Raw genomic sequence first — 55,609 nt, forward strand, 5'->3', positions numbered from 1 at the left:
GTAGGGGTTTTGTCTTTGTGCCCAGGAAAATCTGTCTGTTCGGGTTTCTATGCAACGGCTCGGGGCGTGGCTATCATGCGGGCCTCATTGTGAGGCGAGACTTGCATGCTGACGTTGTTAAAGCTTCTTAAGGATGGCCGATTCCATTCGGGTCAGGCACTGGGCGCGGCCCTGGGTATCAGTCGCAGTGCTGTGTGGAAGCAGCTTCAGCATCTTGAGGCTGAGTTGGGGTTATCCATTCACAAGGTTCGCGGGCGCGGCTATCAATTGGCGGCACCGTTGACACTGCTTGATCCTGTGGAGATAGGGCGACTGTCTCCCTCTTGCAGTTGGCCGGCCCTGGTCTTCGACTCTATTGATTCCACCAATGCCGAAGCCTTGCGTGCCATCGAGCGGCACCAGGCTGCGCCTTTTCTGGTGCTTGCCGAACGGCAAACTGCCGGACGCGGGCGGCGAGGGCGCAAGTGGGTCAGTCCATTCGCGGAGAATATCTATTACAGCCTGGTTTTGCGTGTAGAAGGCGGTATGCGTCAGCTGGAAGGCTTGAGCCTTGTTGTGGGGCTCGCCGTCATGCAGGCCTTGCGCGAGCTTGGAGTTCCCGGGGTGGGCTTGAAATGGCCCAATGATGTCCTGGTAGGGCAGAAGAAGATTGCGGGAATTCTGCTTGAGCTGGTAGGGGATCCTGCAGACGTCTGTCACGTGGTGCTGGGTGTCGGAATTAATGTAAATATGCAGATGACCGATGAGGTCGACCAGCAATGGACATCCATGCGCCTGGAGTCGGGTAAGGCGTTTGATCGCAACCGCCTGGTCGCGGAGCTGGGGGAGATGCTGCAGAAGTATCTGGCTCGCCATCAGGCCGAAGGATTCTCGGCGATCCAGGCTGAGTGGGAGCAGCACCACCTGTGGCAGGGGCGTGCGGTGTCGTTGATTGCGGGTGCAAACCAAATAAATGGCGAGGTGCTGGGCATCGATGGTCAGGGTGCACTGCGCTTGAAGGTGGATGGTGTGGAGAAAGTCTTCAGTGGCGGTGAGCTGAGTCTGAGGTTGCGTCATGATTCTTGAGCTCGACTGCGGAAATAGTTTCATCAAGTGGCGTGTGCTCAAGGCGGACGCCCGTCAGGTGGTGGGGGAGGGGGTTGTCGATTCCGACCTGGCGTTACTTGAGGGTGTGAAAGGGATTGAAGGCCTTGCGCTGCGGTTCTGTCGGTTGGTGAGTGTCAGGACTGCCGAAGAAACCGATGAATTGATTGCCCGGCTGAAGGCGGTCTTCGATATTTCAGTGGTCTGTGCGGCTCCCTCCAAGGAAGTGGCCGGTGTTCGTAACGGCTATGAAGAATTCGAGCGGCTCGGCCTTGATCGCTGGCTGGCGCTGCTAGGAGGCTTTCACCTGGCTTCTGGCGCGTGCCTGGTGCTTGATTTCGGTACGGCGGTGACCGCGGACTTCGTTTCCGGGGATGGTGAGCATCTCGGTGGGTTCATATGCCCTGGGATGCCGTTGATGCGAAATCAGCTGCGCACCCATACCCGCAAGATTCGTTATGGAGATCTTGCGGCTGAGCGCGCTTTGGAGCGTCTTGTTCCGGGGCGTACGACGGTCGAGGCGGTTGAGCGCGGGTGCCTGTTGATGCTTCGGGGGTTTGTGCTGACGCAGCTGGAGATGGCGCGGGGTCATTGGGGGGAGAACTTTACGGTGTTCCTCACCGGTGGCGATGCGGCGTTGGTTTCCGAGATGGTGCCTGAGGCTCGGGTGGTTCCCGATCTGGTGTTTGTCGGCTTGGCGATGGCATGCCCTTTGTCCTGAGGTCTTTATGCGTTGGTTGTTTCTGCTGCTGCTCGTTCTCAATGTGTTTTATTACATCTGGCATCAACAGGAGGCGCCCCTGCGTGCCAAGGACGTTACGCCCTTGAGCCTGTATCGCGGCTCTCAGCAGGACATACGTCTCTTGAGCGAGGCGACGGATGCGGCCAAGGACAAAGGAAAGGTGGCGCAGGCAGAGGCTGAATGCCTTTATCTGGGTGGATTTGTTCGTCAGGAGGTCGAACAGGCGCTTGAGCGCAGGCTGACCGGCATGGGTGTGAAGTATCAGCCGCTGCCTGCAAGTCCGACTGAACCCCCGGCGTACTGGGTTCGCGTGGCCCCTGAAAGCAAGCGTTGGCTGGATGACTTGCAGCTGATAAACCTTTCTAGAGAATTCAATGAGTTAAAACATAAAATAATGCTGTGTGGGGGGGTTGCACCCACCGAATAGTTTGCATAGAATGGCGCCCGCTCCACAGCGAAGACCTAAAGCGGTCAACGAGGTGAAGCGAGGTCAACGCAGATAAGCTCAGGATTTTAATGAGAAAAATGCTTGACAGAAGGCTGGCATGATGTAGAATGCCGGCTCGCTTAGGAGGGGTTCCCGAGCGGCCAAAGGGATCAGACTGTAAATCTGACGTCTACGACTTCGAAGGTTCGAATCCTTCCCCCTCCACCAATTTTAGCGAGAGCTGCAAGCCTCGCGGGTATAGTTTAGTGGTAGAACCTCAGCCTTCCAAGCTGATGATGCGGGTTCGATTCCCGCTACCCGCTCCAAGTTTGCAGGTTTTGCACAGTGTTACGCTCTTGTAGCTCAGTTGGTAGAGCACACCCTTGGTAAGGGTGAGGTCAGCGGTTCAAATCCGCTCAAGAGCTCCATATAACAAGGCAGATATGAAAATATCTGCCTTTGTTTTAATGGTCTGGTTGTGTTTCGTTGTTCCGGGGATGGATTTTGAATCCGGTGCTGGTGAGGCGCAAAGGCCATTGAGTAAAATGTTGTAAAGTCTTTTTCGGGCCGGCATAATGGTCGGCCTGATTTTGTTTTAGGTCAGTAGCTCAATTGGCAGAGCGACGGTCTCCAAAACCGTAGGTTGGGGGTTCGATTCCCTCCTGACCTGCCAGATTCACCAGGTGTGTCTGGCTTTCTTTTCACAGGATCTTCATAGATGACTCCTAAAGCTGAAGCTCAAGGCTCGCGCTTCGATCTGCTCAAGTGGCTAGTAGTAGTCGCTTTGGTGGTTGTTGGCGTTGTTGGCAATCAGTATTACTCTGCTTCGCCGATCCTGTACCGCGTGCTTGCTTTGCTTGTGATTGCTGCTGTAGCTGCCTTTGTAGGCCTGCAGACGGTCAAGGGCAAGTCTTTCTTTGTACTGGTTAAGGAAGCGCGCACCGAGATTCGTAAAGTCGTATGGCCAACTCGCCAAGAAACCACGCAGACCACGTTGATCGTTGTGGCTGTTGTCCTGGTTATGGCGTTGCTGTTGTGGGGGCTTGATTCCCTGCTCGGCTGGCTTGTTTCCTTGATTGTCGGCTAAGGGTGTCCCGTGGCTAAGCGTTGGTACGTTGTGCATGCTTACTCCGGTTACGAGAAGCATGTCATGCGCTCGCTGATCGAGCGCGTAAAGCTGGCTGGCATGGAAGATGGCTTCGGCGAGATTCTGGTTCCCACTGAAGAAGTGGTTGAAATGCGTAATGGCCAGAAGCGCAAGAGCGAGCGTAAGTTCTTCCCTGGTTATGTGCTGGTCCAGATGGACATGAACGAGGGTACTTGGCACTTGGTCAAGGATACTCCTCGTGTGATGGGTTTCATCGGCGGTACTGCCGATAAGCCTGCACCGATTACAGATAAAGAAGCAGAAGCGATTCTGCGTCGCGTTGCTGATGGTAGCGACAAGCCGAAGCCGAAGACGTTGTTCGAGCCGGGCGAGTCGGTACGTGTCAACGACGGTCCGTTTGCCGATTTCACCGGCACGGTCGAAGAGGTCAACTACGAAAAGAGCCGGATTCAGGTCGCGGTGCTCATTTTCGGACGCTCTACCCCGGTAGAGCTGGAGTTCAGTCAGGTCGAAAAGGTCTAACTGAGCAAGCATCCCAACCCCGCAGCCTTAGGCTGTGGGGTTTTGTCGTCACTGGGATAAACGCGCAAGTAACCGGGGAGCCTTTCGAGGCGTTTGAACCCGTAATTGGAGTGCCTCATGGCCAAGAAGATTACCGCTTACATCAAGCTGCAAGTGAAGGCCGCTCAGGCTAACCCAAGCCCACCTGTTGGTCCTGCTCTGGGTCAGCACGGCGTGAACATCATGGAATTCTGCAAGGCTTTCAACGCCCGTACTCAGGGTCTTGAGCCAGGTCTGCCGACTCCAGTGATTATCACTGTCTACAGCGACCGTAGCTTCACGTTCGAAACCAAATCCACCCCTGCTTCGGTTCTGCTGAAGAAGGCGGCCGGTCTGACTAGCGGTTCCGCTCGTCCGAACACCGTTAAGGTTGGCACTGTAACCCGTGCTCAGCTGGAAGAAATCGCGAAAACCAAAAACGCGGATCTGACTGCAGCTGATATGGAAGCAGCCGTGCGTACTATCGCCGGTTCTGCTCGTAGCATGGGCCTTAACGTGGAGGGTGTGTAATGGCTAAGCTGACCAAGCGTCAAAAGGCTATCGCCGGCAAAATCGAAGCAGGCAAGGCCTACAACTTTGTAGACGCTGCTGCTCTGCTGGCTGAGCTGTCGACTGTCAAGTTCAGCGAGTCGTTCGACGTTGCTGTAAACCTGGGTGTTGACCCGCGTAAATCCGACCAGGTCGTTCGTAGCGCTACTGTGCTGCCACACGGCACTGGCAAGACCGTTCGCGTTGCTGTGTTCACCCAAGGTCCAGCTGCTGAAGCCGCTCTGGCTGCCGGCGCTGACCGTGTAGGCATGGACGACCTGGCTGCCGAAATGAAAGGCGGCGACTTGAACTACGACGTAGTGATCGCATCCCCGGATGCCATGCGCGTTGTAGGTCAACTGGGTCAGATCCTCGGTCCACGTGGCCTGATGCCTAACCCTAAAGTCGGCACCGTAACTCCAGACGTAGCCACCGCGGTTAAAAACGCCAAGGCTGGTCAGGTTCGTTATCGCACCGACAAAAACGGCATCATCCACACTTCCGTTGGCAAGATCGGCTTCGACGCCGTCAAGCTGAAGGAAAACGTTGAAGCCCTGATCGCTGACCTGAAGCGTATCAAGCCAGCTTCCTCGAAAGGCATCTACGTCAAGCGCGTTACCCTGAGCACCACTATGGGCCCAGGTCTGGTCATCGACCAAAGCTCGCTCGACGCGTAAGACACAGATTGGCGCAAGCGATTGCGCCAGTTGAAAAATTGGGGTCCCTGCCTGGCGGGGGCTATCCAAGACCGTAGGCGACGTAAGTCTTAAACCACAAGCCTACGCAGATGGTGCTCCCGGTTCCTTACCGAATCAGACACCAAAACGACATTCGGTTTCGATCGAATGAAACGGTAACAAGCAGGAGTTAAACCCGTGGCAATTAAACTCGAAGACAAGAAGGCCATCGTCGCTGAAGTCAACGAGGCTGCCAAAGTCGCTCTGTCCGCTGTCGTGGCTGATGCCCGTGGCGTAACAGTAGGCGCAATGACCGGACTCCGTAAAGAGGCTCGTGAAGCTGGCGTTTACGTACGTGTTGTACGTAACACCCTGCTCAAACGCGCCGTTGCTGACACTGAATTCAGTGTTCTCAACGACGTGTTCAGCGGCCCTACCCTGATTGCATTCTCCAAGGAACATCCAGGCGCTGCTGCCCGGATTTTCAAAGAGTTCGCAAAGGGTCAGAACAAGTTCGAGATCAAGGCAGCTGCGTTCGAGGGCAAGTTCCTCGCAGCTAACCAAATCGACGTACTGGCAACCTTGCCGACCCGTGACGAAGCAATTTCTCAGCTGATGAGCGTGATTCAAGGCGCTACCAGCAAATTGGCTCGTACTCTGGCGGCAATTCGCGACCAGAAAGAAGCTGCTGCAGCCTAAGGCTCGTCAACTTCTCGCGTTTTTTGTTTTTTTCGATGGTCGCGTAGGCCGTCCCCAATATCAGGAATTAGATTCATGTCTATCTCTCAGAACGATATCCTTGAAGCAGTTGGCAACATGTCCGTAATGGAAGTTGTTGAGCTGATCAAAGCTTTCGAAGAAAAATTCGGCGTTACCGCTGCTGCTGCATCGGCAGGTCCTGCCGTTGCTGCTGCCGTTGCTGAAGAGCAAACCGAATTCAACGTCATGCTGACCGAAGCTGGCGAGAAGAAAGTTAACGTGATCAAGGCTGTACGTGAACTGACCGGTCTGGGCCTGAAAGAAGCCAAGGCTGTAGTTGACGGCGCTCCTGCCATGGTTCTGGAAGCTGTTGCCAAAGACGCAGCTGACAAAGCCAAAGCAGTACTGGAAGAAGCAGGCGCTAAAGTCGAGCTGAAGTAAGCTTCGACTTTGCGTCTCCAGCCCGAGCGTTAAGCGACAGGCTGATGGCTGGTGGCTCTTGCCACCGGCCTTTTTCCGTTATTGGCAGCCGACTGGGTCGGTGCCGGTAACGAGCTGTAACCACCCGATGCGGTGGCGCAAACCATGGGGTTTGCACGATTTTCTGGCTGCTCCCGTCGGGAGGGGCCAAACAAGCAGGTGACCAAGCTGGGGAACGCTGATGGCTTACTCATATACTGAGAAAAAACGTATCCGCAAGGACTTTAGCAAGTTGCCGGACGTCATGGATGTGCCTTACCTCCTGGCCATCCAGCTGGATTCGTATCGTGAATTCTTGCAAGCGGGAGCGACTAAAGATCAGTTCCGCGACGTGGGCCTGCATGCGGCCTTCAAATCCGTTTTCCCGATCATCAGCTACTCCGGCAATGCTGCGCTGGAGTACGTCGGTTATCGCCTGGGCGAACCGGCATTTGATGTCAAAGAATGCGTATTGCGCGGTGTAACTTACGCCGTACCTTTGCGGGTAAAAGTGCGCCTGATCATTTTCGACAAAGAATCGTCGAACAAAGCGATCAAGGACATCAAAGAGCAAGAAGTCTACATGGGTGAAATCCCCCTGATGACTGAGAACGGTACCTTCGTAATCAACGGTACCGAGCGTGTAATCGTTTCCCAGCTGCACCGTTCCCCTGGCGTGTTCTTCGACCACGACCGTGGCAAGACGCACAGCTCCGGTAAACTGCTGTACTCCGCGCGCATCATTCCTTACCGCGGTTCGTGGCTGGACTTCGAGTTCGACCCGAAAGACTGCGTATTCGTACGTATCGACCGTCGTCGCAAGCTGCCTGCATCGGTACTGCTGCGCGCGCTCGGCTATACCACTGAAGAAGTGCTGGACGCGTTCTACACCACCAACGTATTCCACGTTAAGGGCGAGACCCTGAGCCTGGAGCTGGTGCCTCAGCGCCTGCGCGGTGAAATCGCTGTCCTCGATATCCAGGACGACAAAGGCAAGGTTATTGTCGAGCAGGGTCGTCGTATCACCGCTCGCCACATCAACCAGCTGGAAAAAGCCGGGATCAAAGAGCTGGATGTGCCTCTGGACTACGTCCTGGGCCGCACAACCGCCAAGGTCATCGTGCACCCGGCTACCGGCGAAATCCTGGCAGAGTGCAACACCGAGCTGAACACCGAGATCCTGGCGAAAATCGCCAAGGCCGGCGTTGTTCGCATCGAAACTCTGTACACCAACGATATCGACTGCGGTCCGTTCGTCTCCGACACACTGAAGATCGACTCCACCAGCAACCAACTGGAAGCGCTGGTCGAGATCTATCGCATGATGCGTCCTGGCGAGCCGCCAACCAAAGACGCTGCCGAGACCCTGTTCAACAACCTGTTCTTCAGCCCTGAGCGCTACGACCTGTCTGCGGTCGGCCGGATGAAGTTCAACCGTCGTATCGGTCGTACCGAGATCGAAGGTTCGGGCGTGCTGTGCAAGGAAGACATCGTCGCGGTACTGAAGACCCTGGTCGACATCCGTAACGGTAAAGGTATCGTCGATGACATCGACCACCTGGGTAACCGTCGTGTTCGCTGCGTAGGCGAAATGGCCGAGAACCAGTTCCGCGTTGGCCTGGTACGTGTTGAGCGTGCGGTCAAAGAGCGTCTGTCGATGGCGGAAAGCGAAGGCCTGATGCCGCAAGACCTGATCAACGCCAAGCCAGTGGCTGCGGCGGTGAAAGAGTTCTTCGGTTCCAGCCAGCTCTCCCAGTTCATGGACCAGAACAACCCGCTTTCCGAGATCACCCACAAGCGTCGTGTCTCTGCACTCGGCCCTGGCGGTCTGACTCGTGAGCGCGCCGGCTTTGAAGTTCGTGACGTACACCCGACGCACTACGGTCGTGTTTGCCCGATCGAAACGCCGGAAGGTCCGAACATCGGTCTGATCAACTCCCTGGCCGCCTATGCGCGCACCAACCAGTACGGCTTCCTCGAGAGCCCGTACCGCGTGGTGAAAGACGCTCTGGTCACCGACGAGATCGTGTTCCTGTCCGCCATCGAAGAAGCTGATCACGTGATCGCTCAGGCTTCGGCCACGATGAACGACAAGAAAGTCCTGATCGACGAGCTGGTAGCTGTTCGTCACTTGAACGAGTTCACCGTCAAGGCGCCGGAAGACGTCACCTTGATGGACGTATCGCCGAAGCAGGTAGTTTCGGTTGCAGCGTCGCTGATCCCGTTCCTCGAGCACGACGACGCCAACCGTGCGTTGATGGGTTCGAACATGCAGCGTCAAGCTGTACCCACCCTGCGCGCTGACAAGCCGCTGGTAGGTACCGGCATGGAGCGTAACGTAGCCCGTGACTCCGGCGTTTGCGTCGTGGCTCGTCGTGGCGGCGTGATCGACTCCGTCGACGCCAGCCGTATCGTGGTTCGTGTTGCCGATGACGAAGTTGAAACCGGTGAAGCCGGTGTCGACATCTACAACCTGACCAAGTACACCCGCTCCAACCAGAACACCTGCATCAACCAGCGTCCGCTGGTGCGTAAAGGTGATCGGGTTCAGCGTAGCGACATCATGGCCGACGGTCCGTCCACCGACATGGGTGAACTGGCACTGGGTCAGAACATGCGCATCGCCTTCATGGCATGGAACGGCTTCAACTTCGAAGACTCCATCTGCCTGTCGGAACGCGTTGTTCAAGAAGACCGTTTCACCACGATCCACATCCAGGAACTGACCTGTGTGGCCCGTGACACCAAGCTTGGCCCAGAGGAAATCACTGCGGACATCCCGAACGTGGGTGAAGCTGCACTGAACAAGCTGGACGAAGCCGGTATCGTTTACGTAGGTGCTGAAGTTGGCGCAGGCGACATCCTGGTCGGTAAGGTCACTCCAAAAGGCGAGACCCAACTGACTCCGGAAGAAAAACTGCTGCGTGCGATCTTCGGTGAAAAAGCCAGCGACGTTAAAGACACCTCCCTGCGTGTACCTACCGGTACCAAAGGTACTGTCATCGACGTACAGGTCTTCACCCGCGACGGCGTTGAGCGTGATGCTCGTGCACTGTCGATCGAGAAGTCCCAGCTGGACGAGATCCGCAAGGATCTGAACGAAGAGTTCCGCATCGTTGAAGGCGCTACTTTCGAACGTCTGCGTTCCGCTCTGGTCGGCCACAAAGCCGAAGGCGGCGCCGGTCTGAAGAAAGGCCAGGACATCACCGACGAAGTGCTGGACGGTCTTGAGCACGGCCAGTGGTTCAAACTGCGCATGGCTGAAGATGCTCTGAACGAGCAGCTCGAGAAGGCCCAGGCCTACATCGTTGATCGTCGCCGTCTGCTGGACGACAAGTTCGAAGACAAGAAGCGCAAACTGCAGCAGGGCGATGACCTGGCTCCAGGCGTGCTGAAAATCGTCAAGGTTTACCTGGCAATCCGTCGTCGCATCCAGCCGGGCGACAAGATGGCCGGTCGTCACGGTAACAAGGGTGTGGTCTCCGTGATCATGCCTGTTGAAGACATGCCGCACGATGCCAATGGCACCCCGGTTGATGTTGTCCTCAACCCGTTGGGCGTACCTTCGCGTATGAACGTCGGTCAGATCCTTGAAACCCACCTGGGCCTCGCGGCCAAAGGTCTGGGCGAGAAGATCAACCGCATGGTTGAAGAGCAGCGCAAAGTTGCCGAGCTGCGTAAGTTCCTGCACGAGATCTACAACGAGATCGGCGGTCGTCAGGAAAGCCTCGATGACTTCTCGGACCAGGAAATCCTGGACCTGGCTCAAAACCTGCGTGGCGGCGTTCCAATGGCCACTCCAGTGTTCGACGGCGCCAAGGAAAGCGAAATCAAGGCCATGCTGAAACTGGCTGACCTGCCAGAAAGCGGCCAGATGCAGCTGACCGACGGCCGTACCGGCAACAAGTTCGAGCGCCCGGTTACCGTTGGCTACATGTACATGCTGAAGCTGAACCACTTGGTAGACGACAAGATGCACGCGCGTTCTACCGGTTCGTACAGCCTGGTTACCCAGCAGCCGCTGGGTGGTAAGGCGCAGTTCGGTGGTCAGCGTTTCGGGGAGATGGAGGTCTGGGCACTGGAAGCATACGGTGCCGCTTACACTCTGCAAGAAATGCTCACAGTGAAGTCGGACGATGTGAACGGCCGTACCAAGATGTACAAAAACATCGTGGATGGCGATCACCGTATGGAGCCGGGCATGCCCGAGTCCTTCAACGTGTTGATCAAGGAAATTCGTTCCCTCGGCATCGATATCGATCTGGAAACCGAATAACACGTGACGCGAATCGAGAGCGGGGCAGCACTGCCCGCTCTCTGCTCCGCCAGGAGGAAAGGCCTTGAAAGACCTACTGAATTTGCTGAAAAACCAGGGTCAAGTCGAAGAGTTCGACGCCATCCGTATCGGATTGGCATCGCCTGAGATGATCCGTTCGTGGTCGTTCGGTGAAGTTAAAAAGCCGGAAACCATCAACTACCGTACGTTCAAACCTGAGCGTGACGGCCTGTTCTGCGCCAAGATCTTTGGCCCGGTAAAGGATTACGAGTGCCTGTGCGGTAAGTACAAGCGCTTGAAGCACCGTGGCGTAATCTGCGAGAAGTGCGGCGTTGAAGTCGCGCTGGCAAAAGTTCGTCGTGAGCGCATGGCGCACATCGAACTGGCCTCGCCAGTTGCCCACATCTGGTTCCTGAAATCGCTGCCGTCCCGTATCGGCTTGCTGATGGACATGACCCTGCGTGATATCGAACGCGTTCTCTACTTCGAGAGCTATGTCGTTATCGATCCAGGCATGACGACCCTTGAAAAAGGTCAGCTGCTCAACGACGAGCAGTACTTCGAAGCGCTGGAAGAGTTCGGCGACGATTTCGATGCCCGCATGGGTGCCGAGGCTGTCCGCGAACTGCTGCACGCTATCGACCTGGAGCACGAGATTGGCCGCCTGCGTGAAGAGATTCCGCAAACCAACTCCGAAACCAAGATCAAGAAGCTGTCCAAGCGTCTGAAGTTGATGGAAGCCTTCCAGGGTTCCGGCAACCTGCCAGAGTGGATGGTGCTGACCGTTCTGCCGGTTCTGCCGCCAGATCTGCGTCCACTGGTCCCGCTGGATGGCGGTCGCTTCGCGACTTCCGACCTCAACGATCTGTATCGTCGAGTGATCAACCGTAACAACCGCTTGAAGCGCCTGCTGGATCTGTCCGCTCCGGACATCATCGTGCGCAACGAAAAGCGTATGTTGCAGGAAGCTGTCGACGCACTGCTCGACAACGGCCGTCGTGGCCGCGCTATCACCGGTTCCAACAAGCGTCCTCTGAAATCCCTGGCTGACATGATCAAGGGTAAGCAGGGTCGTTTCCGTCAGAACTTGCTCGGTAAGCGTGTTGACTACTCCGGTCGTTCGGTAATTACCGTAGGTCCGACCCTGCGTCTGCACCAGTGCGGTCTGCCGAAGAAGATGGCTCTGGAACTGTTCAAGCCGTTCATTTTCGGCAAGCTGGAAATGCGTGGTCTCGCTACCACCATTAAAGCCGCCAAGAAGATGGTCGAGCGCGAGCTGCCAGAAGTTTGGGACGTTCTCGCTGAAGTGATTCGCGAACACCCGGTTCTCCTCAACCGTGCACCGACCCTTCACCGTCTGGGTATCCAGGCGTTTGAACCGGTACTGATCGAAGGTAAGGCTATCCAGCTGCACCCTCTGGTCTGCGCCGCGTACAACGCCGACTTCGACGGCGACCAAATGGCCGTGCACGTACCGCTGACGCTGGAAGCCCAGCTCGAAGCGCGTGCGTTGATGATGTCGACCAACAACATTCTGTCGCCAGCCAACGGTGAGCCAATCATCGTTCCGTCGCAGGACGTTGTATTGGGTCTGTACTACATGACGCGTGAAGCGATCAACGCCAAGGGCGAAGGTCGTGTGTTCGCGGATCTGCAGGAAGTTGACCGTGTGTTCCGTGCTGGCGAAGCCGCACTGCACGCCAAGGTCAAAGTTCGGATCAACGAAACCGTCAACGACCGTGATGGCGGCAGCGTGACCAACACCCGTATCGTCGACACCACTGTCGGCCGTGCGCTGTTGTTCCAGGTTGTGCCAAAAGGTCTGTCGTACGACGTCGTCAACCTGCCGATGAAGAAAAAGGCGATCTCCAAGCTGATCAACCAGTGCTACCGCGTGGTTGGTCTGAAAGAGACCGTGATCTTCGCTGACCAGTTGATGTACACCGGTTTTGCCTATTCGACCATTTCCGGCGTTTCCATCGGTGTTAACGACTTCGTTATCCCGGATGAAAAAGCCCGCATCATCGGTGCTGCCACCGACGAAGTGAAAGAGATCGAAAGTCAGTACGCCTCCGGCCTGGTAACCCAGGGCGAGAAGTACAACAAAGTGATCGACCTTTGGTCCAAGGCGAACGACGAAGTTTCCAAGGCGATGATGGCCAACCTCTCGAAAGAGAAAGTCATCGACCGTCATGGTGTCGAAGTCGACCAAGAGTCCTTCAACTCGATGTACATGATGGCTGACTCGGGTGCGCGGGGTTCCGCAGCACAGATCCGTCAGTTGGCCGGTATGCGTGGCCTGATGGCCAAGCCGGACGGCTCCATCATCGAAACGCCGATTACTGCGAACTTCCGTGAAGGTTTGAGCGTACTCCAGTACTTCATCTCCACTCACGGTGCTCGTAAAGGTCTGGCGGATACCGCGTTGAAAACGGCGAACTCGGGTTACCTGACCCGTCGTCTGGTAGACGTGGCGCAAGACCTGGTTGTAACCGAGATCGATTGCGGCACCGAACACGGCCTGCTGATGACTCCGCACATTGAAGGCGGTGACGTTGTAGAGCCTTTGGGTGAGCGCGTATTGGGTCGTGTTATCGCCCGTGACGTATTCAAGCCAGGTACCGAGGACGTCATCGTTCCTGCCGGCACCCTGGTCGACGAGAAGTGGGTCGAGTTCATCGAACTCAACAGCATCGACGAAGTGATCGTACGTTCGCCGATCAGCTGCGAAACCCGTTTCGGTATCTGCGCCAAGTGCTACGGTCGCGACCTGGCTCGTGGTCACCAGGTGAACATCGGTGAAGCGGTCGGCGTTATCGCTGCCCAGTCCATCGGTGAGCCGGGTACCCAGCTGACGATGCGTACGTTCCACATCGGTGGTGCGGCAAGCCGGACCTCCGCAGCCGACAGCGTTCAGGTGAAGAATGGCGGTACCGTCCGTCTGCACAACCTGAAACACGTTGAGCGAGTGGATGGCCACCTGGTTGCTGTGTCCCGTTCCGGTGAGCTGGCCATCGCTGATGACTTCGGTCGTGAGCGTGAGCGTTACAAGCTGCCGTACGGTGCCGTGATTTCGGTTAAAGAAGGTGACAAGGTCGACGCTGGCGCCATCGTGGCCAAGTGGGATCCGCACACTCACCCGATCGTTACCGAAATGAAAGGTACCGTGACCTACGTGGGCATGGAAGAAGGCATCACGATCAAGCGTCAGACTGACGAATTGACCGGTATGACCAACATTGAAGTACTCGACGCCAAAGACCGTCCAGCTGCCGGTAAAGATATCCGTCCTGCTGTGAAGATGGTTGATGACAACGGCAAGGATCTGTTGCTGCCAGGCACTGACGTTATCGCTCAGTACTTCCTGCCAGCCAACGCCCTGGTCGGTGTGGCGGACGGCGCGAAGATCGCGATCGGTGATGTTATCGCTCGTATCCCGCAAGAAACTTCGAAGACCCGTGACATCACCGGTGGTCTGCCGCGTGTTGCCGACTTGTTCGAAGCCCGTCGTCCGAAAGAAGCCTCGATTCTGGCTGAAGTCAGCGGCACCATCGCGTTCGGTAAAGAGACCAAGGGCAAGCGCCGTCTGGTTATTACCCCGAACGACGGTAGCGATCCGTACGAAGAGCTGATTCCGAAGTGGCGTCACCTGAACGTGTTCGAAGGCGAGCAGGTAAACCGCGGCGAAGTTATCTCCGACGGTCCAAGCGATCCACACGACATCCTGCGTCTGCTGGGTGTGAGTGCGCTGGCCAAGTACATCGTCAACGAGATCCAGGACGTTTACCGTCTGCAAGGCGTGAAGATTAACGACAAGCACATCGAGACCATCCTGCGTCAGATGCTGCGTAAAGTTGAGATCGCTGAATCCGGCGATTCCAGTTTCATCAAGGGCGACCAGATGGAATTGACTCACGTTCTGGTAGAGAACGAGCGTTTGAGCGGCGAAGACAAGTTCGTCTCCAAGTTCACTCGCGTTCTGCTGGGTATCACCAAGGCGTCGTTGTCCACCGAATCGTTCATCTCGGCGGCTTCCTTCCAGGAAACCACCCGTGTACTGACCGAGGCGGCGGTTACCGGCAAGCGCGACTACCTGCGCGGCCTGAAAGAAAACGTGGTCGTGGGTCGTCTGATCCCGGCTGGTACCGGTCTGGCTTATCACAGCGAGCGTAAGCGCCGCCGTGATGCAGACAAGCCGTTGCGCGTAAGCGCCAGTGAAGTGGAAGCTGCACTGACCGAAGCGTTGAACTCGAGCGGTAACTGAGTTCTGCGGTAAATGAGCAGGGGCCCTGGTCACTCCGTTCATCGAATCGAGACAATTTGTCGAGGTTTGACGGGCGGGGAGGTCGGGGCCTTGCCTTGACTGGGGACAAGATCCTCTTTAGACTCTTGTACCCCTAAATTTGGCGGGAATTCGTTCCTGCCATTTTGCTTTTCTTGCAAGACAATAGCGTCGCAAGACAACAGTGGAGCTAGTAGATGGCAACTATCAACCAGCTGGTACGTCAGCCGCGTAAGCGTATCGTCGAGAAATCCGACGTGCCTGCGCTGCAGAACTGCCCGCAACGCCGTGGCGTGTGCACCCGTGTGTACACCACCACGCCGAAAAAACCTAACTCGGCACTGCGTAAAGTATGCCGTGTGCGCCTGACCAACGGTTTCGAGGTTTCCTCGTACATCGGCGGTGAAGGCCACAACCTGCAAGAGCACAGCGTGGTACTGATCCGCGGCGGTCGTGTAAAAGACTTGCCAGGTGTTCGTTACCACACCGTTCGCGGTTCGTTGGATACTTCCGGCGTTAAAGGTCGTAACCAGGGTCGTTCGAAGTACGGTACCAAGCGTCCGAAGTAATGGTCGCTTGCTGCAAAAAACTGATTTCTATTTTTCTGAGTCGATAAGAGTAAGGTCGGAGGCGTCCCGTAGTAATGGGCACCGATTCCGAGCGAACCTGAAGACCGTTTGAGGGCTTATCCATGCCAAGAAGACGCGTAGCAGCCAAGCGCGAAGTGCTTGACGATCCAAAATACGGAAGCCAAATCCTGGCCAAGTTCATGAACCACGTGATGGAAAGCGGCAAGAAAGCCGTTGCCGAGCGTATCGTTTATGGCGCGCTGGAAAAGGTTAAAGAACGCAAGAACAGCGACCCCCTGGAAATCTTCGAGAAAGCTCTCGACGCCATCGCTCCGCTGGTCGAAGTAAAGTCGCGCCGTGTAGGCGGTGCTACTTACCAGGTTCCGGTTGAAGTTCGTCCGTCCCGTCGTAACGCTCTGGCAATGCGCTGGTTGGTAGACTTCGCCCGTAAGCGCGGCGAGAAGTCTATGGCTCTGCGTTTGGCTGGCGAACTGTTGGACGCTGCCGAAGGTAAAGGTGCTGCAGTTAAGAAGCGTGAAGACGTGCACCGTATGGCTGAAGCTAACAAAGCTTTCTCGCACTACCGCTTCTAATTTTAGCGTCACTAATTTTGCGAGGGCTTTATGGCTCGTACAACACCGATTAATCGCTACCGTAACATTGGTATCGTTGCTCACGTGGATGCTGGTAAAACCACCACCACCGAGCGCGTCCTTTTTTACACTGGCAAAAGTCACAAAATGGGCGAGGTGCATGACGGCGCCGCGACCACAGACTGGATGGTTCAGGAGCAGGAGCGTGGTATTACCATTACTTCTGCTGCTATTACCGCCTTCTGGCAGGGTTCTGCGAAGCAGCACAAAGACCAATACCGCTTCAACGTCATTGACACCCCGGGCCACGTAGACTTCACCATTGAAGTTGAACGTTCCCTGCGTGTACTCGACGGCGCGGTCGTTGTGTTCTGCGGCACTTCCGGCGTTGAGCCTCAGTCCGAAACCGTATGGCGTCAAGCCAACAAATACGGTGTTCCACGTATCGTTTACGTGAACAAGATGGACCGTGCCGGCGCGAACTTCCTGCGCGTGATCGCTCAGATCAAGCAGCGTCTGGGTCACACCCCGGTGCCAATCCAGTTGGCTATCGGTTCCGAAGACAACTTCCAGGGTCAGATCGATCTGATGACCATGGAAGCGGTTTACTGGAACGATGCTGACAAGGGCATGACTCCACGTCGCGAAGCCATCCCTGCTGAACTGCAGGAATTGGCTGAAGAGTGGCGCAGCAACATGGTTGAGGCTGCGGCCGAAGCCAGCGAAGAGCTGATGAACAAGTACCTCGAAGGTGAAGAACTCACCATCGAGGAAATCAAGGCCGCTCTGCGCCAGCGTACTATCGCTGGTGAAATCGTCCTGGCTGTTTGCGGTTCTTCCTTCAAGAACAAGGGTGTTCCACTGGTTCTCGACGCCGTTATCGACTACCTGCCGGCTCCAACCGACATTCCTGCCATCAAGGGTACTGACCCGGATGACGAGGAAAAGCAAATGGAGCGTCATGCAGACGACAACGAGCCGTTCTCGGCTCTGGCGTTCAAGATCGCTACCGACCCATTCGTGGGTACCTTGACCTTCGTCCGCGTTTACTCGGGCGTGTTGGCCTCCGGCGACGGCGTGATCAACTCGGTTAAAGGCAAGAAAGAGCGCGTGGGTCGTATGGTGCAAATGCACGCAAACGCCCGTGAAGAGATCAAGGAAGTACGCGCTGGCGACATCGCGGCCCTGATCGGCATGAAGGACGTCACCACTGGTGAAACCTTGTGCAACGCTGACAAGCCAATCATCCTGGTTCGTATGGACTTCCCGGAGCCGGTTATTTCGGTTGCCGTAGAGCCTAAGACCAAGGATGACCAGGAAAAAATGGGTATCGCTCTGGGCAAACTTGCTCAGGAAGACCCGTCTTTCCGCGTCAAAACTGATGAAGAGACTGGTCAAACGATCATCTCCGGCATGGGCGAGCTGCACCTGGACATCCTGGTTGACCGGATGCGCCGTGAGTTCAACGTCGAAGCCAACATCGGTAAGCCTCAAGTTTCGTACCGTGAGCGCATCACGAAGAGCTGCGAAATCGAAGGCAAGTTCGTTCGTCAGTCCGGCGGTCGTGGCCAGTTCGGTCATTGCTGGATCCGTTTTGCACCTGCTGACGAAGGTCAGGAAGGTCTGCAATTCCTGAACGAAGTAGTGGGTGGTGTGGTTCCTAAGGAATACATCCCGGCTATCCAGAAGGGTATCGAAGAGCAGATGAAGAACGGTGTTGTTGCCGGCTATCCGCTGATCGGCCTGAAGGCTACCGTGTTTGATGGTTCTTACCACGACGTCGACTCGAACGAGATGGCGTTTAAGGTGGCTGCTTCCATGGCGACCAAGCAACTGGCCCAGAAGGGCGGTGGTGAGTTGCTCGAGCCGATCATGGCGGTAGAGGTTGTTACGCCTGAAGACTATATGGGTGACGTGATGGGCGACCTGAACCGTCGTCGCGGCATGATTCTGGGTATGGAAGACACGGTTTCCGGTAAGGTTATCCGTGCTGAAGTTCCGTTGGGCGAGATGTTCGGTTATGCGACCGACGTTCGTTCGATGTCCCAGGGTCGCGCAAGCTACTCTATGGAATTCAAAAAATACAATACGGCTCCGTCGCACATCGTCGAAACCGTTACCAAAAAACAAGGCTGATTCAGTCCTTTAGGCAAGGAGTTAATTGTCGTGGCTAAAGAAAAATTTGATCGTTCCCTACCGCACGTCAACGTTGGCACTATCGGTCACGTTGACCACGGTAAAACCACTCTGACCGCTGCTCTGACTCGCGTCTGCTCCGAAGTTTTCGGTTCGGCCGTAGTTGAATTCGACAAGATCGACAGCGCTCCAGAAGAAAAAGCTCGTGGTATCACCATCAATACCGCGCACGTCGAGTACAACTCGAACATTCGTCACTACGCTCACGTTGACTGCCCAGGTCACGCTGACTACGTGAAGAACATGATCACCGGTGCTGCCCAGATGGACGGCGCGATCCTGGTTTGCTCGGCCGCTGATGGTCCGATGCCACAAACCCGTGAGCACATCCTGCTGTCCCGTCAGGTAGGCGTTCCGTACATCGTGGTTTTCCTGAACAAGGCTGACCTGGTAGACGACGCTGAGCTGCTGGAACTGGTTGAGATGGAAGTTCGCGACCTGCTGTCCACCTACGACTTCCCAGGCGACGACACTCCGATCATCATCGGTTCGGCTCGTATGGCGCTGGAAGGCAAAGACGACAACGAAATGGGCACCACTGCCGTTCGTAAGCTGGTTGAGACTCTGGACACCTACATCCCAGAGCCAGAGCGTGCTATCGACAAGCCATTCCTGATGCCAATCGAAGACGTATTCTCGATCTCGGGTCGTGGTACTGTTGTGACTGGTCGTATCGAGCGCGGTATCGTTCGCGTTCAAGATGCACTGGAAATCGTTGGTCTGCGTGACACCACCACCACCACCTGCACCGGTGTTGAGATGTTCCGCAAGCTGCTCGACGAAGGTCGTGCTGGCGAGAACTGCGGCGTTCTGCTGCGTGGCACCAAGCGTGACGACGTTGAGCGTGGTCAGGTTCTGGTTAAGCCAGGTTCGGTTAAGCCGCACACCAAGTTCACCGCAGAAGTTTACGTTCTGAGCAAGGAAGAAGGCGGTCGTCACACTCCGTTCTTCAAAGGCTACCGTCCACAGTTCTACTTCCGTACTACTGACGTGACCGGTAACTGCGAGCTGCCAGAAGGCGTTGAAATGGTAATGCCAGGTGACAACATTCAGATGACTGTTACCCTGATCAAAACCATCGCAATGGAAGACGGTCTGCGCTTCGCTATCCGTGAAGGCGGCCGTACCGTTGGTGCTGGCGTTGTAGCTAAAATCATCGAGTAAGCATCTCTTTTGAGATAGCTTCGATGCTTTGAAAAGGCCCCCGCTCAGCGGGGGCTTTTTTTATTGGGTTGACACCTATATGGGGCGTCTATAGAATTGCGCCTCCTTTTAACGGGCGTATTGCGCTCGGTGGGAATAGCAGCCGGAGTCTGAAATCCAATGCAAAATCAGCAAATCCGTATCAGGTTGAAGGCTTTTGACCATCGCCTGATCGACCAATCCACCCAGGAAATCGTGGAAACCGCGAAACGTACTGGTGCTCAAGTGCGTGGTCCAATTCCACTGCCTACCCGTAAAGAGCGGTTCACCGTTCTGGTCTCCCCGCACGTCAACAAAGACGCGCGTGACCAGTACGAGATCCGTACTCATAAGCGCGTTCTGGACATCGTCCAGCCAACGGATAAAACCGTTGATGCACTTATGAAGCTTGATCTTGCGGCCGGTGTGGAAGTGCAGATCAGCCTCGGCTAAGACTCGGTCTTAGTCGTGTAACGCTCTGAAATGGGCGGCCATAGCGGGTGAAAGCCCCGTACACTCATGAGGTTTACAACATGACTATTGGTGTAGTCGGTCGTAAATGCGGTATGACCCGTATTTTCACCGAAGAAGGTGTCTCCATTCCGGTCACGGTCATTGAGATCGAACCGAATCGCGTCACCCAGTTCAAAACTGAAGAGACCGATGGCTATCGTGCAGTGCAAGTCACTGTCGGCGAGCGTCGTGCTTCGCGTGTAACAGCAGCTCAGGCTGGCCACTTCGCTAAAGCGAACGTTGCCGCTGGTCGTACCGTAATGGAATTCCGCCTTGAAGAAGGCGAGTACCAGGCCGGCGATCTGATCAACGCTGAAATCTTCGCCGCTGGTCAACTGGTTGATGTAACCGGTCAGTCCAAAGGTAAAGGCTTCCAGGGTACGATCAAGCGTTGGAATTTCCGCGGGCAAGATAACACCCACGGTAACTCCGTATCCCACCGCGTTCCAGGCTCTATCGGCCAGTGCCAGACTCCTGGTCGTGTATTCAAGGGCAAAAAAATGTCCGGTCATATGGGCGCTGAGCGCGTGACCGTGCAGTCCCTCGAAGTAGTGCGCGTGGACGCTGAACGCAATCTGTTGTTGGTCAAGGGCGCTGTTCCTGGCGCTACTGGCGGCAACTTGGTTGTACGTCCAGCAGCCAAGGCTCGCGGTTAAGGGGAAGCTGACATGCAATTAAATGTAAATGACGCTCAAGCGATCGAAGTTTCCGAACTGACATTTGGCGGCGAATTCAACGAGACGCTGGTTCACCAAGCAGTCGTAGCCTACATGGCTGGCGGTCGTCAGGGTTCCAAGCAGCAAAAGACCCGTTCCGACGTTCGTGGTGGCGGTAAGCGCCCATGGCGTCAGAAAGGTACTGGCCGTGCTCGTGCCGGTACTATCCGTAGCCCAATCTGGCGTGGCGGCGGTACCACTTTCGCAGCTCGTCCTCAGGATCACTCCCAGAAGCTGAACAAGAAGATGTATCGCGCAGCAATGCGTTCCATCCTTGCTGAGCTGGTGCGTACTGATCGTCTGGTCGTGGTTCAGGATTTCGCCGTTGAAACGCCGAAAACCAAAGACCTGCTGGGCAAACTGAACAACATGAGCCTGACCGACGTTCTGATCGTGTCGGACGCTGTTGATCAGAACCTGTACCTGGCTGCTCGTAACCTGCCACACGTAGATGTACGTGACGTGCAAGGTTCCGATCCAGTTAGTCTGATCGCATACGACAAGGTGTTGATCACCGTGTCGGCCGTGAAGAAATTCGAGGAGCTGCTGGGATGAACCAGGAACGCGTATTTAAAGTTCTGCTTGGCCCGCACGTTTCCGAGAAGGCTACGGTTCTGGCAGACAAGAAAGGCCAGTTCGTTTTCAAGGTTGCTACTGATGCAACCAAGCTGGAAATCAAGAAGGCCGTCGAAAGCCTGTTCAGCGTGAAAGTAGAGCGTGTTACTACCCTGAACGTTCTGGGTAAGAGCAAGCGCACTGCTCGCGGTCTGGGCAAGCGTAATGACTGGAAGAAGGCAGTTATCTCCCTTCAGCCAGGCCAAGATCTCGATTTCAGCAGCAGTGCTGAGTAAGGAAGGGGTGCATCATGGCAATCGTTAAATGCAAACCGACTTCCCCTGGCCGCCGTTTTGTGGTCAAGGTGGTCAACCAGGAGCTGCATAAAGGCGCTCCTCACGCACCGCTGCTCGAGAAGAAGTCGAAGTCTGGTGGTCGTAACAACAATGGCCGTATTACCACTCGTCACATCGGTGGTGGTCATAAGCAGCATTATCGTCTGGTCGATTTCCGTCGCAACGACAAAGATGGCATCGCTGCCACTGTCGAGCGTATCGAATACGATCCAAACCGTACTGCTCACATCGCTCTGCTGCTGTACGCAGATGGCGAGCGTCGCTACATCATCGCCCCTAAAGGCGTGAGCGCTGGCGACCAGCTGATCGCAGGTGCTTTGGCACCGATCAAGCCGGGCAACGCTCTGCAACTGCGTAACATTCCAGTTGGTAGCACCGTACACGGCATCGAATTGAAGCCAGGTAAAGGCGCTCAGATCGCTCGTTCCGCTGGTGCTTCGGCTCAGCTGATCGCTCGTGAAGGCGTGTACGTTACCCTGCGTCTGCGTTCCGGTGAAATGCGTAAAGTCCTGGCTGAATGCCGTGCGACCCTGGGCGAAGTCTCGAACTCCGAGCACAGCCTGCGTTCGCTGGGTAAAGCTGGTGCCAAACGCTGGCGTGGCGTTCGCCCAACCGTTCGTGGTGTTGCCATGAACCCGGTTGACCACCCACATGGTGGTGGTGAAGGTCGTACCTCTGGTGGTCGTCATCCGGTATCGCCATGGGGCTTCCCGACTAAGGGCGCGAAGACTCGTGGTAATAAGCGTACCGACAAAATGATCGTCCGTCGTCGCAAGTAAATAGAGGGATACGACAGTGCCACGTTCTCTGAAAAAAGGTCCTTTTATCGATCTTCACCTACTGAAGAAGATCGAAGTGGCGGCGGAAAAGAACGATCGCAAACCGGTGAAAACCTGGTCGCGTCGTTCGATGATCCTGCCACAAATGGTCGGTTTGACCATCGCAGTACACAACGGTCGTCAGCACGTCCCAGTTCTCGTGAACGAAGACATGGTCGGCCACAAACTGGGCGAGTTCGCCGGTACCCGCACTTATCGCGGGCACGTGGCAGACAAGAAAGCCAAGCGTTAAGGGGTTAGGAAATGGAAGTAGCCGCTAAGTTGTCGGGCGCTCGAATCTCCGCCCAGAAAGCCCGCTTGGTCGCCGACCAGATCCGCGGGAAGAAGGTGGGCGAAGCGCTCAACCTGTTGGCTTTCAGCAGTAAGAAAGCCGCCGAGATCATGAAGAAAGTGCTGGAGTCGGCCGTAGCCAACGCCGAGCATAACGAAGGCGCAGACGTTGATGACCTGAAGGTCAGCACCGTTTTCGTCAACGAAGGGCGTTCGCTGAAGCGCATCATGCCACGTGCCAAAGGCCGTGCTGATCGCATCGTCAAGCGGTCTTGCCATATCACTGTCAAGGTTGCTGACAAGTAACGGAGTCGAAGAGATGGGTCAGAAAGTACATCCCATTGGCATTCGCCTGGGAATCGTCAAGGAGCACACCTCCGTCTGGTACGCAGACGGTCGGACTTATGCGGACTATTTGCTCGCAGATCTGAAGGTGCGTGAGTATCTCCAAGACAAACTAAAAAGCGCGTCCGTAAGCCGTATCGATATCCATCGTCCGGCCCAAACTGCACGCATCACCATCCACACCGCTCGTCCAGGTATCGTTATCGGGAAGAAAGGTGAAGATGTTGAGAAACTGCGTCAGGACCTGACCAAGCAAATGGGTGTGCCTGTGCACATCAATATCGAAGAGATCCGCAAGCCGGAGCTCGACGGTATGCTGGTTGCGCAGAGCGTAGCTCAGCAGCTGGAGCGTCGCGTAATGTTCCGTCGCGCTATGAAGCGCGCTGTACAGAACGCCATGCGCATTGGTGCCAAAGGCATCAAAATCCAAGTGAGCGGTCGTCTCGGCGGTGCTGAAATCGCACGTACTGAATGGTATCGCGAAGGTCGTGTGCCATTGCACACCCTGCGTGCCGACATCGACTATGCCAACTACGAAGCTCACACCACCTACGGTGTGATCGGTGTAAAGGTTTGGATCTTCAAAGGCGAAGTAATTGGTGGTCGCCAAGAAGAACTGAAACCACAAGCACCAGCGCCTCGTAAAAAAGCTGCTAAGTAAGGGGTACGCCAAATGTTGCAACCAAAGCGTACGAAGTTCCGCAAGCAGATGACCGGCCACAACCGTGGTCTGGCACTGCGCGGTAGCAAAGTCAGCTTCGGCGAGTTCGCGCTGAAGTCTGTAGCTCGTGGTCGTCTCACCGCTCGTCAGATCGAGTCAGCGCGTCGTGCTCTGACCCGTCACGTAAAACGTGGTGGCAAGATCTGGATCCGTGTATTCCCGGACAAGCCGATCTCCAAAAAGCCTCTCGAGGTTCGGATGGGTAAAGGTAAGGGTAACGTGGAATACTGGGTTGCCCAGATTCAGCCAGGCAAAGTCCTGTATGAAATCGAGGGTGTTTCTGAAGAGCTGGCGCGTGAGGCTTTCGCCCTGGCTGCTGCAAAGCTGCCGCTCGCCACCTCCTTTGTTAAACGGACGGTGATGTGATGAAAGCGAATGAACTTCGTGAAAAATCCGCACAGCAGCTGAACGAGCAACTGCTCGGCTTGCTGCGCGACCAGTTCAATCTGCGTATGCAGAAAGCAACTGGCCAGTTGGGGCAGTCTCATCTGCTCTCGCAAGTTAAGCGTGACATCGCTCGCGTGAAGACTGTGCTCAACCAGCAGGCAGGTAAGTAATCATGGCTGAAGCCGAAAAAACTGTCCGTACGCTGACTGGCCGTGTTGTCAGCGACAAGATGGACAAAACCATCACCGTTCTGATCGAGCGTCGCGTTAAGCACCCGATCTACGGTAAATACGTTAAGCGTTCGACTAAGCTGCACGCGCACGACGAAACCAATCAGTGCCACATCGGCGACAAAGTCACTATTCGTGAAACTCGTCCTTTGGCCAAGACCAAGTCTTGGGCGCTGGTTGATGTTCTCGAACGCGCTGTGGAAGTCTAAGGACTAGGGGTCGGAGAAATTATATGATTCAGACTCAATCCATGCTCGATGTGGCCGATAACAGCGGCGCACGCCGCGTTATGTGCATCAAGGTGCTGGGTGGCTCCCATCGTCGTTACGCTGGTATCGGTGACATCATCAAAGTTACCGTCAAGGAAGCAATTCCACGCGGTAAAGTGAAAAAAGGCCAAGTGATGACTGCTGTTGTAGTCCGCACTCGTCACGGCGTACGTCGTGCTGATGGCTCCATTATCCGCTTTGATGGCAACGCTGCTGTTCTTCTGAACAACAAGCAAGAGCCGATCGGCACCCGTATCTTTGGGCCAGTGACCCGTGAACTTCGTACTGAGAAGTTCATGAAGATCGTCTCGCTCGCCCCAGAAGTGCTGTAAGGAGATCCGACATGCAAAAGATTCGTCGTGACGACGAGATCATCGTGATCGCCGGCAAAGACAAAGGTAAGCGCGGTAAGGTGCTGAAGGTTCTTGCTGACAACCGTCTGGTTGTTGGTGGTCTGAACCTGGTCAAGCGTCATACCAAGCCTAACCCGATGTCGGGCGTACAAGGCGGTATCGTCGAGAAAGAAGCGCCATTGCACGCTTCTAACGTAGCCATCTTCAACGGCGAAACCAACAAGGCTGACCGCGTTGGTTTCAAAGTAGAAGACGGTAAGAAAATTCGTGTCTTCAAGTCGACCCAAAAAGCGGTTGATGCTTGAACACTGCTAGGTAGAAGACCATGGCACGACTAAAAGAGATTTACCGGAAGGAAATCGCTCCGAAACTTAAGGAAGAACTTAAGCTTTCGAACGTGATGGAAGTTCCGCGCGTTACCAAAATCACCCTGAACATGGGTCTGGGCGAAGCGATCGGCGACAAAAAAGTCATCGAGCACGCTGTTGCTGACCTGGAAAAGATCACCGGCCAGAAAGTCGTTGTGACCTACGCTCGCAAATCCATCGCTGGCTTTAAAGTCCGTGAAGGTTGGCCGATCGGCGTCAAAGTGACCCTGCGCCGTGAGCGTATGTACGAGTTCCTGGATCGTCTGCTGTCGATCTCCCTGCCTCGGGTTCGCGACTTCCGCGGCCTGAATGCCAAGTCCTTCGATGGTCGTGGCAACTACAGCATGGGCGTGAAAGAGCAGATCATCTTCCCGGAAATCGACTACGACAAGATCGATGCTCTCCGCGGTCTGGACATCACCCTGACCACCACTGCCAAGAACGATGATGAAGGCCGCGCTCTGCTGCGTGCGTTCAAATTCCCGTTCCGCAACTGATTGGAGTAGGACCATGGCCAAGATGAGCATGAAAAACCGCGAGCTGAAGCGTCAGCTCACGGTTGCCAAGTACGCCAAGAAGCGTGCAGCACTGAAAGCTATCATCGTCGATCTGAACGCAAGTCCAGAAGCACGTTGGGAAGCTACAGTTGCCCTGCAGAAGCAGCCACGTGACGCAAGCGCTTCGCGCATGCGTAACCGCTGCCGCCTGACCGGTCGTCCACACGGCGTTTACCGCAAGTTCGGCCTTGGCCGTAACAAACTGCGTGAAGCGGCAATGCGTGGTGACGTACCAGGTCTGGTTAAAGCCAGCTGGTAAGTACTGTCAAAGTCTCGGTGCGAGGGTTCGCAAGAACCTGACCGCCGGTGGCCTTGAATCTGGATCAAGCCCCTTTTGGGGCTTGATTCATTTCTGGGGTGTGTCTAGAATACCCGGCTCGCCTGAGCCCGTGTTTTTTATACCCGGAGATTCTCGGCGACACGTAGTAGCCGCAAGGCTAATTTTTCTGTATTAGGAGCGTCTAGCCCATGAGTATGCAGGACCCGTTAGCGGACATGCTAACTCGAATCCGTAATGCCCAGATGGCTGAAAAGTCCGTCGTAAGCATGCCATCTTCCACGTTGAAGGTAGCTGTTGCCAAAGTCCTGAAGGACGAAGGTTACATCGCGGGTTATCAGATCAGCAGCGAAACAAAACCACTGCTGTCTATCGAGCTGAAATACTTCGAAGGCCGTCCGGTTATCGAAGAAGTGAAGCGCGTTAGCCGTCCAGGCCTGCGTCAGTACAAGTCCGTCGATGATCTGCCAAAAGTACGTGGCGGTCTCGGTGTGTCTATCGTCTCCACCAACAAGGGTGTGATGACTGATCGTGCTGCGCGCGCTGCCGGTGTCGGCGGCGAAGTTCTTTGCACTGTGTTCTAAGGGGGGATAAGCATGTCTCGCGTCGCTAAGAACCCCGTTAAGCTGCCAGCCGGCGTCGAAGTAAAATTCGCAGGCCAACAGCTTTCGGTGAAGGGTGCCAAGGGCACTCTCGAACTGAACATCCATTCGTCCGTTGAGATCGTTGAAGAAGCTGGTGAGCTGCGTTTCGCTGCTCGCAATGGCGATCAACAAACTCGCGCAATGGCTGGTACCACTCGTGCGTTGGTAAACAACATGGTCCAAGGCGTAAGCCAAGGCTTCGAGCGCAAGCTCCAGCTGGTCGGTGTTGGTTACAAAGCGCAAGCAAAAGGCACAGTGCTGAACCTGGCTCTTGGCTTCTCGCACCCAGTGGATTATGAACTGCCGGAAGGCATCACCGCTGAGACTCCTAGCCAGACCGATATCCTGATCAAGGGCATCGATAAGCAGCTGGTAGGTCAAGTGGCCGCCGAGATCCGCGACTTCCGTCCACCAGAGCCGTACAAAGGCAAAGGTGTGCGCTACGCGGACGAAGTCGTCCGTCGTAAAGAAGCCAAGAAGAAGTAGGGCATAGCAAATGACCGACAAAAAAGTTACTCGACTGCGTCGCGCTCGCAAAGCACGCCTGAAAATGCACGAACTCGAAGTCGTGCGTCTCTGCGTGTTCCGCTCGTCGCAGCACATCTACGCCCAGGTCATTTCGGCCGACGGCAACAAAGTCCTGGCAAGCGCCTCGACTTTGGATAAAGAACTGCGTGATGGCGCCACTGGCAACATCGACGCGGCCACTAAGGTTGGCCAGCTGGTCGCTACGCGTGCTAAGGCCGCTGGCGTCTCGCAGGTGGCTTTCGACCGCTCTGGCTTCAAGTACCACGGCCGCGTTAAAGCGCTGGCTGATGCTGCTCGTGAAGCTGGGCTGGAGTTCTAAGTTATGTCAAATAACGACCAAAAGCGCGACGAAGGCTACATCGAGAAGCTGGTTCAAGTTAACCGCGTAGCCAAAACCGTTAAAGGCGGCCGTATCTTCACTTTCACCGCGTTGACCGTGGTTGGTGATGGTAAAGGGCGTGTTGGCTTCGGCCGTGGCAAGTCGCGTGAAGTGCCTGCTGCGATCCAGAAGGCAATGGAAGCTGCTCGCCGCAACATGATCCAGGTTGATCTGAACGGCACCACCCTGCAGTACGCAATGAAGTCCGCCCACGGCGCTTCGAAGGTGTACATGCAGCCTGCTTCTGAAGGTACCGGTATCATCGCTGGCGGCGCAATGCGTGCCGTTCTCGAAGTTGCTGGCGTTCAGAACGTTCTGGCCAAGTGCTACGGCTCGACTAACCCGGTAAACGTGGTTCACGCCACTTTCAAGGGTTTGAAAGCAATGCAGTCTCCTGAGTCCATCGCTGCCAAGCGTGGCAAAAGCGTCAAGGAGATCTTCTGATCATGGCTACCGTTAAAGTTACGCTGATCAAAAGCATGACCGGCCGCATCCCTAACCACAAACTGTGTGTTAAGGGTCTGGGTCTGCGTCGCATCGGTCACACTGTAGAAGTCCAGGATACTCCCGAGAATCGCGGGATGATCAACAAGGCTTACTACATGCTGCGTGTCGAGGGTTAATCGATGAAACTCAATGATCTGAGTCCAGCGCCGGGTTCCCGTCGCGAAAAGCATCGTCCGGGCCGTGGTATCGGTAGTGGTTTGGGTAAGACTGGTGGCCGTGGTCACAAAGGTCAGACTTCCCGCTCCGGTGGCACCATCGCTCCAGGCTTTGAAGGCGGTCAACAGCCGCTGCATCGTCGCCTGCCGAAGTTCGGTTTCGTTTCCCTGAAAGCCATGGACCGCGCAGAAGTGCGTCTGTCCGAGCTGGCTAAAGTGGAAGGCGACATCGTCACCGTGCAGTCCCTGAAAGATGCCAACGTGATCAACGTCAACGTACAGCGTGTGAAAATCATGCTGTCCGGTGAAGTGACTCGCGCTGTCACTATCGGCAAGGGAATCGGCGCCACCAAAGGTGCGCGTGCGGCTATCGAAGCAGCTGGCGGCAAGTTCGAGGAATAAATGGCTAAGCAAGGTGCTCTCTCTGCGCTCGGCAAAGGCGGTATGTCTGAACTCTGGGCTCGTCTGCGTTTTCTGTTCCTGGCGATTATCGTCTACCGAATAGGCGCACACATCCCGGTTCCAGGTATCAACCCGGACCGACTCGCGGACCTGTTTCGACAGAATGAGGGGACCATTCTTAGCTTGTTCAACATGTTTTCCGGCGGCGCGCTGGAGCGGATGAGCATCTTTGCACTGGGGATCATGCCGTACATTTCGGCATCGATCATCATGCAACTGATGACCGCCGTCAGCCCGCAGCTGGAGCAGTTGAAGAAGGAAGGTGAAGCTGGCCGTCGCAAGATCAGCCAGTACACCCGCTACCTCACCGTCGTTCTTGCTCTTGTCCAGGCCATTGGCATGTCCATTGGTCTGGCAGGGCAGGGCGTTTCGTTCACTGGTGACTTTAGCTTTCATTTCGTCGCGGTAACCACTTTTGTGGCTGGTGCGATGTTCATGATGTGGCTGGGTGAGCAGATTACTGAGCGTGGTGTTGGCAACGGTATCTCGATGTTGATTTTTTCGGGTATCGTCGCCGGTCTTCCGAGAGCGATCGGGCAGTCTTTCGAGTCTGCGCGTCAGGGTGATATCAATATCTTCGCCCTGGTTGCCATCGGTTTGCTGGCAGTAGCGATTATCGGTTTCGTGGTGTTCATTGAGCGTGGTCAGCGTCGTATTGCTGTTCACTACGCCAAGCGTCAGCAGGGCCGCAAGGTCTTCGCTGCGCAGACAAGCCACTTGCCGCTGAAGGTGAACATGGCCGGTGTTATTCCGGCTATTTTCGCGAGCAGCATCTTGCTGTTCCCGGCTTCGTTGGGTGCCTGGTTCGGCCAGTCTGAAGGTATGGGCTGGTTGCAGGACATCTCGCAGTCGATCGCTCCTGGTCAGCCGTTGAATATTCTGCTGTTTAGTGCAGGGATTATTTTCTTCTGCTTCTTCTATACGGCGTTGATGTTCAATCCGAAAGACGTAGCGGAGAACCTGAAGAAGTCCGGTGCCTTTATTCCGGGTATCCGTCCAGGTGAGCAGTCTGCGCGCTACATTGATGGCGTACTGACTCGTTTGACCCTGTTCGGTGCTCTTTACATGACGGCCGTCTGCCTGTTGCCCCAGTTCCTGGTGGTTGCAGCCAACGTACCGTTCTACCTTGGCGGGACCTCGTTGCTGATCGTCGTCGTGGTTGTGATGGACTTCATGTCCCAAGTACAATCGCACCTCGTTTCGCACCAGTACGAATCCCTGATGAAGAAAGCCAACCTGAAGGGTTACGGCAGCGGCATGCTGCGCTGACCCATAAGGTTCGAGGAGTTGGTGATGAAAGTTCGTGCATCGGTGAAAAAGCTGTGCCGTAACTGCAAGATTATTCGCCGCGAAGGTGTTGTTCGAGTAATTTGCAGCGCGGAACCGCGTCACAAACAGCGCCAAGGCTGAGTGTGATCTGCTTGAAGCCCGGCAGCTAGTGCGCTGCCGGGTTGATTATTTGTTATTACAGCGATATTATCTCGCGCCCTATTTCTTGGCTTCCGGGGCGTAGGTAGCTGTCAATTGGAGTCCCACTGAATGGCCCGTATTGCAGGCGTTAACATTCCAGATAACAAGCACACTGTTATCTCGCTGACCTACATCTATGGTGTTGGTCGCACTACTGCGCAGAAAATTTGCGCAGAGACTGGGGTAAACCCAGCCGCAAAGATCAAAGATCTGAGCGACGAGCAGATTGAGCAGTTGCGTGGCGAAGTGGCGAAGTTCACCACTGAAGGTGACCTGCGTCGCGAAATCAACATGAAAATCAAGCGTTTGATGGACCTCGGTTGCTACCGTGGTCTGCGTCATCGTCGTGGTCTTCCAGTACGCGGTCAGCGTACCAAGACTAACGCGCGTACCCGTAAAGGTCCGCGTAAGCCGATCCGCAAGTAATCGCCCACGCGAATCGACAGGAAATTAATCATGGCAAAACCTGCTGCTCGTCCTCGTAAAAAAGTTAAAAAGACAGTGGTTGATGGCATCGCCCACATCCATGCTTCTTTTAACAACACCATCGTGACCATCACCGACCGTCAAGGTAACGCGCTTTCTTGGGCTACCTCCGGTGGTTCGGGTTTCCGCGGTTCCCGCAAGTCCACCCCGTTTGCTGCTCAAGTAGCTGCTGAACGTGCTGGTCAAGCTGCGCTGGAATATGGCCTGAAAAACCTCGACGTAAACGTCAAAGGTCCAGGTCCAGGTCGTGAGTCTGCTGTCCGTGCATTGAACGGCTGTGGCTATAAGATCGCCAGCATCACCGACGTGACGCCAATCCCGCACAACGGGTGCCGTCCGCCGAAGAAGCGCCGCGTGTAATCCAGGAGATTGTAAAGAATGGCTCGTTACATTGGTCCAAAATGCAAACTCGCTCGTCGCGAAGGCACCGATCTCTTCCTGAAGAGCGGCGTGCGCGCGATCGAATCGAAGTGCAACATTGAAGCAGCACCTGGTATCCACGGCCAACGCCGCGGTCGCCAGTCCGATTACGGCACCCAACTGCGTGAAAAGCAGAAGGTCCGTCGTATCTACGGCGTTCTCGAGCGTCAGTTCAGCGGCTACTACAAAGAAGCTGCTGGCAAGAAAGGTGCAACCGGTGAAAACCTGCTGCAACTGCTCGAATGCCGTCTGGACAACGTCGTATACCGTATGGGCTTTGGTTCGACTCGTGCCGAATCCCGTCAGCTGGTATCGCACAAGTCGATCAGCGTAAACGGTCAGACCGTTAACGTTCCGTCCTACCAGGTTCGTGCTGGTGACGTGGTTGCTGTTCGCGAGAAAGCAAAAAACCAACTTCGCATTGTCCAAGCTCTCGATCTGTGTGCCCAACGTGGCCGCGTAGAATGGGTAGAAGTAGACACTGAGAAGAAGTCGGGCGTTTTCAAGAACGTTCCAGCTCGCAGTGATCTGTCCGCCGACATCAACGAAAGCCTGATTGTCGAGCTCTACTCCAAGTAAGGGCTAGAAAATAGGTGCATCCATGCAGATTTCGGTAAATGAGTTCCTGACACCTCGCCATATTGATGTGCAAGTTGTCAGTCCAACCCGCGCCAAGATCACGCTCGAGCCTCTCGAGCGTGGCTTTGGCCACACCCTGGGCAACGCGCTGCGCCGCATCCTGTTGTCCTCAATGCCCGGCTGTGCAGTAGTCGAGGCCGAGATTGACGGTGTGCTCCACGAGTACAGCGCCATCGAAGGTGTACAGGAAGACGTAATTGAAATCCTGTTGAACCTTAAAGGTCTGGCTATCAAGCTGCACGGCCGTGACGAAGTTACGCTGACCTTGTCGAAGAAGGGTTCGGGGGTGGTTACCGCTGCCGATATTCAGCTGGATCATGATGTCGAGATCGTTAATCCCGATCACGTAATCGCTAACCTGGCGTCTAACGGCGCCCTGAACATGAAGCTCGTAGTAGCTCGTGGTCGTGGTTATGAACCGGCAGACTCGCGTCAGAGCGATGAAGACGAAAGCCGCAGCATCGGTCGCTTGCAGCTTGACTCTTCGTTCAGCCCGGTTCGCCGTATCGCATACGTGGTGGAAAACGCCCGTGTCGAGCAGCGTACTAACCTGGACAAGCTGGTTATTGATCTGGAAACCAACGGTACCCTGGATCCTGAAGAGGCTATCCGTCGTGCTGCAACCATCCTGCAACAGCAGTTGGCTGCGTTCGTCGACCTCAAAGGTGACAGTGAGCCAGTGGTTGTCGAGCAGGAAGACGAGATCGATCCGATCCTGCTTCGCCCGGTTGACGATCTGGAACTGACTGTACGTTCGGCTAACTGCCTTAAGGCGGAAAACATCTACTACATCGGCGACCTGATTCAGCGTACCGAAGTAGAGCTGTTGAAGACTCCGAACCTGGGCAAGAAATCCTTGACTGAAATCAAGGACGTTCTGGCCTCCCGCGGTCTGTCCCTCGGCATGCGCCTCGACAACTGGCCGCCTGCAAGTCTTAAGAAGGACGACAAGGCGACTGCCTGATCGTCGTAATCACCGAACGTAGTGTTTGGTAAGGAATGAACCATGCGTCATCGTAAAAGTGGTCGTCACCTGAGCCGCACCAGCTCGCACCGCAAGGCCATGTTCCAAAACATGGCGGTGTCGCTGTTCGAGCACGAGCTGATCAAAACTACTCTGCCAAAAGCTAAAGAACTGCGCCGCGTTGCCGAGCCGCTGATCACTTTGGCCAAGACAGACAGCGTTGCTAACCGTCGTCTGGCTTTCGACCGTACTCGTTCGAAAGCTATCGTTGGTAAGCTCTTCAACGACCTGGGCAAGCGTTACGCTACCCGTGAGGGTGGCTACCTGCGCATCCTCAAGTGCGGTTTCCGCGCTGGCGACAACGCGCCTATGGCGTACGTCGAGTTGGTTGATCGTGCTACTGCTGGCGAAGCTGTATCCGCCGAGTAAGACGTCAGTCTGAAACAAAGAACCGGGCCTAGTGCCCGGTTTTTCGTGTCTGTAAGAAAAGCGCGCTGCGTACAAGCGGTCACCCGCTTCAAGTGGTCATCATGGGTCGGGGATGATAATTAGTAATTTTCTATCGATGTCTGCAGGTTAATGAATTTGTAGGTGTCACATTGATGATCAATACTCCCTCTCAGCCGATTAGCCGGCAGTTCAAGACCGACAGAGGAAGGAAGATCACATGAGCCAAAACAACACGCTTACAACCGCCAGTGGCGCTCCTGTCGCCGACAACCAGAATTCCCGCTCCGCCGGTCCTCGCGGCCCATTACTGCTCGACGATTTCCACCTGATCGAGAAGCTGGCCCACTTCAACCGTGAAAACATCCCGGAGCGTCGCGTGCACGCCAAGGGCTCGGGTGCTTACGGTACGTTTACCGTTACTCGCGATATCAGCCAATACACCAGCGCCAAGCTGTTTGAGGCAGTCGGTAAGCAAACGCCAACCTTCCTGCGATTCTCCACTGTCGGTGGCGAGCGCGGTTCGGCGGATACCGAGCGCGATCCTCGCGGCTTCGCGCTGAAGTTCTACACCGAAGAAGGCAACTGGGACATTGTCGGCAACAACACGCCAGTGTTCTTCATCCGCGATCCGCTCAAATTCCCGGACTTTATCCACACCCAAAAACGCCTGCCGCAAAGTAACCTCAAAAGCGCACAGGCAATGTGGGACTTCTGGTCGCATTCTCCGGAAGCGTTGCACCAGGTCACCATTTTATTCTCCGACCGGGGCATTCCCGACGGCTACCGCCACATGCACGGCTTCGGCAGCCACACCTACAGCCTGATCAGCGCCACAGGCGAGCGTCATTGGGTGAAGTGGCACTACAAGACCCAGCAAGGGATCAAGAATCTCGCACCTGCAGAGGCGGCGCGCCTGGCAGGTACCGATCCGGATTACGCCCAGCGCGACTTGTTCGAAGCCATTGAGCGCGGTGACTTCCCGAAATGGCGTGTGTGCATCCAGATCATGACCGAGGCTCAGGCGGCAGCGCACTACGAGAACCCGTTCGACGTGACCAAGACCTGGTCGCAGCAGGAGTTTCCGTTGATCGAAGTCGGTGAGTTGGAGCTCAATCGAAATCCACTGAACTACTTCGCCGAGGTCGAGCAAGCCGCATTCGGCCCAAGCAACATGGTGCCAGGCGTTGGTCTGTCGCCGGATCGCATGCTGCAAGGTCGCGTGTTCGCTTACGCTGATGCGCACCGCTACCGCGTCGGCACCAATCACCAGCAATTGCCGGTGAATGCCCCGCGCAGCCCGGTTAACACCTATCAGCGCGATGGCTCGATGGCTTTTGGCAGCAATGGTGGTGCGGCTCCAAACTACGAGCCCAACAGCTATATCGAGTCACCAAAGCAGGCGCCCCGTTATGCTGAGCCCGCGCTGGCATTAAGTGGCTCAGCGGATCGCTACGACCATCGCGAAGACACGGACTACTACAGCCACGCCGGCGCATTGTTCCGCTTGATGAGTGATGAGCAGAAAACGCTGCTGGTCAACAACATTGCAGGCGCCATGGCAGGTGTTTCAAGCGACGTCGTCGACCGTCAGTTGCAGCATTTCTTCAAGGCCGATCCGGCGTATGGAGAAGCAATCGCAACGCTGCTCAACGTACAGCTTAACGAAGTCTAAATGAGAAGCAGAACCGCCCTTATTCGGGCGGTTTTTGCGTTATTTAACCTGCTTTTCTCAGAATATCTTCGCTTTTATTGCGTATTGCGAGTGACGTTGCGGTCAGGTTGGTTCAAACTACAGACTTTAAAGCAGGGAGATGTAGGGCGATGCAAGGCCACCCAGACGTTATCGATTACCTCAACACGTTGCTGACCGGCGAACTGGCCGCGCGTGATCAATATTTCGTCCACTCGCGGATGTATGAGGACTGGGGTTTCACCAAGCTCTACGAACGAATCAACCACGAGATGGAAGAAGAAGCCGGGCACGCTGATGCTCTGATGCGCCGGATCCTGATGCTGGAAGGCACGCCGCGCATGCGTCCGGACGATCTGGATGTCGGCACCACGGTGACAGAAATGCTCGAAGCGGACTTGCGCCTGGAATACAAGGTGCGGGCTGCGCTGTGCAAGGGCATCAAGCTTTGCGAGCAGCACAAGGACTATGTCAGCCGCGAAATGCTGCGGGTCCAATTGCACGACACCGAAGAAGATCACACCTACTGGCTGGAAAAGCAGCTGGGCCTGATCAAGTTGATCGGTCTCGAGAATTACCTGCAATCACACACCTGATTGCGGCAGATACAAAAAAGCCCCTGTTACCGCTGAAGTGACAGGGGCTTTTTCATGGGCGCCGGTTAAGCCCTGTCACGCTCCAGCAGAGGCTTGAGGTAATAACCGGTATGGGATTGCTTCATCTCCGAGACTTCTTCCGGCGTGCCGACGGCAATGATCTGCCCACCCTTGGAGCCGCCTTCCGGGCCCAGGTCCACCAGCCAGTCAGCGGTCTTGATGACGTCGAGGTTGTGTTCGATCACCACCACCGTGTTGCCGTGGTCGCGCAGTCGATGCAACACGTCCAGTAGTTGCTGGATGTCCGCGAAGTGCAGGCCGGTGGTCGGCTCATCAAGGATGTACAGGGTCTTGCCAGTGTCGCGCTTGGACAGTTCACGAGACAGCTTGACCCGCTGGGCCTCACCACCGGACAGCGTGGTCGCCGATTGTCCCAGCTTGATGTACGACAGTCCCACGTCCATCAATGTCTGAAGCTTGCGCGCCAGGGCCGGTACTGCGTCGAAGAACTCCCGGGCTTCCTCGATGGTCATCTCGAGGGTTTCATGGATGCTCTTGCCCTTGTATTTGATCTCGAGGGTTTCGCGGTTGTAGCGCTTGCTCTTGCACACATCGCACGGCACATAGATGTCCGGCAGGAAGTGCATTTCCACCTTGATCAGGCCATCACCCTGGCAGGCTTCGCAGCGTCCGCCCTTCACGTTGAAGGAGAAACGTCCCGGGCCATAACCGCGTGAGCGGGACTCCGGCACGCCGGCAAACAGCTCGCGAATCGGTGTGAACAGGCCGGTGTAGGTGGCCGGGTTGGAGCGTGGCGTACGGCCGATGGGACTCTGGTCGATGTCGACGACCTTATCCAGGTGTTCCAGGCCCTTGATGCTGTCGTGAGCAGCCGCTTCCAGGGTGGTTGCACCGTTGAGCGTCGTGGCACTCAACGGAAAGAGCGTGTTGTTGATCAGCGTCGACTTGCCTGAACCGGACACGCCGGTCACGCAGGTCAGCAGGCCGATAGGGATCTCCAGGTCGACGTTGCGCAGGTTGTTGCCACGGGCGCCCTTGAGCGTCAGCGACAGCTTCTTGTTGCGCGGCGTACGCTTGGCCGGCACCGCGATCTTCACCCGGCCCGACAGGTACTTGCCGGTCAGGGAATCGGGATGCGCCATCACCTCGGCAGGCGTACCTTCGGCGACGATGTGCCCGCCGTGAACCCCTGCGCCCGGACCGATATCCACTACATAGTCGGCCAGGCGAATCGCGTCTTCATCGTGCTCGACCACGATCACCGTGTTGCCGATGTCCCGCAGGTGTTTCAGCGTGCCAAGCAAGCGGTCGTTATCACGCTGGTGCAGGCCGATCGAGGGCTCGTCGAGGATGTACAGGACGCCCACCAGCCCGGCGCCGATCTGGCTGGCCAGGCGGATACGCTGTGCCTCACCACCGGACAGGGTGTCTGCGCTGCGATCCAGCGAGAGATAATCGAGCCCGACGTTGACCAGGAACTGCAGGCGCTCGCGAATTTCCTTGAGGATCTTGTCGGCAATCTCGCCACGACGGCCAGTCAGCTTCATTCCTTCGAAATAATCGCAGGCATCGCCGATCGGCAGGTTGGTCACCGCCGGCAGGGTTTTCTCGCCGACCCACACATGCCGCGCCTCGCGACGCAGACGGGTGCCGCGGCAATCGGGGCAGGACTGGGTGCTGAGGAACTTGGCCAGCTCTTCGCGTACCGAGGCCGACTCGGTTTCACGATAGCGACGTTCCAGGTTCGGCACGATGCCTTCGAACGGGTGCGAGCGCTTGACGATATCGCCCCGGTCATTCAGGTATTTGAAATCGACGTTTTGCGAGCCGCTGCCGTGCAGGATGCTCTTCTGCTGATCGGCCGGCAGTTCGTTGAACGGCACTTCCAGGCTGAACTTGTAGTGGGAGGCCAGCGAGCCGAGCATCTGGAAGTAAAAGACGTTGCGCCGGTCCCAGCCGCGAATCGCACCTTCGGCCAGGGTCAGCTCACCATTGACCAGGCGCTTGATGTCGAAGAACTGCTTCACCCCCAAGCCATCGCAGGTCGGGCAGGCGCCGGCCGGGTTGTTGAAGGAAAACAGCTTGGGCTCGAGTTCGCTGATGGCGTGCCCGCAAATCGGGCAGGCGAAGCGCGCGGAGAAAATCATCTCTTCGCCCGGCTCGTCGTCCATCGGCGCCACCAGGGCGATGCCGTCTGCCAGTTTCAGCGCGGTCTCGAAGGATTCGGCCAGGCGCTGTTGCAGGTCGGCGCGGACCTTGACGCGGTCGACCACCACATCGATGGTGTGTTTTTTCTGTTTATCGAGCTTCGGTGCTTCGTCCAGCTCATACAGCTTGCCGTTGATCCGGGCACGGACGAAACCTTGTGCGCGCAGTTCTTCGAAGACTGAAAGGTGCTCACCTTTGCGCTCGCGAATGACCGGGGCCAGCAGCATGAGCTTGCTGCCCTCCGGTTGGGCAAGGACCAGGTCGACCATCTGGCTGACGGTCTGCGCCTCCAGGGGAATGTCGTGATCCGGGCAACGCGGAATGCCCACGCGTGCATACAGCAGGCGCAGGTAGTCGTAGATCTCGGTGATGGTGCCGACGGTCGAACGCGGGTTGTGCGAGGTCGACTTCTGCTCGATGGAAATCGCCGGCGACAGGCCCTCGATGGTGTCGACGTCAGGTTTTTCCATCATCGACAGGAACTGCCGGGCGTAGGCCGACAGCGACTCGACGTAGCGGCGCTGGCCTTCGGCGTACAAGGTGTCGAAAGCCAGGGACGACTTGCCCGAGCCGGACAGGCCGGTGATGACGATCAGCTTGTCCCGTGGCAGGGTCAGGTCGATGTTCTTCAGGTTGTGGGTTCGAGCCCCACGAATCAGGATCTTGTCCAAGGTGGCCTCGCTCGGCGGGCGTCGAAAACGTAGGAGTATACGGCCAAATACTGGATGGATGCACACTATCGAATGTTGCACTGGCTGCCTTACATGAAAGCTCTGTCATCTACACGCGGCAAAGCGTCGCGATATACCCTGCCAATCGATGGGACTGGTAGAATCGCCGCCGGTTCACATGAGGTTTTTCCATGCACGATCCCCACAGCGAGCGCATGAGTGGCAGCGAGACCCGCGCGGCAAGCGGTCTGGCCCTGGTGTTCGCCTTCCGTATGCTTGGCATGTTCATGGTGTTGCCGGTCCTGGCGACCTATGGCATGGACCTGGCGGGAGCGACCCCGGCCCTGATCGGGCTGGCGATTGGCGCTTACGGCCTGACCCAGGCGATTTTCCAGATTCCCTTCGGTTTCATTTCCGACCGCATCGGCCGCCGTCCGGTGATTTACCTGGGGCTGATCGTCTTCGCCCTCGGCAGCGTCCTGGCGGCCAACGCCGACTCGATCTGGGGGGTAATCGCCGGGCGCATCCTGCAAGGTGCCGGGGCGATTTCCGCGGCGGTGATGGCGTTGCTCTCGGACTTGACCCGCGAACAGCACAGGACCAAAGCCATGGCCATGATCGGCATGACGATCGGCCTGTCGTTTGCTGTCGCCATGGTAGTGGGGCCGTTGCTGACCCGTGCTTTCGGGCTGTCCGGATTGTTTCTCGCCACCGGTGGCATGGCGCTGGTCGGCATCGTGATTGTGATGTTCATGGTGCCGCGTTCCACGGGGCCGTTGCAGCACCGCGAATCCGGCGTCGCCCGTCAGGCGCTGATCCCGACGCTCAAGCACCCGGACCTGCTGCGCCTGGATCTTGGTATCTTCGTGTTGCACGCGATGCTGATGTCGAGTTTCGTTGCCTTGCCGCTGGCGCTGGTCGAAAAAGCCGGGCTGCCCAAGGAGCAGCATTGGTGGGTGTACCTGACCGCGCTGCTGATTTCCTTCTTCGCCATGATCCCGTTCATCATCTACGGCGAGAAGAGACGCAAAATGAAACGAGTTTTGCTCGGCGCCGTCGTGACGCTGATGCTCACTGAGCTATTCTTCTGGCAGTTCGGCGACAGCTTGCGGGCTCTGGTGATTGGTACCGTGGTGTTTTTCACCGCCTTCAATCTGCTGGAAGCTTCGCTGCCGTCGCTGATCAGCAAGGTTTCACCGGCGGGCGGCAAGGGCACGGCGATGGGGGTCTACTCCACCAGTCAGTTCCTCGGCTCGGCACTGGGCGGCATACTCGGTGGCTGGCTGTTCCAGCATGGCGGTCTGTCGGTTGTGTTCCTTGGATGCGCCGGTCTGGCTGCCCTCTGGCTGGCCTTTGCTGTTACCATGCGTGAACCTCCCTACGTGACAAGCCTGCGCTTGCCATTGTCGCCCGAAGCGATCCGCGAAGCGGGCCTGGTCGAGCGCCTGAAGGCTGTCGTAGGGGTAACAGATGCAGTGATAGTCGCCGATGAGGCGGCCATTTACATCAAATTGGACACCGAACTATTGGATCGCACCACCCTTGAAAGCCTGGTGAACAACCCGGCCGGGGCAGCGTGCGTAGCCTAGGAGAACGTAATGGCCCGTGGGGTTAACAAAGTCATATTGGTCGGCACTTGCGGCCAGGATCCTGAAGTTCGTTACCTGCCGAATGGCAATGCCGTGACCAACCTGAGTCTGGCAACCAGCGAACAGTGGACCGACAAGCAAACCGGTCAGAAAGTCGAAAAAACCGAATGGCACCGTGTGTCGATGTTCGGCAAGGTCGCGGAAATCGCCGGCGAGTACCTGCGCAAAGGTTCGCAGGTCTACATCGAAGGCAAGCTGCAGACCCGCGAGTGGGAAAAAGACGGTATCAAACGTTACACCACTGAAATCGTGGTCGACATGCAAGGCACCATGCAACTGCTGGGCGGTCGTCCTCAACAGGGTGATCAGCAAGGCCAGGGCGGCGGTAACTACCAGCAATCCGCTCCGCGCCAGCAGGCTCCGCGTCCACAGCAGTCGGCACCGCAACAGTCGCGCCCGGCTCCTCAGCAGGCCGCACCGCAGCCGGCTCCGGACTTCGACAGCTTCGATGACGATATTCCGTTCTAAGCATTTGCTTTCCCGAACGGCATAAATGAAAAGGCCCGTAACGATCAGTCGCTACGGGCCTTTTGCGTTTCCGGGGTTTAATCAGTTGGCCCCGAAAAACTCGTCAGTGGACACTACCTTGGCGTAGGCAAAACCCAATGCCGCCATGAACGCGGCATGCACATGGGCTGCTGGAACGGTGAGGCCGTTGAACTCCAGGTCACGGGAGGCACAGGCATCATGGATCACCGTGACGCTGTAGCCCAGGTCATTGGCAGCGCGGGTGATGCCGTCGACACACATGTGGCTCATGCTACCGACCACCACAAGTTCCTTGATGCCCTGCTCGTCGAGAATGGACTGCAGTTCGGTTTCACGGAACGAGTTGACGAAGTGCTTGAGCACCACCGGCTCATTGCCCTGGTTGAGGACTTTCGGGTGCAGCTTCGCGCCGTCGGACCCCGGGGTGAAAAACGGTGCTTCAGCGGAGGTGAATTCGTGGCGGATGTGCACCACCGAATCACCGGCGTCACGAAAGGCCTTGAGAAGACGAACGGCGTTGTCCGCGGCGGCATCGGCACCGGCCAATGGCCACTTGCCTTGGGGGAAGTAGTCTTTTTGGATATCGACTACGATGAGTGCTTGCTTGGCCATGACTGTTTCCTCGAAGTGCGGTTTGAATGTGGGATGAAGTATTGGCCCTGGCAGACCGTCCGGGGATTGGCCCCACCGACAATAGAAGGGGGAAAACTGACAATGGATGCACAAAGGGCAATCGTCGAACTGGGCGTATTGATCTACCCCGGCGCGCAGATGGCGGCGGTGCATGGGTTGACGGACCTGTTCGGGGTGGCCAACCGCATCGCCGCCGAGCATCAGGCCGCGCGCTTGCCTTTGTTGCGGATCAGCCATTGGCAGGTCGATGGCGAACAGGCGCCGGTTCGTGTCTATGACAGCCATCCCGCTGCCGACGGCGCAATGGTGGCGGTGTTGATTCCACCGTCGATTGCCGGGTTCAGCGAAGCGCAGGCGCCGCAAGCGCTGCTGCGCTGGCTTCGCCAGCAACACGCCAATGGCGCGACCCTGGGTGGTGTCTGCGTGGGTTCGTTGCTATTGGCTGAAAGTGGACTGCTCGACGGGCGTAGCGCCACCACTCACTGGACTTCCGCAAAAACTTTCGCCGAGCGTTACCCGGCGATCAAGCTTAAAGCCGAAACGCCCATCGTCGATGATGGTGACCTGATTACCACTGCCGGCCTGATGGCGTGGTCTGAATTGGGTCTGCGCCTGGTCGATCGTCTATTGGGCCCGAGCATTGCCACCGGCACTGCGCGTTTCCTGGTGGTGGAACACAGCGACAGCGCCAGTGAGTGCGGCAGCAATTTCGCGCCGATTCTCAACCATGGCGATGCCGCGATTCTCAAGGTTCAACACTGGTTGCAAAGCACTGGGGCCACCGATGTCTCGCTGACGGCGATGGCTGAGCGGGCAGGGCTGGAAGAGCGAACGTTCCTGCGTCGATTCCGCGCGGCAACCGGGCTCAAGCCCACGGAGTACTGCCAGCACCTGCGAGTCGGCAAGGCTCGGGAAATGCTCGAATTCACCAATGGCACCATCGATCACATCGCCTGGTCCGTGGGCTATCAGGATCCGGGAGCGTTTCGTTCGACGTTCAAGAAGATTACCGGGCTGGCGCCGAGTGATTATCGAGCGCGGTTTGGGGTGATGCCGAGCGTAGTAACCCGATAGGCGGAAAAGCACAAATCCCCTGTGGGAGCGAGCCTGCTCGCGATGGCGGCGTGTCAGGCAACATAAATGGTGAATATGCTGGCCTCATCGCGAGCAGGCTCGCTCCCACAGGGGGGAATCGCTACCTTGGGTCGTGCAAAATGCCAGAGTCTTGCAGCGAGTCGTGCAGAATAAAGCAGGCTCGGCGCTATACCTTTCCCGCAACTGACTGTCGTTAATACAGTTTTTCTCGAAGACACGCTTGGCCTGAACTCTGCACCCCATCAGCTACATTCATTTAGCGACAACTGAAGGGGGACGCATGACCCCAACCAACGGCAAGAAACTGGTAGTCGCCCATTCGGTGCGCCCCGATGCGCCGCAGCACGAAGTCGAAACCAATCGCGCCCTGGCCCGTTGGCTGGCGCAAATCCTCGGGCTCAAGTTCGGTGGCAGCTACGACCCGCAGGTGCATGGCGGGCGGGACATCTATCTGTTGCCGACCCAGACACTGGTGGGCGCCGCTGCCGCGAAGCAGTTGGGCGTCAAGGGGCCAGATGATTTGTGGGGCGGTTACGTCGAGCACGATTTCATCTGCACCAAGGCCATCAGCCATGGTTTGCTGAACAGGCATGCCCATGCCCCAGAAGGTTGGGCGCCGATGTTTTCCGAGCGGGTGCGCACGGTGGTGCTCGACGGGCTCAGTGTTTTCTCCTTCGATGATGCGCGGCCGGCGGCGGAGCATCTGCTCTACAGTGGTCCGATCCGCATGAAGCCGATTCATGCCTGTGCAGGGCGCGGCCAGGAAGTCATCAACAGCCTCGACCAGTTCGACGAGATCCTCGCCCGCCCTGAAGCCAAGGCGATGTTCAATGAAGGTGTGGTGCTGGAGCAGGACCTGGACCAGGTGATTACCCACAGCGTCGGGCAGAGTTTCATCGGCGCCAGGTTGCTGAGTTATTGCGGTGATCAATACTTGACCAAAGACGCTCTCGGCGAAGAGGTCTATGGTGGTTCAAACCTGCTGGTGGTGCAGGGCGGCTATGATGATCTGCTGAAGCTGGACTTGCCTGAGGACGTGCGACTGGCGATCAGGCAGGCCAAGGTGTTCGACGCCGCCGCCGATGAAGCCTATCCCGGGTTCTACGCCTCGCGGCGCAATTACGACATCGCCCAGGGTATTGCCAGTGACGGCCAGCGACGCAGCGGCGTACTCGAGCAATCCTGGCGCATGGGCGGGGCCAGCAGTGCTGAAGTGGCAGCCTTGCAGAGCTTCGTCAACGATCCGGGGATGCGCGCGATTCGCGTCTCCTCGGTGGAAACCTACATCGATCAGCCGCTGCCGGCGGACGCCATCGAGGTCTACCGCGGGCCGGCGGAAAGCAGTGATTTCCTCCTCAAGTACGTAACGGTCAAATCCTATGACGGCTAGAAGCGAAAGCATTCAAATCGACATTGACGACGAACAGATGAGCGGGACTTTTCTCAGCCCCAAATCGAAAGTCCCCGGCGTGTTGTTCGTGCACGGTTGGGGCGGGAGCCAGGAGCGCGATCTGGAACGGGCAAAAGGCATCGCCGGGCTGGGTTGCGTGTGTTTGACCTTCGACCTGCGCGGGCATACCGGCGGCACGGGTATTCCTTTGACCCGCGTGACCCGTGAAGACAATCTGCGTGACTTGCTGGCGGCCTACGACCGCCTGCTTGCGCACCCGGCGCTGGATACTTCGGCGATTGCCGTGGTCGGCACCAGTTACGGTGGTTACCTGGCCTCGATCCTGACTTCGCTGCGGCCGGTGCGCTGGCTGGCGCTGCGGGTGCCGGCGCTGTACCGCGACGATCAATGGCACACCCCCAAGCGCGATCTGGACAAGCTCGATCTGCGCGATTACCGCAGTACGCTGGTGCGCGCCGATGGCAATCGGGCGCTGCATGCCTGCTCTGAATTTACCGGAGATGTGCTGTTGGTGGAGTCGGAAACCGATGACTACGTGCCCCACGCGACCATCATGAGTTATCGCGCGGCGTGCCAGCGGACGCACTCGCTGACCCACCGGATTATCGATGGCGCCGATCATGCGCTGAGCGATCCTGTTTCGCAGCAGGCCTACACCTCGATCCTCGTGAGCTGGGTTACGGAGATGGTGGTGGGTGAGCGGTTAAGCATTATTCAGTCAAAATGAATTGTGGTGTCGCTCATGGCCCCTTCGCGAGCAGGCTCGCTCCCACAGTGGAATGCATTTCCAATGTGGGAGCGAGCCTGCTCGCGAAGGCGCCCGAAAGAGCACCGCTAATTATTTGGGTTTCTTCGATATCCGCAGCGACTTGGCCTTGGCCTCCACCAGCAGATACATCACCAGCGTGATCAACAACGGCAACAGGAAATAAATCGCCCGGTACGCCAGCAACCCCGCCACCAGGCTGCCTCGCGATGCTTCGTGTTGCAGTAAAGCCACGAACACCGCTTCCAGCACGCCGAGCCCGGCCGGGATGTGGGTGATGACCCCGGCGATGGCGCTGATCAGCAACACGCCAAGCACCAGCGGATAATCCAGTTTGCTCGGTAGCAGCGTGAAAATGACCGCGGCCATCAACGACCAGTTCAGCGCCCCGAGGGCCAGTTGCAAGACCGCCATGCGCAGTGACGGCAAGTTGATTTTGACCCCGCGAATCGCCCACTCGCGGCGTTTGGAGAACTGGCAGGCCGCCAGATATCCCGCGCTCACCAGCAACAACAAGACGCCCACGCCTTGCAGCGCGCCGCTACTGAGTTTCCAGCCTGGCGGCATGCGCACCAGCCCGCTGCTGAACACCGCGCCGGCAATCACCATGTAGCCAAACCAGTTGGTCGCCAGGCTCAGGCCGAGGATTTTCGCAATGTTGGCTTTGCTCACCCCGAGCCGCGAATACAGCCGATAGCGCATGGCAATGCCGCCGACCCAGGCACTCAGGTTGAGGTTGAAGGCGTAGCTGATGATGCCCACCGGCAGGATCTGTTTACACGTCAGGTCCTGGCGGATGTAGGTGCGGCCGATCAGGTCGAAACAGGCGTAGACCAGGAAACTCGTCAGGGTCAGTCCGGCGGCGATGATCAGGGTGCGCACCTTGAAATCGGCCAGGGTCTCGAGCACTTCGCCCCATTCGATGCGCTGGGCAAACATCGTCAAGAGGACGATCAGCGCCAGGAAAAACAGCATCGTCAGCGGTCTTTTCCAACGGCTCCAGCGCGACTTCGCCGGGTGCTCGGCGTGGGGCGCCGCCTGTGTTTCAGTGCGGCTCATGCTGATCGCTCCCGGTCGGTGGGGTGAACGCTTTCAGGCGTGGTTTGTGCGCTGGCAACCAACCGGCCCATGCCGGGAAATGGCGCAGGAAGTGGAACACCAGAAAGCCCACGGTCATGTGCCAGATGCGTCCGCGTGGGGCTTTGTCCACCGACATGGCCTTGCAATGGTTATCGCTGAGTTCCTCAAGCCGATCGAACAGGTCGCGGTTGAATGCGCGGTCACGGATCAACACGTTGGCTTCCAGGTTCATCGACAGGCTCAACGGGTCAAGGTTGCTGGAGCCGACGGTGCTCCAGTCTTCGTCCACCAGCGCGACTTTGCCGTGCAGTGGCCGGTCGCAGTATTCGAAGATTTTCACCCCGGACTTGAGCAGGTAATCGTAAGTCATGCGTGCCGCCAGTCTGGCCACCAGCAAGTCCGGCTGACCCTGCAGGATCAGGCGCACTTCAACGCCGCGGCGCGCGGCGTTGCGGATCTCGCGCAGCAACCTGTAGCCAGGGAAAAAGTAGGCGTTGGCAATCACCACCCGCCGCTGCGCCGTGCGCAATGCCAGGCGGTAAACCTGTTCGATGTCGGTCGCGTGCTCGGCGTTATCGCGGTACACCAGCCGCACTTGGCCATCGTGATCGGTGACGGCCAGTTCGGAACGCCGTTGCCGACGCCGTTGCCACCAGTATTTGGCGTGGGCCGGGCGACCGCATTGCAGCAGGGCGAAGTGATGGATGTCGGCCACCGCCGGGCCTTCTACCTCAACCGAGTAATCCTGCTTGGCCTCGGGACCGAAATCGGCCAAATGGTCGGCGGAAAAGTTGATCCCGCCAATGAATGCAATCGTCCCGTCCACCACGACGATCTTGCGGTGCAGGCGTCGGAACCAGTTGGTGCGGATGCCCAGGCGCTTTGGCGCCGGGTCGAACATTTGTAGATGCACGCCGGCACCGCTCAGGGCGGTGAGATAGTCGGCAGTCAGTTCTCCGCAGCCAAACCCGTCGAAACTGGCAGTCACGCGAACACCCCGTTGCGCCGCCTCGATGAGTACGGTCTTCAGTTCTTCACCGACCTTGTCCTCGAACACAATGAAGGTTTCCAGGAGGATTTCGGTTTTGGCCTGGCGCATGGCCTCGAATACCCTGGGGAAATAGTCTTCGCCGTTTTCCAGCAGTTCGACCCGATTGTTGCCTTGCCAACCGTACTCGACGTCGACGGCTGTCGGCGCGCTGATGGGCGGCGCGGCAATGGGTCTTTCCACGGTGTTTTTTTCCATCGAGGGGATGCTCATAGCTCGATCTCCACCGACAACGGTGCGTGATCCGAGAGGTGCGACCAGGGGCGCGTCGTCAGTACCTGCGGATGGCTGGCCTTGAGGTTGCGTACGTAGATACGGTCCAGGCGCAGTGTCGGCAGTCGCGCGGGAAAACTGCGCGCCGGTTTGCCGTGGTGCTCGGCGAACACTTCGCGCAAACGGCAGGGCTTGAGCAGGGCATCGGCGCGTTGGCGCCAGTCATTGAAGTCACCGGCGACGATCACCGGTGCCTCGTCTGGCAACGACTCAAGCCGGCGCAGCAGTAACTGGAGCTGTGCATTGCGATGGGTTTCGCGCAAGCCGAGATGGACGCAAATGGCATGCACCTCCGGGCCTTCGCCCGGCAGGCGCAGCACGCAATGCAAAATGCCGCGGTTCTCATGGCCGCTGATGGACACGTCGAGGTTGTCGTGCCGGACGATCTGGAATTTCGACAGCAAGGCATTGCCGTGATCGCCTGCTGGATAGACGGCATTGCGGCCGTAGGCAAACTGCGGCCATAGGGTGTCCGCGAGGAATTCATACTGGGGCATCGCCGGCCAATTGTCATAGCGCTTGTGGTGATGTTCGTGAGTGCCGTGTACCTCCTGCAGGAACACCACGTCGGCGGATACACTGCGCACCGCTTCACGCAGTTCAGGCAGGATGAAACGCCGGTTCAGCGCAGTGAAACCCTTGTGGGTGTTGACCGTCAGTACGGTGAAACGGTGCATCGTGGTATCGATGGTCGCCTGCTCGTCGGTGCTGCCAACCGGTTCGGAAACGCTCATGGCAGCACTCCTTCGGCAACCGGCTCGCCGGGGGTGGTGAGCAGGTCTTTGTCGAGATCGAAGCGTTCAAGTAAACGACGCGCATCGAAGGGCGCGCGGACCTTGATGTCGTTATCGAAGTAGCAGAACACTTCTCGCGACTTGCGCACCCTGGGTTTCAGGCGCGGCGCGATCAGCTGCGGATCAGCCGGTTGTCGCCCGTGATGCCAGGCATCGATCCGCTCAGCCCAACGCTTGAGGGCCTGAGGGGTGTAGCCGCTGGCGTAGAGCTCTTCGGCACCGTGCAGGCGCACGTACACGAAGTCGCTGGTGAGGTCTTCGCGATATGGCCATTTACCGGCGGTGTCGGCGATTACCAGGGCCGTGTTATAGCGTTTGAGCAGGCGCACAAATGCTGGATCGATGAAGCTCTCGTTGCGGATTTCCACGGCATGGCGCAAGGGCTTTTTTCTGCTCGCCTTGAGGCTGGCGTGGCCGTTCACGTGGGCATCGTGCTGGCGGGCGAGGGCGGCGGCCTGTTGGGTGTCGTGGGGCAATTGCTCGAGGAAGGCCTCGAACAGTTCGGCGTCGAATTTGAAGTTGGGCGGAAACTGCCAGAGGATCGGGCCGAGTTTTTCCTTGAGTTCCAAGACTCCGGAGGCGAAGAAATTCGCCAGGGGTTTGTGGATGTCACGCAGACGCTTGATATGGGTGATGAAGCGCGGCGCCTTGACGCTGAACACAAAGTGCACCGGGGTTTCGGCATACCACTGGGCGTAGCGTTCGGGCCGTTGCAGGGCGTAGAACGATCCATTGATTTCGATGCTGTTGACCGCCCGTGAGGCGAATTGCAATTCGCGCTTCTGGGCCAGCCCCTTCGGGTAGAAATCCCCCCGCCAGGGCGTGTAGCGCCAACCTGAAATGCCGATGTGAATCGCCGCCATGCCGCCTCCCGTCTGACTGCCCCCTGATCTTTTGATGACTGCCAGACGGTGACGAAAGTTTCGGTGGGACTACGGACGGTTAAGTCAAGGATGACAATGTAGGAGCTGCCGCAGGCTGCGATCTTTTGATTTTGTTTTTAAGATCAAAAGATCGCAGCCTGCGGCAGCTCCTACAGGGGACTCAGTGGCTGGCGACTACACGTGTCGAGGATTCGGCATACACCGGCCCCAACCGGTCCAGGCGACCGCTCCACGCAGTCAACGCCAACGCCACCAACACCACCAATCCACCGATCCACGCGGTATGGATCAACCCCATGTTTGCAACGATCAAGCCCCCACCCCAGGCGCCACCGGCGATGCCGAGGTTGAATGCGGCGATGTTCAGGCCGGAAGCCACGTCCACCGCGTTGGGCGTGTGATGTTCAGCCTGACGCACCACATACACCTGCAACCCTGGCACATTACCGAACGCCACGGCGCCCCAGACCAGTACGGTAGCCAGCGCCAGCCAAGGGTTGCCGGCGGTGAAGGTCAGCATGAACAGCACGGCGGCGAGCAGGGCGAAGATGAGTTTCAGGGCGCTGATCGGGCCACGCTTGTCCGCCAGTTTGCCGCCCCAGATGTTGCCGACGGCCACCGAGATGCCGTAGACCAGCAGCACCAGGCTGACGGTGCTGGCGCTGAAGCCGGCGATGTCCTGAAGGATCGGCGCCAGGAACGTGAACGCGATGAATGAACCGCCGTAACCGACCGCCGTCATGGCGTACACCAGTAGCAGACGCGGCTGTTTGAGGACCTGCAACTGCTGCAGCAGCGAAGCGGGTTTACTGTGGGCGATGTTTTTCGGCACATAGAGCAGGCTGCCGATAAAGGCGATCACACCCAGGGCCGATACGGCGAGGAAGGTTTCACGCCAGCCGAAATGCTGACCGATGAAAGTCCCCAGCGGTACGCCAGTCACCAGGGCCACGGTCAGGCCGGTGAACATGATCGCGATCGCGCTGGCGGCTTTTTCCTTGGGCACTAGACTGGTGGCGATGGTCGAGCCAATCGAGAAAAACACCCCGTGGGCCAGGCCGGTGACGATCCGCGCCAAAATCAGCGACTCGTAGCTCGGCGCTTGCCAGGCCAGAAGGTTGCCCAGGGTGAACAACACCATCAAGGACAACAGCAGCAATTTACGCGGCACTTTGCCAGTCAGGGCGGTGAGTACCGGGGCGCCGACGGCGACGCCTAGCGCATACAGGCTGACCAGCAGGCCGGCCGACGGCAGACTGACACCCAGGTCGGCGCCAATGGTGGGTAACAGGCCAACGATGACGAACTCGGTCGTCCCGATGGCAAAGGCGCTGAGGGTCAGCGCGAGCAAGGCAATGGGCATGACTGCAACTCCGGTGGGTTGATTTGATGGAGCGCAGTGTCAGGGTTTGGGTCGTGCGGAAAAATACAGGGATGAGCATTTGATATTTGTCTTGAGCGCAAAGATTGCCGGGCATTTGCCGGCCAGCACCGAACTAGTCCGGCATTTCTCGATCAGTTCCTTACAGTCCTATCCAAAGGAGCGGATGCCTTGATCAGGCTCAAGAAGGCGATATTACTGGGGGCGCTGTTGTTCCTCGGCAGCGAGGAACTGGAGGCCGCGGCGATACCGGGTGTGCCGGCAGCGGCCACCGCGGCCACACCACCGGCACACCCCGAACCCCTGGTACAGGGCGGGTTGCTGGGCGCCATCAGTTCGAGCATCGATGACATCCAGGACAAGCTCGATTTCAACAAGGACCTGCTCGACGCCTGGCGCCTACGCGCGGATCGTGCGGCCGATGAGGTCGATCAACTGGTCAATCGTCCATCGGCCCGTTCGAGCTGGAGCGTAGCGGGGGATTTCCTGCTGCTGACGGCGGTGTGGGCGGGTGTCTTCGGCCTGCTCTGGATGTTCGGCAAGTTCTTGACCGAACGCCTGTGCCGCCATCGCTTGCTGCTCAGTCGAGAGCGCGGGCAGGCATTGCTTGGCTATGTATTGCCCTACAGCCTTCCTGCGGTGATCAGCCTGCCGCTGACGATTTATGCCAGCCAGTTAATGCCTGTATCCGCCGGTCGGGCGCTGGCGTTGTGTCTTGCCTATGCCACCAGTAGTGGCGTGTTCGCAGCAGCGTTGGTGATGTCCCTGGTGGTACTGTTCAATGTCGGGCACAAGCGCCGGGCGGTGCAGATCATTCGTCATGACAGCCCACGGCCGCTGTTCGCCATCGGCTTCCTGGTCGCCCTGAGCGACGCCTTGACCAGCCCGCAGATCGCGCACCAACTGGGAAACAATCTCACCAGCAGCATCGCCGTGTTTACCGGGCTGGCGGCCTCGATTTCCTTTGGTTTGCTGGTGTTCCGCATGCGTCGCCCGGTCGCCCATGTGATCCGCATCCTGCCATTGGCCCAGCGACGAAAACAGCCGGCCTTGCGCGAAACCCTGCGGATTTTTTCCGGGCTCTGGTACTGGCCGATCCTGTTGATGGTGCTGGTCTCTATCATCAACCTGATCGGCATTGGCGATGACAACCAGCAAGTGCTGCGCAGCGCGCTGTTCACCACGGTACTGCTGATTGCGACGGTGTTTCTCAGCACCACGCTGCACCACTTGTTCAAGACCCGCAGCGAGTCCGACGTGCGCCGCAGTGGCGCCTACAAAGAGCGCTTCCTGAGCCTCTCCCACGCGTTGTTGCGTATCGCCATGGCCATTGTGTTCATCGATATCCTCGGACGAATCTGGGGCGTGTCGCTGTTCGATTTTGCGGTCAGCAATGCCGTGGGGCGGGCGATCAGTGACTCGTTGAGCCATATCGGCTTGATCTTCCTGGTGACGTGGATGGTCTGGGTCGTGCTCGACACGGCGATCCAGGAAGCCCTGAAACCACCGGCCAACAAACGCGGGGCACGCCAGCCGAGTACGCGGGTCAAGACCATCCTGCCGTTGCTGCGCAATGCGATCAAAATCATTCTGGTGGTGATCTGCGCCATCACCACCATGGCCAATCTTGGAATCAATGTCGCGCCGTTCCTGGCCGGTGCCGGGGTCATTGGCCTGGCCATCGGTTTCGGCTCCCAGCAACTGGTGCAGGACGTGATCACCGGGTTGTTCATCATCATCGAAGACACCCTGTCGATCGGCGACTGGGTGGTGCTCGATTCCGGGCATGCCGGCACGGTCGAAGGCCTGACCATCCGCACCTTGCGCCTGCGCGACGGCAAAGGCTTCGTGCACTCGGTGCCCTTTGGCCAGATCAAGGCCGTGACCAACCAATCGCGACAATTTGCCTATGCGTTCTTCTCCGTGCAGTTCACCTATGACACCGATATCGACAAGGCCATCGAACTGATTCGTGAGGCCGGGCATTCGATCAGCGAGGACCCGTTCCTCAGGTACAACCTGCAAGGGCCGCTGGATGTGTTTGGCGTCGACAAGATGGACCTCAATGGCGTGGTGTTGACGGCACAATTTCGCACCGTGTCGGGCGGGCAATATGCGGTGAGCCGGGCCTTCAACCAGCGTTTGAAAAAGCTTGTGGATAACAGTCCGTGGGTGCATTTCGCGCAGACTTATCCACAGCAGGTCTTGATGCCGAGGCAGGCGGCGGAACCTGTGCATGATGGGGCGGCTGAGCCGGAGCATGCGGCGGTAATGATGCCGGATCGGCCTCGGCCGCAATAAATTCGTCGGTTGTGATGGCCCCATCGCCAGCAGGCTGGCTCCCACAATGGATCTGTGTACACCACAAATCCCTTGTAGGAGTGAGCCTGCTCGCGATGAGGCCAGACCAGACAACATTAATGCCGGATCAGTTTGCTCTGCACTTCAGCCATCGCCTGCTGATCCAGCTCCAGCCAAAAACACGGCTTGCCAGCTATCTGCGCAGCAGCCGGCAGACCATCGCGATACACCAGCCGATTACTCGCCAACGCCGGCACTTTCGCACCGGGCAGCAGGGTGCCGGCGAGGTTCAGCGGATCGACCCCGCAGACCGCGATCAAGCTGCCGTCAAGGGGCCGGCGCCGTACTTCGCGTAGCAATGGAATCGCCTCCGGCAGCGCGAACTGTTCGCCCGCCAAGCCACTGACAAAGCGCCCGCCACGAATCTCGCCCCGGGCTTCCAAGCGATGGAAGGTGCGCAGCAATTCCCGCCAGCTCGGCAGCCAATCGGCCTCACGTTCCAGCAATCGCCAGAACACCACGCCGTAGCGGCGCAACAAGGTCATGGCGATGTGTTCCAGGGTGTCTGCCGGTGTTGGCGCCGGCCGCGAGTTATCCACAACCGGCGCGGCCACCCCGCGTCGCAACAGTGCCCAGCGCCCGGCATCGTCCATGCCGCCGACAAAGGCCCCGCGCCCACGTCGACTACTGCGCTGCTGGCGCTTGCTGGCCGGCGTGATCAGCGCCCGCAGGCCGGCAAAGCTGTCGGCGTTCACCAGCCCGGCGCCGACCAGTTCCTGCAGGGCGATTTCCAGTTCGGTGCGCAACAGGTGGGCTTCGTGTATCAGCTCATCGAAAAACAGCGCGCCATGCTGGCTGAGAACGGCGTGAACCTTCTGTGTCTTGGGCGACAGTTCGCTGACGGGCGTTTGTTCGGTCAGGTCGCTCCAGAGACCGACCCGTTGACGCGGCAACAGCAGGATCGGCGTGCTGCGCAGCGCCGTGCCGGTGCTGCGGTTGCGCGCGGTCAGCCGGGTCCAGACCAGCTTGCCGCTGCGGCAAGCCTCATCGAGCCAGGTGGGCGAATAGTCCTTGAGCCTCGCGGGCAAAAGGTCGCTGTCCCAGGCTGAAGCGGCGGCGGGGTAGCCTTCGAGCTGAGCGACGATCGCCGGTAACATCGCGCTGCCCTGGCCACGGGTGGCATTGGACAGGTGCTGCCAGTCGAACAGAAACCGCATGAAATCCTGCAAGGCCACGGGCTCGATTTCCCGGCGCAGGCGCTTGACGGTGTAGCGATGTATCCGCGCCAGCAAATGTCGCTCGCACCACTCATCTTCAGTGCTGCCCGGAGTGAACCGACCGCGCAGCACGTAGCCTTCGCGTTCGAGTTGCGCCAGCGCCTGGGTGATTTGTGCCTTCGGCAATTGCAGCGGTTCGGCAATCGCCTTCAGCGGCAATGGACCAAAAGCGCTGAGCCGTGCGCGAATCACTTCGAGCACGGCGTCGTCCGCTTCCCAGGGTTCATCGAACCCCGGCAACGCCTCCAGCGCCAGCAACAAGAAAGCCTGTGGATAAATGGCCCGCAGGCAGGTCAGTCGTTCCCGCGCCAGCCAGAGTGAAGGGTTTATGCGACAGGCACGGCCGCTGTCGGCCAGGGTATTCAACCAATCGAGCCAAGGGGCGTTGGCGCCGGCCTCGGCTTCGGTGATACACGCCAGGCTCATCAACGCTTCGTGCATTTCATCGACACCAGCGGGTGTCGGCCAGGCTTCTTCGCGCACGGCGGCAATCGCCTCGGCGTCCAGTGCACCGAGGTCATCGGTGGATTGCGGCTCGCTCCAGCGCCGATTGATAACGGCTTGCGTGCGGCGCTCTTCCAGCGGCGCATCGTCAAGAAAGGTGTAAGGCCGGGCGCTGAGTATTTCCGCCGCCAGCGGCGAGGGCGCCGGCAGGTCACGACTGATCAGGCGAATCTCGCCGCGTTCCATGCGCCGCAACAACGCCAGCCAGCCTTCGCTGTCCATCGCGTCGTGCAGGCAATCGTTGAGGGTTTGCTCCACCAGCGGATGCTCGGGAACTTCCCGTTCGCCGACCAGGTTTTCCACGCAGGCAATCTGATCGGGAAACACACTGGCGATCAGGTCTTCACTTTTCATGCGCTGTATCTGCGGCGCGACCTTGCGCCCGCCGGTGTAGCGCGGCAACGCCAGCGCCACGCCGGCATTCCAGCGCCAGCGCACGCCGAACAGCGGCGCGTCGAGCACGGCCTGGGTCAGAATGTGCTCCGCGTTGTTGCTGTGCAGATAGCGCCAGACCTCATCAAGCTCAAAGCTGTGGCTGGTGGACAGCGACAAGACGATGGCGTCCTCGCTGGCGGCGGCCTGCAATTCGAAATTGAAGGTGCGGCAAAAACGCTTGCGCAGGGCCAGGCCCCAGGCGCGGTTGATGCGGCTGCCGAACGGGCTGTGGATGATCAGTTGCGTACCGCCCGATTCATCGAAAAACCGCTCCATCAGCAGTGTGTCTTGAGAAGGCAGGGCGCCGAGGGACTGGCGCGCACGGGCGAGGTATTCGACCAATTGTTCGGCGCTGGCCAGGTTCAGGCCGAGGTTTTCGGTCAGCCAATCGAGGCTGGGTTGCAAATTGCCAGGCGTGGCGCCCAGCAGCGTATCGAGATGTGCTTGCAGGCGCGCGACGGCGAACGACAGTTCCGCGCTGCGCCCCGGCGCTTCACCGAGCCAGAACGGAATGGTCGGAGGTTGGCCCTGAGCGTCTTCAACCCGGACCTTGCCGGTTTCGACCCGCAGGATCCGGTACGAGCTATTGCCCAGCTGGAACACATCGCCAGCGATGCTTTCCACGGCGAAATCTTCGTTGACGCTGCCGATGTTCAGCGCTTGCGGCTCCAGCAACACGCTGTAGTCGGCGTTGTCCGGAATCGTCCCGCCGCTGGTCACGGCTGTCAGCTTGGCGCCGCGACGACCGCGCAGGGTACGGTTCACGGCGTCGCGATGCAGGTAGGCGCTGCGGATGCCCTGGCGCCCGTTGTAGCCTTCGGCAAGCATCCGCAGCAGTGCCTGATAATGTTTTTCGTCGAGGGCGGCGTAGGGCGAGGCGCGCCGGAACAGCTCCAGCAACGCGTCCTCCGGCCATTCCTGGCAACTGATTTCGGCGATGATCTGTTGTGCCAGGACGTCCAGCGGCGCCTCGGGGATCAGCAGGGTGTCGAGCTCGCCCCGGCGCACGCAATCGAGCAGCGCGACGCATTCAATCAGGTCGTCGCGGGTGGTGGCGAACAAGCGGCCCTTGGGGGTGCCGCCAACCTGGTGCCCGGAGCGCCCGACCCGTTGCAGAAAGCCGGCAATCGAGCGCGGCGAAGCGATCTGGCACACCAGGTC

At 57.7% G+C, this 55,609-nt stretch carries 59 protein-coding genes and 4 tRNA genes (1 of these 63 cut by a window edge); 55 read left to right on the forward strand and 8 right to left on the reverse strand.

What is annotated here, in order from left to right:
- The first annotated feature begins 105 nt into the window (after window positions 1-105).
- From birA to bfr, 49 genes are all read left to right on the forward strand, one after another.
- A complete protein-coding gene (gene birA, locus PMI35_RS02730; protein ID WP_008065695.1) occupies window positions 106-1,065 on the forward strand; it encodes a bifunctional biotin--[acetyl-CoA-carboxylase] ligase/biotin operon repressor BirA in 960 nt (319 codons plus the stop codon).
- Window positions 1,055-1,804: a pantothenate kinase gene (locus tag PMI35_RS02725; protein WP_008065697.1), complete on the forward strand. Its 750-nt coding sequence runs from the start codon at window positions 1,055-1,057 to the stop codon at window positions 1,802-1,804. Before birA ends, PMI35_RS02725 begins: the two co-directional genes overlap by 11 nt.
- A 7-nt stretch (window positions 1,805-1,811) precedes the next feature.
- A complete protein-coding gene (locus PMI35_RS02720) occupies window positions 1,812-2,252 on the forward strand; it encodes a hypothetical protein (RefSeq protein WP_008065699.1) in 441 nt (146 codons plus the stop codon).
- A gap of 143 nt (window positions 2,253-2,395) precedes the next feature.
- A tRNA-Tyr gene (locus PMI35_RS02715) sits at window positions 2,396-2,480 on the forward strand.
- A gap of 24 nt (window positions 2,481-2,504) precedes the next feature.
- Window positions 2,505-2,578, forward strand: a tRNA-Gly gene (locus PMI35_RS02710).
- Window positions 2,579-2,604: 26 nt separating this feature from the next.
- Window positions 2,605-2,680: transfer RNA gene (locus PMI35_RS02705), tRNA-Thr, on the forward strand.
- A gap of 169 nt (window positions 2,681-2,849) precedes the next feature.
- A tRNA-Trp gene (locus PMI35_RS02700) sits at window positions 2,850-2,925 on the forward strand.
- A 45-nt stretch (window positions 2,926-2,970) separates the two neighbouring features.
- Window positions 2,971-3,339, forward strand: coding sequence for a preprotein translocase subunit SecE (secE, locus tag PMI35_RS02695; RefSeq protein ID WP_007896620.1), 369 nt, complete (start codon window positions 2,971-2,973; stop codon window positions 3,337-3,339).
- Window positions 3,340-3,348: 9 nt separating this feature from the next.
- The gene (nusG, locus tag PMI35_RS02690; RefSeq protein WP_007933727.1) at window positions 3,349-3,882 is read left to right on the forward strand and encodes a transcription termination/antitermination protein NusG; all 534 of its coding nucleotides are present in this window, start codon (window positions 3,349-3,351) and stop codon (window positions 3,880-3,882) included.
- 117 nt (window positions 3,883-3,999) lie between these two features.
- Window positions 4,000-4,431 carry a 50S ribosomal protein L11 gene (gene rplK, locus PMI35_RS02685; RefSeq protein WP_007933726.1) on the forward strand — a complete coding sequence of 144 codons (432 nt, stop codon included), beginning with the start codon at window positions 4,000-4,002 and terminating at the stop codon, window positions 4,429-4,431.
- The gene (rplA, locus tag PMI35_RS02680; RefSeq protein ID WP_003186095.1) at window positions 4,431-5,126 is read left to right on the forward strand and encodes a 50S ribosomal protein L1; all 696 of its coding nucleotides are present in this window, start codon (window positions 4,431-4,433) and stop codon (window positions 5,124-5,126) included. Before rplK ends, rplA begins: the two co-directional genes overlap by 1 nt.
- A 198-nt stretch (window positions 5,127-5,324) precedes the next feature.
- Window positions 5,325-5,825 (forward strand): 50S ribosomal protein L10, encoded by a 501-nt coding sequence (rplJ, locus tag PMI35_RS02675; RefSeq protein ID WP_008065701.1) that lies wholly within the window; start codon window positions 5,325-5,327, stop codon window positions 5,823-5,825.
- Between the two features lie 75 nt (window positions 5,826-5,900).
- Entirely contained in the window at window positions 5,901-6,266 is a 366-nt protein-coding gene (gene rplL / locus PMI35_RS02670) for a 50S ribosomal protein L7/L12 (RefSeq protein ID WP_003206098.1), read from the forward strand.
- Between the two features lie 220 nt (window positions 6,267-6,486).
- Window positions 6,487-10,560, forward strand: a complete 4,074-nt coding sequence (rpoB, locus tag PMI35_RS02665) for a DNA-directed RNA polymerase subunit beta (protein WP_008018199.1) — start codon at window positions 6,487-6,489, stop codon at window positions 10,558-10,560.
- A gap of 64 nt (window positions 10,561-10,624) precedes the next feature.
- On the forward strand, window positions 10,625-14,824 hold the full coding sequence (gene rpoC, locus PMI35_RS02660; RefSeq protein ID WP_008065703.1) for a DNA-directed RNA polymerase subunit beta': 4,200 nt from the start codon (window positions 10,625-10,627) through the stop codon (window positions 14,822-14,824).
- Window positions 14,825-15,039: 215 nt separating this feature from the next.
- Window positions 15,040-15,411, forward strand: a complete 372-nt coding sequence (gene rpsL, locus PMI35_RS02655) for a 30S ribosomal protein S12 (protein ID WP_003186084.1) — start codon at window positions 15,040-15,042, stop codon at window positions 15,409-15,411.
- A gap of 122 nt (window positions 15,412-15,533) precedes the next feature.
- The gene (gene rpsG / locus PMI35_RS02650) at window positions 15,534-16,004 is read left to right on the forward strand and encodes a 30S ribosomal protein S7 (protein ID WP_002555493.1); all 471 of its coding nucleotides are present in this window, start codon (window positions 15,534-15,536) and stop codon (window positions 16,002-16,004) included.
- Between the two features lie 30 nt (window positions 16,005-16,034).
- On the forward strand, window positions 16,035-18,140 hold the full coding sequence (gene fusA, locus PMI35_RS02645) for an elongation factor G (RefSeq protein WP_008065706.1): 2,106 nt from the start codon (window positions 16,035-16,037) through the stop codon (window positions 18,138-18,140).
- A gap of 30 nt (window positions 18,141-18,170) precedes the next feature.
- Complete coding sequence (gene tuf, locus PMI35_RS02640; protein ID WP_008065716.1) at window positions 18,171-19,364, forward strand: elongation factor Tu; 1,194 nt, start codon at window positions 18,171-18,173, stop codon at window positions 19,362-19,364.
- Window positions 19,365-19,523: 159 nt separating this feature from the next.
- Window positions 19,524-19,835 carry a 30S ribosomal protein S10 gene (gene rpsJ / locus PMI35_RS02635; RefSeq protein WP_003186070.1) on the forward strand — a complete coding sequence of 104 codons (312 nt, stop codon included), beginning with the start codon at window positions 19,524-19,526 and terminating at the stop codon, window positions 19,833-19,835.
- 80 nt (window positions 19,836-19,915) lie between these two features.
- Window positions 19,916-20,551 carry a 50S ribosomal protein L3 gene (gene rplC / locus PMI35_RS02630; RefSeq protein WP_003186059.1) on the forward strand — a complete coding sequence of 212 codons (636 nt, stop codon included), beginning with the start codon at window positions 19,916-19,918 and terminating at the stop codon, window positions 20,549-20,551.
- A gap of 12 nt (window positions 20,552-20,563) precedes the next feature.
- Window positions 20,564-21,166 carry a 50S ribosomal protein L4 gene (gene rplD / locus PMI35_RS02625; protein WP_003228735.1) on the forward strand — a complete coding sequence of 201 codons (603 nt, stop codon included), beginning with the start codon at window positions 20,564-20,566 and terminating at the stop codon, window positions 21,164-21,166.
- Window positions 21,163-21,462: a 50S ribosomal protein L23 gene (rplW, locus tag PMI35_RS02620; RefSeq protein ID WP_002555488.1), complete on the forward strand. Its 300-nt coding sequence runs from the start codon at window positions 21,163-21,165 to the stop codon at window positions 21,460-21,462. The genes rplD and rplW overlap by 4 nt, the downstream gene beginning before the upstream one ends.
- Before the next feature lie 14 nt (window positions 21,463-21,476).
- Window positions 21,477-22,301, forward strand: a complete 825-nt coding sequence (rplB, locus tag PMI35_RS02615; RefSeq protein WP_003186055.1) for a 50S ribosomal protein L2 — start codon at window positions 21,477-21,479, stop codon at window positions 22,299-22,301.
- 16 nt (window positions 22,302-22,317) lie between these two features.
- Window positions 22,318-22,593, forward strand: coding sequence for a 30S ribosomal protein S19 (rpsS, locus tag PMI35_RS02610; RefSeq protein WP_002555486.1), 276 nt, complete (start codon window positions 22,318-22,320; stop codon window positions 22,591-22,593).
- An 11-nt stretch (window positions 22,594-22,604) separates the two neighbouring features.
- Entirely contained in the window at window positions 22,605-22,937 is a 333-nt protein-coding gene (gene rplV, locus PMI35_RS02605; RefSeq protein WP_003103908.1) for a 50S ribosomal protein L22, read from the forward strand.
- 13 nt (window positions 22,938-22,950) lie between these two features.
- A complete protein-coding gene (gene rpsC, locus PMI35_RS02600; protein ID WP_008065719.1) occupies window positions 22,951-23,637 on the forward strand; it encodes a 30S ribosomal protein S3 in 687 nt (228 codons plus the stop codon).
- Between the two features lie 12 nt (window positions 23,638-23,649).
- Window positions 23,650-24,063: a 50S ribosomal protein L16 gene (gene rplP / locus PMI35_RS02595; RefSeq protein WP_003228729.1), complete on the forward strand. Its 414-nt coding sequence runs from the start codon at window positions 23,650-23,652 to the stop codon at window positions 24,061-24,063.
- Window positions 24,063-24,254 carry a 50S ribosomal protein L29 gene (gene rpmC / locus PMI35_RS02590; protein ID WP_002555481.1) on the forward strand — a complete coding sequence of 64 codons (192 nt, stop codon included), beginning with the start codon at window positions 24,063-24,065 and terminating at the stop codon, window positions 24,252-24,254. Before rplP ends, rpmC begins: the two co-directional genes overlap by 1 nt.
- A gap of 2 nt (window positions 24,255-24,256) precedes the next feature.
- Entirely contained in the window at window positions 24,257-24,523 is a 267-nt protein-coding gene (rpsQ, locus tag PMI35_RS02585) for a 30S ribosomal protein S17 (RefSeq protein WP_003176419.1), read from the forward strand.
- A 23-nt stretch (window positions 24,524-24,546) separates the two neighbouring features.
- The gene (gene rplN, locus PMI35_RS02580; protein ID WP_002555479.1) at window positions 24,547-24,915 is read left to right on the forward strand and encodes a 50S ribosomal protein L14; all 369 of its coding nucleotides are present in this window, start codon (window positions 24,547-24,549) and stop codon (window positions 24,913-24,915) included.
- Window positions 24,916-24,926: 11 nt separating this feature from the next.
- Window positions 24,927-25,241 (forward strand): 50S ribosomal protein L24, encoded by a 315-nt coding sequence (rplX, locus tag PMI35_RS02575; protein WP_003186046.1) that lies wholly within the window; start codon window positions 24,927-24,929, stop codon window positions 25,239-25,241.
- A 20-nt stretch (window positions 25,242-25,261) separates the two neighbouring features.
- Complete coding sequence (rplE, locus tag PMI35_RS02570) at window positions 25,262-25,801, forward strand: 50S ribosomal protein L5 (protein ID WP_003210069.1); 540 nt, start codon at window positions 25,262-25,264, stop codon at window positions 25,799-25,801.
- Window positions 25,802-25,814: 13 nt separating this feature from the next.
- On the forward strand, window positions 25,815-26,120 hold the full coding sequence (gene rpsN, locus PMI35_RS02565; protein ID WP_003176414.1) for a 30S ribosomal protein S14: 306 nt from the start codon (window positions 25,815-25,817) through the stop codon (window positions 26,118-26,120).
- Window positions 26,121-26,329: 209 nt separating this feature from the next.
- Window positions 26,330-26,722: a 30S ribosomal protein S8 gene (rpsH, locus tag PMI35_RS02560; protein WP_008065722.1), complete on the forward strand. Its 393-nt coding sequence runs from the start codon at window positions 26,330-26,332 to the stop codon at window positions 26,720-26,722.
- A 12-nt stretch (window positions 26,723-26,734) separates the two neighbouring features.
- On the forward strand, window positions 26,735-27,268 hold the full coding sequence (rplF, locus tag PMI35_RS02555) for a 50S ribosomal protein L6 (protein ID WP_003176412.1): 534 nt from the start codon (window positions 26,735-26,737) through the stop codon (window positions 27,266-27,268).
- A gap of 10 nt (window positions 27,269-27,278) precedes the next feature.
- The gene (gene rplR / locus PMI35_RS02550; RefSeq protein WP_003186037.1) at window positions 27,279-27,629 is read left to right on the forward strand and encodes a 50S ribosomal protein L18; all 351 of its coding nucleotides are present in this window, start codon (window positions 27,279-27,281) and stop codon (window positions 27,627-27,629) included.
- Between the two features lie 3 nt (window positions 27,630-27,632).
- Window positions 27,633-28,133: a 30S ribosomal protein S5 gene (rpsE, locus tag PMI35_RS02545; protein WP_003186035.1), complete on the forward strand. Its 501-nt coding sequence runs from the start codon at window positions 27,633-27,635 to the stop codon at window positions 28,131-28,133.
- A gap of 2 nt (window positions 28,134-28,135) precedes the next feature.
- Window positions 28,136-28,312, forward strand: a complete 177-nt coding sequence (rpmD, locus tag PMI35_RS02540; protein ID WP_003176408.1) for a 50S ribosomal protein L30 — start codon at window positions 28,136-28,138, stop codon at window positions 28,310-28,312.
- Between the two features lie 3 nt (window positions 28,313-28,315).
- Window positions 28,316-28,753: a 50S ribosomal protein L15 gene (rplO, locus tag PMI35_RS02535; protein ID WP_003228720.1), complete on the forward strand. Its 438-nt coding sequence runs from the start codon at window positions 28,316-28,318 to the stop codon at window positions 28,751-28,753.
- Window positions 28,754-30,082, forward strand: coding sequence for a preprotein translocase subunit SecY (gene secY, locus PMI35_RS02530; protein ID WP_008065724.1), 1,329 nt, complete (start codon window positions 28,754-28,756; stop codon window positions 30,080-30,082).
- A gap of 24 nt (window positions 30,083-30,106) precedes the next feature.
- Window positions 30,107-30,223 (forward strand): 50S ribosomal protein L36, encoded by a 117-nt coding sequence (gene rpmJ / locus PMI35_RS34320; RefSeq protein ID WP_002555468.1) that lies wholly within the window; start codon window positions 30,107-30,109, stop codon window positions 30,221-30,223.
- Between the two features lie 129 nt (window positions 30,224-30,352).
- Window positions 30,353-30,709, forward strand: a complete 357-nt coding sequence (gene rpsM, locus PMI35_RS0133145) for a 30S ribosomal protein S13 (RefSeq protein ID WP_009045849.1) — start codon at window positions 30,353-30,355, stop codon at window positions 30,707-30,709.
- Window positions 30,710-30,739: 30 nt separating this feature from the next.
- Window positions 30,740-31,129 carry a 30S ribosomal protein S11 gene (rpsK, locus tag PMI35_RS02525; RefSeq protein ID WP_002555466.1) on the forward strand — a complete coding sequence of 130 codons (390 nt, stop codon included), beginning with the start codon at window positions 30,740-30,742 and terminating at the stop codon, window positions 31,127-31,129.
- 18 nt (window positions 31,130-31,147) lie between these two features.
- Window positions 31,148-31,768, forward strand: coding sequence for a 30S ribosomal protein S4 (rpsD, locus tag PMI35_RS02520; RefSeq protein ID WP_003176404.1), 621 nt, complete (start codon window positions 31,148-31,150; stop codon window positions 31,766-31,768).
- Window positions 31,769-31,790: 22 nt separating this feature from the next.
- The gene (locus tag PMI35_RS02515; protein ID WP_007970428.1) at window positions 31,791-32,792 is read left to right on the forward strand and encodes a DNA-directed RNA polymerase subunit alpha; all 1,002 of its coding nucleotides are present in this window, start codon (window positions 31,791-31,793) and stop codon (window positions 32,790-32,792) included.
- Between the two features lie 42 nt (window positions 32,793-32,834).
- Window positions 32,835-33,221 (forward strand): 50S ribosomal protein L17, encoded by a 387-nt coding sequence (rplQ, locus tag PMI35_RS02510; RefSeq protein ID WP_007970429.1) that lies wholly within the window; start codon window positions 32,835-32,837, stop codon window positions 33,219-33,221.
- 238 nt (window positions 33,222-33,459) lie between these two features.
- Window positions 33,460-34,914: a catalase gene (locus PMI35_RS02505; RefSeq protein ID WP_008065725.1), complete on the forward strand. Its 1,455-nt coding sequence runs from the start codon at window positions 33,460-33,462 to the stop codon at window positions 34,912-34,914.
- Between the two features lie 149 nt (window positions 34,915-35,063).
- On the forward strand, window positions 35,064-35,528 hold the full coding sequence (bfr, locus tag PMI35_RS02500; protein WP_008053867.1) for a bacterioferritin: 465 nt from the start codon (window positions 35,064-35,066) through the stop codon (window positions 35,526-35,528).
- 65 nt (window positions 35,529-35,593) lie between these two features.
- On the opposite strand, the gene uvrA is transcribed toward bfr, so the two are convergent.
- Complete coding sequence (gene uvrA / locus PMI35_RS02495) at window positions 35,594-38,428, reverse strand: excinuclease ABC subunit UvrA (protein WP_008065726.1); 2,835 nt, start codon at window positions 38,426-38,428, stop codon at window positions 35,594-35,596.
- A 191-nt stretch (window positions 38,429-38,619) separates the two neighbouring features.
- On the opposite strand from uvrA, the gene PMI35_RS02490 reads away from it, so the two are divergent.
- Both PMI35_RS02490 and PMI35_RS02485 read left to right on the forward strand, forming a co-directional pair.
- Window positions 38,620-40,017, forward strand: a complete 1,398-nt coding sequence (locus tag PMI35_RS02490; RefSeq protein ID WP_008065728.1) for an MFS transporter — start codon at window positions 38,620-38,622, stop codon at window positions 40,015-40,017.
- Window positions 40,018-40,026: 9 nt separating this feature from the next.
- Window positions 40,027-40,545, forward strand: a complete 519-nt coding sequence (locus tag PMI35_RS02485; protein WP_008065729.1) for a single-stranded DNA-binding protein — start codon at window positions 40,027-40,029, stop codon at window positions 40,543-40,545.
- A gap of 81 nt (window positions 40,546-40,626) precedes the next feature.
- On the opposite strand, the gene PMI35_RS02480 is transcribed toward PMI35_RS02485, so the two are convergent.
- Entirely contained in the window at window positions 40,627-41,178 is a 552-nt protein-coding gene (locus PMI35_RS02480; RefSeq protein ID WP_008065732.1) for a cysteine hydrolase family protein, read from the reverse strand.
- 102 nt (window positions 41,179-41,280) lie between these two features.
- On the opposite strand from PMI35_RS02480, the gene PMI35_RS02475 reads away from it, so the two are divergent.
- The 3 genes from PMI35_RS02475 (at window position 41,281) to PMI35_RS02465 (ending at window position 44,432) form a co-directional block, all read left to right on the forward strand.
- Window positions 41,281-42,273, forward strand: a complete 993-nt coding sequence (locus tag PMI35_RS02475; protein WP_008065734.1) for a GlxA family transcriptional regulator — start codon at window positions 41,281-41,283, stop codon at window positions 42,271-42,273.
- A gap of 301 nt (window positions 42,274-42,574) precedes the next feature.
- On the forward strand, window positions 42,575-43,684 hold the full coding sequence (locus PMI35_RS02470) for a DUF3182 family protein (protein ID WP_008065735.1): 1,110 nt from the start codon (window positions 42,575-42,577) through the stop codon (window positions 43,682-43,684).
- Window positions 43,674-44,432, forward strand: coding sequence for an alpha/beta hydrolase family protein (locus PMI35_RS02465; RefSeq protein ID WP_008065737.1), 759 nt, complete (start codon window positions 43,674-43,676; stop codon window positions 44,430-44,432). Before PMI35_RS02470 ends, PMI35_RS02465 begins: the two co-directional genes overlap by 11 nt.
- A gap of 111 nt (window positions 44,433-44,543) precedes the next feature.
- On the opposite strand, the gene PMI35_RS02460 is transcribed toward PMI35_RS02465, so the two are convergent.
- From PMI35_RS02460 to PMI35_RS02440, 5 genes are all read right to left on the reverse strand, one after another.
- Complete coding sequence (locus PMI35_RS02460; protein WP_008065739.1) at window positions 44,544-45,530, reverse strand: lysylphosphatidylglycerol synthase domain-containing protein; 987 nt, start codon at window positions 45,528-45,530, stop codon at window positions 44,544-44,546.
- Entirely contained in the window at window positions 45,517-46,812 is a 1,296-nt protein-coding gene (clsB, locus tag PMI35_RS02455; protein WP_008065741.1) for a cardiolipin synthase ClsB, read from the reverse strand. Before clsB ends, PMI35_RS02460 begins: the two co-directional genes overlap by 14 nt.
- Window positions 46,809-47,606 (reverse strand): endonuclease/exonuclease/phosphatase family protein, encoded by a 798-nt coding sequence (locus PMI35_RS02450; RefSeq protein WP_008065743.1) that lies wholly within the window; start codon window positions 47,604-47,606, stop codon window positions 46,809-46,811. Before PMI35_RS02450 ends, clsB begins: the two co-directional genes overlap by 4 nt.
- Window positions 47,603-48,529: a DUF72 domain-containing protein gene (locus PMI35_RS02445; protein ID WP_008065745.1), complete on the reverse strand. Its 927-nt coding sequence runs from the start codon at window positions 48,527-48,529 to the stop codon at window positions 47,603-47,605. The genes PMI35_RS02450 and PMI35_RS02445 overlap by 4 nt, the downstream gene beginning before the upstream one ends.
- A gap of 181 nt (window positions 48,530-48,710) precedes the next feature.
- Window positions 48,711-49,913, reverse strand: a complete 1,203-nt coding sequence (locus PMI35_RS02440; protein ID WP_008065747.1) for an MFS transporter — start codon at window positions 49,911-49,913, stop codon at window positions 48,711-48,713.
- Window positions 49,914-50,102: 189 nt separating this feature from the next.
- Between PMI35_RS02440 and PMI35_RS02435 the strand changes: the two genes are divergently transcribed.
- Window positions 50,103-52,232: a mechanosensitive ion channel family protein gene (locus PMI35_RS02435; protein ID WP_008065748.1), complete on the forward strand. Its 2,130-nt coding sequence runs from the start codon at window positions 50,103-50,105 to the stop codon at window positions 52,230-52,232.
- Between the two features lie 116 nt (window positions 52,233-52,348).
- Here the strand turns inward: PMI35_RS02435 and PMI35_RS02430 are convergent, their stop codons facing one another.
- Window positions 52,349-55,609: the 3' portion of an Lhr family helicase gene (locus tag PMI35_RS02430; RefSeq protein ID WP_008065749.1), read on the reverse strand. The gene runs 1,044 nt beyond the window's last position; only the last 3,261 of its 4,305 coding nucleotides appear in the window; its start codon lies off the right edge, out of view; the stop codon is at window positions 52,349-52,351.

The organism is Pseudomonas sp. GM78 (assembly GCF_000282475.1).
GTDB lineage: Bacteria > Pseudomonadota > Gammaproteobacteria > Pseudomonadales > Pseudomonadaceae > Aquipseudomonas.

What these genes read in the sequence shown, in the direction of transcription:
- rplB (WP_003186055.1), top strand. Translation starts at nt 21,477, where the DNA reads ATGGCAATCGTTAAATGCAAACCGACTTCCCCTGGCCGCCGTTTTGTG.
- PMI35_RS02725 (WP_008065697.1), top strand. Translation starts at nt 1,055, where the DNA reads ATGATTCTTGAGCTCGACTGCGGAAATAGTTTCATCAAGTGGCGTGTG.
- rpsL (WP_003186084.1), top strand. Translation starts at nt 15,040, where the DNA reads ATGGCAACTATCAACCAGCTGGTACGTCAGCCGCGTAAGCGTATCGTC.
- rpsK (WP_002555466.1), top strand. Translation starts at nt 30,740, where the DNA reads ATGGCAAAACCTGCTGCTCGTCCTCGTAAAAAAGTTAAAAAGACAGTG.
- fusA (WP_008065706.1), top strand. Translation starts at nt 16,035, where the DNA reads ATGGCTCGTACAACACCGATTAATCGCTACCGTAACATTGGTATCGTT.
- PMI35_RS02720 (WP_008065699.1), top strand. Translation starts at nt 1,812, where the DNA reads ATGCGTTGGTTGTTTCTGCTGCTGCTCGTTCTCAATGTGTTTTATTAC.
- rpoB (WP_008018199.1), top strand. Translation starts at nt 6,487, where the DNA reads ATGGCTTACTCATATACTGAGAAAAAACGTATCCGCAAGGACTTTAGC.
- rpsQ (WP_003176419.1), top strand. Translation starts at nt 24,257, where the DNA reads ATGGCTGAAGCCGAAAAAACTGTCCGTACGCTGACTGGCCGTGTTGTC.
- rpmC (WP_002555481.1), top strand. Translation starts at nt 24,063, where the DNA reads ATGAAAGCGAATGAACTTCGTGAAAAATCCGCACAGCAGCTGAACGAG.
- rplD (WP_003228735.1), top strand. Translation starts at nt 20,564, where the DNA reads ATGCAATTAAATGTAAATGACGCTCAAGCGATCGAAGTTTCCGAACTG.
- PMI35_RS02475 (WP_008065734.1), top strand. Translation starts at nt 41,281, where the DNA reads ATGGATGCACAAAGGGCAATCGTCGAACTGGGCGTATTGATCTACCCC.
- rpsC (WP_008065719.1), top strand. Translation starts at nt 22,951, where the DNA reads ATGGGTCAGAAAGTACATCCCATTGGCATTCGCCTGGGAATCGTCAAG.
- rplN (WP_002555479.1), top strand. Translation starts at nt 24,547, where the DNA reads ATGATTCAGACTCAATCCATGCTCGATGTGGCCGATAACAGCGGCGCA.
- rpsM (WP_009045849.1), top strand. Translation starts at nt 30,353, where the DNA reads ATGGCCCGTATTGCAGGCGTTAACATTCCAGATAACAAGCACACTGTT.
- rplF (WP_003176412.1), top strand. Translation starts at nt 26,735, where the DNA reads ATGTCTCGCGTCGCTAAGAACCCCGTTAAGCTGCCAGCCGGCGTCGAA.
- rpmJ (WP_002555468.1), top strand. Translation starts at nt 30,107, where the DNA reads ATGAAAGTTCGTGCATCGGTGAAAAAGCTGTGCCGTAACTGCAAGATT.
- PMI35_RS02460 (WP_008065739.1), bottom strand. Translation starts at nt 45,530, where the DNA reads ATGAGCCGCACTGAAACACAGGCGGCGCCCCACGCCGAGCACCCGGCG.
- PMI35_RS02440 (WP_008065747.1), bottom strand. Translation starts at nt 49,913, where the DNA reads ATGCCCATTGCCTTGCTCGCGCTGACCCTCAGCGCCTTTGCCATCGGG.
- PMI35_RS02515 (WP_007970428.1), top strand. Translation starts at nt 31,791, where the DNA reads ATGCAGATTTCGGTAAATGAGTTCCTGACACCTCGCCATATTGATGTG.
- birA (WP_008065695.1), top strand. Translation starts at nt 106, where the DNA reads ATGCTGACGTTGTTAAAGCTTCTTAAGGATGGCCGATTCCATTCGGGT.
- rplL (WP_003206098.1), top strand. Translation starts at nt 5,901, where the DNA reads ATGTCTATCTCTCAGAACGATATCCTTGAAGCAGTTGGCAACATGTCC.
- rplE (WP_003210069.1), top strand. Translation starts at nt 25,262, where the DNA reads ATGGCACGACTAAAAGAGATTTACCGGAAGGAAATCGCTCCGAAACTT.
- PMI35_RS02490 (WP_008065728.1), top strand. Translation starts at nt 38,620, where the DNA reads ATGCACGATCCCCACAGCGAGCGCATGAGTGGCAGCGAGACCCGCGCG.
- rpmD (WP_003176408.1), top strand. Translation starts at nt 28,136, where the DNA reads ATGGCTACCGTTAAAGTTACGCTGATCAAAAGCATGACCGGCCGCATC.
- rplO (WP_003228720.1), top strand. Translation starts at nt 28,316, where the DNA reads ATGAAACTCAATGATCTGAGTCCAGCGCCGGGTTCCCGTCGCGAAAAG.
- rplC (WP_003186059.1), top strand. Translation starts at nt 19,916, where the DNA reads ATGACTATTGGTGTAGTCGGTCGTAAATGCGGTATGACCCGTATTTTC.
- PMI35_RS02480 (WP_008065732.1), bottom strand. Translation starts at nt 41,178, where the DNA reads ATGGCCAAGCAAGCACTCATCGTAGTCGATATCCAAAAAGACTACTTC.
- PMI35_RS02465 (WP_008065737.1), top strand. Translation starts at nt 43,674, where the DNA reads ATGACGGCTAGAAGCGAAAGCATTCAAATCGACATTGACGACGAACAG.
- clsB (WP_008065741.1), bottom strand. Translation starts at nt 46,812, where the DNA reads ATGAGCATCCCCTCGATGGAAAAAAACACCGTGGAAAGACCCATTGCC.
- rpsJ (WP_003186070.1), top strand. Translation starts at nt 19,524, where the DNA reads ATGCAAAATCAGCAAATCCGTATCAGGTTGAAGGCTTTTGACCATCGC.
- rpsN (WP_003176414.1), top strand. Translation starts at nt 25,815, where the DNA reads ATGGCCAAGATGAGCATGAAAAACCGCGAGCTGAAGCGTCAGCTCACG.
- PMI35_RS02445 (WP_008065745.1), bottom strand. Translation starts at nt 48,529, where the DNA reads ATGGCGGCGATTCACATCGGCATTTCAGGTTGGCGCTACACGCCCTGG.
- rpsH (WP_008065722.1), top strand. Translation starts at nt 26,330, where the DNA reads ATGAGTATGCAGGACCCGTTAGCGGACATGCTAACTCGAATCCGTAAT.
- bfr (WP_008053867.1), top strand. Translation starts at nt 35,064, where the DNA reads ATGCAAGGCCACCCAGACGTTATCGATTACCTCAACACGTTGCTGACC.
- rplP (WP_003228729.1), top strand. Translation starts at nt 23,650, where the DNA reads ATGTTGCAACCAAAGCGTACGAAGTTCCGCAAGCAGATGACCGGCCAC.
- rplK (WP_007933726.1), top strand. Translation starts at nt 4,000, where the DNA reads ATGGCCAAGAAGATTACCGCTTACATCAAGCTGCAAGTGAAGGCCGCT.
- rpsD (WP_003176404.1), top strand. Translation starts at nt 31,148, where the DNA reads ATGGCTCGTTACATTGGTCCAAAATGCAAACTCGCTCGTCGCGAAGGC.
- rplQ (WP_007970429.1), top strand. Translation starts at nt 32,835, where the DNA reads ATGCGTCATCGTAAAAGTGGTCGTCACCTGAGCCGCACCAGCTCGCAC.
- rplV (WP_003103908.1), top strand. Translation starts at nt 22,605, where the DNA reads ATGGAAGTAGCCGCTAAGTTGTCGGGCGCTCGAATCTCCGCCCAGAAA.
- PMI35_RS02450 (WP_008065743.1), bottom strand. Translation starts at nt 47,606, where the DNA reads ATGAGCGTTTCCGAACCGGTTGGCAGCACCGACGAGCAGGCGACCATC.
- secE (WP_007896620.1), top strand. Translation starts at nt 2,971, where the DNA reads ATGACTCCTAAAGCTGAAGCTCAAGGCTCGCGCTTCGATCTGCTCAAG.
- rpsE (WP_003186035.1), top strand. Translation starts at nt 27,633, where the DNA reads ATGTCAAATAACGACCAAAAGCGCGACGAAGGCTACATCGAGAAGCTG.
- secY (WP_008065724.1), top strand. Translation starts at nt 28,754, where the DNA reads ATGGCTAAGCAAGGTGCTCTCTCTGCGCTCGGCAAAGGCGGTATGTCT.
- PMI35_RS02505 (WP_008065725.1), top strand. Translation starts at nt 33,460, where the DNA reads ATGAGCCAAAACAACACGCTTACAACCGCCAGTGGCGCTCCTGTCGCC.
- rplX (WP_003186046.1), top strand. Translation starts at nt 24,927, where the DNA reads ATGCAAAAGATTCGTCGTGACGACGAGATCATCGTGATCGCCGGCAAA.
- rplW (WP_002555488.1), top strand. Translation starts at nt 21,163, where the DNA reads ATGAACCAGGAACGCGTATTTAAAGTTCTGCTTGGCCCGCACGTTTCC.
- rplR (WP_003186037.1), top strand. Translation starts at nt 27,279, where the DNA reads ATGACCGACAAAAAAGTTACTCGACTGCGTCGCGCTCGCAAAGCACGC.
- rpsG (WP_002555493.1), top strand. Translation starts at nt 15,534, where the DNA reads ATGCCAAGAAGACGCGTAGCAGCCAAGCGCGAAGTGCTTGACGATCCA.
- PMI35_RS02470 (WP_008065735.1), top strand. Translation starts at nt 42,575, where the DNA reads ATGACCCCAACCAACGGCAAGAAACTGGTAGTCGCCCATTCGGTGCGC.
- PMI35_RS02485 (WP_008065729.1), top strand. Translation starts at nt 40,027, where the DNA reads ATGGCCCGTGGGGTTAACAAAGTCATATTGGTCGGCACTTGCGGCCAG.
- rplA (WP_003186095.1), top strand. Translation starts at nt 4,431, where the DNA reads ATGGCTAAGCTGACCAAGCGTCAAAAGGCTATCGCCGGCAAAATCGAA.